Raw genomic sequence first — 57,671 nt, 5'->3', positions numbered from 1 at the left:
AAGCTTTGTAGGGTCAACCTGTATAGATGTTGCTTTGGCGCGGGCCTCGGTAACTTCTGTTAATGTACCTTTCTCAAAGTTAGCTTCGCCCTTTACGGTTGATACTAAGTTAGGGATAAGATCACTGCGGCGTTGGTACTGGGTTTGCACTTCGCCCCATTTGCCTTTAATGTTTTCATCGCCCTTAACCATGCTATTATAACTGCATGAGCTTAATGACATTGCTGCCACTACAACTAATATTGCTGAGAATAATTTTTTCATTGTTTTTTGTTCTTATTTATGGTGATGTTGATTTCTTAATTAGATACAAAACTCATACCGATGTTACAATCTGTAACAATTGCGCCATATTGGCAATAATTGGTGTATGTAAATGTAATTAAATACTGCTAACCATGTATATGATTTTATATTTGCTCCCGTTAAATTTGATTACTGATCTATTACTATTGCCCATATAATGAAAAAACTATTAGCTATAGCATTAACCTGTACCGGCTTATATGCCTCGGCCCAAAATACGCCTCATGAAAAATTAGTGCAATACGTAAAGCCTATTATAGGCACACAACGTATGGGCCATACTTACCCCGGCGCAACTGTTCCGTTTGGTATGGTGCAGTTAAGCCCCGAAACAGATACAGCCGGTTATGAACTAAACGGAAAATACAACCCCAAAGTTTATGAATACTGCGCCGGTTACCAATATGAAGATAAAACGATAGTAGGCTTTAGTCATACCCACTTTAGCGGTACGGGCCACTCAGACCTGGGCGATTTTTTGATTATGCCAACAGTGGGGCAATTGAAACTTAACCCCGGTACGGCAGATAAACCCGGCAGCGGCTATCGCTCGGGCTTTTCGCACGCTAATGAAGTAAGCGCGGCCAACTACTACAAGGTAAAACTTGACGAAAGCAATATTACTGCCGAAATGACCACAAGTACCCGTGTTGGTTTTCATCAGTATACTTTTCCAAAATCAGATCAGTCGCATATTATACTTGACCTGATGGCTGGGATTTATAATTATCCCGACAAAACAGTTTGGACCTATGTAAAGGTACTGAATGATAGTACACTGGTAGGTTACCGCCAAACTAATGGCTGGGCACGTACCCGTAACCTGTATTTTGCAATGGCATTTTCAAAGCCATTTATTCACCATGGATTTAAAAAGTATGATAAACGCCAAACGTATGGCGGTTTTTGGGGTAAGTTCAATCAAACAAAAGATTTTCCTGAAATAGCCGGCAAACAGATTCGTGCTTACTTTGATTTTAAAACCAACGAAGGAGAGAAGATCAAGATAAAATTTGCCCTATCCGGCGTAAGCATGGATGGTGCAATGGCTAACATGCAGGCCGAAGTACCGGGATGGGATTTTGATAAAGTGAAAAATGATGGCCAGCAGCAATGGGAAACCGAGCTGGAAAAGATAACCGTAACCGGCAGTACCGAAAGGAAACAGGATTTTTATACGGCAATGTATCATACCATGATCAACCCAACTGTTTATATGGATGTTGACGGGCAGTATAAAGGCCTTGACCAAAACATACACAAGGCAGAAGGCTTTACCAATTACACCACCTTCTCTTTGTGGGATACCTACCGTGGCCTGCACCCGCTGTTTAACATTATACAGCCGCAGCGCAATGCGGATATGATCAAATCAATGCTGGTACATTTTGACCAAAGCCCGGAGAAGATGTTGCCGGTATGGAGCAATTCGGCTAACGAGAACTGGTGCATGAGCGGTTATCACAGTGTATCTGTTTTGGCAGATGCTGTTGTAAAAGGAAATGCGCCGTTTGATGCCAACAAAGCGCTGGATGCTGCCGTAATCACAGCGCGCCACCGCAGTTATGAAGGTATTGGCGAATACATTGACAAAGGTTATGTGCCCGATGAAAAAACCGGGGTATCGGTATCAAATACTTTAGAGTATGCTTATGACGATTGGGCTATAGCGCAAATGGCTAAAAAACTGGGTAAAACAGATATTTACAATGAATTTATTAAACGCAGCGAAAATTATAAAAACGTTTACGACCCTAAGTCGGGCTTCATGAGGCCGAAAAAGGCAGACGGTACTTTCCGCGCTAAGTTTGACCCGCTAAGCACTATCAATGAGGGTTTTATTGAAGGAAACTCATGGAACTATACCTTGTTTGCCCCGCAAGATCCTGAAGGTTTAATTAAATTGATGGGTGGTGATAAACGCTTTGTAGGTTACCTTGATTCGTTATTTACAATGAACCTGCCGGATAAATACTTTGCAGAGACTGAAGATATTACCCGCGACGGTATTATTGGCAACTACGTGCATGGTAACGAGCCATCGCACCACGTGGCTTACCTATACAACTGGACTGACAAGCCCTGGAAAACACAGGAACGTATCCGGATGATATTGCCCCGTATGTATAAACCAACACCTGATGGGTTAGGCGGTAATGACGATACCGGCCAAATGAGTGCCTGGTATATTTTTAGCTCATTAGGTTTTTACCCAATGGCGCCCGGTTCACCGGAGTATGCAATTGGCAGCCCGGCTATTAACAGCGCAGTGGTGCAGGTTGGCAATGGCAAAACCTTTAACATCATCGTTAAAAACCAAAGCGAAAAGAATGTTTATGTGCAAAAAATAACCCTGAACGGCAAACTATTAGCAGGCCTGTCCATTAATCACGCTGATATTATGAACGGCGGTGAAATGGTGTTCTATATGAGCAATAAACACAAGTAATATAAAATAGTGAATAGAGAGTGGTTGATTGGTTTTAGGAAGCTGATCAACCATTTTTTGTTTAGTAGGATGGCGAAGAGAAAAGCAATAATGAATACCGAATTTTTGGATTTCGAATATTGAAGAGGTGTTATTCTGACAATCCCGGTTCAGACAATTTTTCCGGCTGACCTGGTGGATTGCGCAATTAAAATTGCAATCCACATTTCTTTTTATCTCCCTCTCCTTTGGAGAGGGCCGGGGTGAGGCTATTATCCTGCCAGGCAGTGGCGTTCTCTTACAGCTAAACTCATCAGCTTCTCTTTTAACATGGTACGTGCACGGTACAAGGTAGTGCGCGATAATAATTCAGATATGCCCAGGCTGTTTCCTATCTCGAAGTGTGAGTAACCTTCAATAGCGTACATATTAAAAACGGAGCGGTAAGTTGTAGGTAATTCCTGTACCATGCTCATTATATCCTGTGCTTCTAATCCATTGCCGTTGTAGCTGCTGCTTATGTGTATGTTGCTTTCGGCAAAATCATCAACCAAAACCATTGTTTTAGCTTTGCGGTAACGCGATATTGCACTGTGTACCATAATGCGGCGGATCCAGCCTTCCAGGTTGCCTTCGCCACGGTAGTTGTGCATGTTTTTAAACATTTTTATAAAACCTTCTTGTAGTATGTCTTGTGCTTCGTCTTTATCTTTAGCATAACGCATGCAAACAGCAAGCATTTTTGGTGCTAATAATTTGTACAACATTTCCTGTTGTTTCCTGTCGTTTTTTAAACATCCTTCCCAAAGGCTACTTAATCTGTTGTCGGTGTTCGGTGTCATGGTAATCTTTTGTATTATAAGCACCTATGCCAAACTGCTGCCATATTTTTAATGCATTGATAATCAGGTGGATAAAATTTAACTAATTTTTTAGGCGTCCGTTATCGTACAGTTACCGTACGGTAGAGAACGCTTCTTGTTTATAAAGGGTTGTTTTACCACAAAGTGCACTAAGACTTTCACAGCGGATATCCACAAATTTTAAATCTTAATTAACTCTTCACTCAGTGTTCTCTGTGCTTCTTTTCTTAGTGCCCTCTGTGGTTACATTCATAATCTTCAACTGCAAATTGAAAAAACTATCTTTGCACCATCCGGGATAAAAACCCGGCATTGCAACATGACAAAAGAAGTAGAAATTGTTTGCCCGCCAGGGCAGCAGGAAGATGAAGCCGTATTAACAAGCCTTGCTTCGGCAGCAGCAAATATTCCCGCCAATAAAATTAATGGCATAAAAATACTTAAACGCTCTATTGACGCGCGTGGCCGTAAGGTGCTTTACCGAATGCAAGTACGGGTTTATGTTGATGAACCATACCAGCCCGAAATATTTAATCACCAGTACCAAAGCGTAAAGGATGCCAAAAGAGTAATTATTGTAGGAGCCGGGCCTGCCGGAATTTTTGCCGCTTTACAATGTATAGAACAAGGCCTTAAACCCGTAATACTGGAGCGCGGTAAAGATGTTAAGCAGCGCCGCCGCGATCTGGCAAATATTAATAAACAAGGCCTTGTAAACCCTGAATCGAACTATTGCTTTGGTGAAGGCGGAGCGGGAACATATTCAGATGGTAAGCTTTACACGCGGTCAACCAAGCGCGGTGATGTGAACGGTGTGCTGAAAACCTTTGTTGCCCACGGCGCTACCGAAGATATTTTGGTAGATGCCCGCCCGCATATTGGCACTAATAAGCTGCCGCAGATAATTACCGCCATGCGCGAAAATATTTTAAATGCAGGCGGCGAAGTTTTATTTGATACCAAAGTGACAGCCCTGCTGGTTGAATTTGGAAAGATAAAAGGCGTACAACTGGCTAATGGCGAAAAGCTTTTGGCAGATGCCGTGATATTGGCAACCGGCCACTCGGCACATGATATTTTCAGGATGCTGCATAGTCAAAATATACTGATAGAAGCCAAACCTTTTGCCCTGGGCGTACGAATTGAGCATCCGCAGGAAATTATTGACCGTGCCCAGTACCATTGCGAATACCGTGGGCCCGATTTGCCGCCATCATACTACAATTTGGTTGAGCAGGTGGATGATAGAGGTGTGTTCTCGTTCTGCATGTGCCCGGGTGGTATAATAGCCCCCTGTGCCACCGCTGCTGATGAAATAGTAGTGAATGGCTGGAGCCCGTCGAAACGGAATAACCCGTTTGCCAACTCTGGCACGGTGGTACAAATAAATATGGAAGATGTGAAGGGTGATATGAACGACCCTTTCAGGATGCTGGAATTTCAGCAGCAGGCGGAGCACCTGGCTTTTAAAGCAGGCGGCGGTAACCTGGTTGCCCCGGCCCAGCGCATGGTTGATTTTGTTGAGGGCCGCGTGTCTGCCAATCTGCCTGTAAACTCATACCTGCCGGGCTGTAAAAGCGTAGATTTGAAGGAAGTATTACCAGATTGGATCCATGCCCGCCTGCGGAAGGCCCTGCCTGCTTTTGGGCGCAAAATGAAGGGATATTATACCAATGAAGCAATTTTGGTAGGGGTAGAGTCGCGCACATCATCACCCATTAAAGTACCACGTGACAGGGAAACTTTTCAGCACCCGCAGGTTGCCGGTTTGTTTCCATGTGGTGAAGGTGCCGGTTATGCCGGAGGGATTATTTCCGCTGCTATTGATGGGGTTAACTGTGCTGATGGGGTGGTTAGGTATTTGGGTGTTTAATAAAAACGCTCCCGCTTTTACATTACTCCCCGACTTATTCTTAGAATTCTGACGAAGTTCTCTAAACCCGATTGCAGCGGATACCGGCCTCCTGAGCCTAAAGCCTGTGGCGTATGAGCGGAAAGCGGGACTGTCGAACCTATGAAACATCCGGCGCTGTTTTTCACATAAAACTAACTCATCTGCTGGTTGTTATGCCTTTATGAAAACCATCCCCCAAAAACTCCAGGCCTCACTGCATAGCGTCCTGGCGCATGACCCATGGTACGGGCCTGCCACTTATGATATTATTGATAATATATCTTTTGAGGCGGCATATGAGAAACCGCCAGACTCTGTACATAACATCGCGGGGATTTTGCTGCACATGCTGGGCTGGACACAGGAGGTATCGGCCCGTATGGGAGGGCAAAAAGCCGGCGACCCTGCCGGTGGAGACTGGCCTAATCCAGGCGCTCCCGACGAACATAAATGGAAGCAATTGGTTGCCGATTTTAAATTGGCCAATGTTAACCTTGACCGGATTATTGCCGATTTTCCTAATGATAACTGGAACGCGCCAACTAATGACGAGCGCCAGCGGGAACTGGGTACCGGCGTGAGCTATGAAGCTATAATTGAAGGCCTGATACAGCACCACATATACCACAGCGGACAAATTGCCCTGCTAAACCGGATTGTGGGCGGCCTCACCTAAATCCTCTCCAAAGGAGAGGACTTTAAGAAGCTATACTGATCGTTAAACCCTCTCCCTTGGAGAGGGTAGGGGGAGGCTCCTAATACGCCAGTTCTTCGCAGGTAAAGCCAGCTATTGCCAGCATGTGGTTAATGGTTTGCGGCTCAATGCCGGTGCTTACTATACGCAGTACGTGATCGCAATCTTCCAGGTCAAAATTGTATTGTTTTATATCTGACAGGGACGAAAGCAGGTAGTTTACCCGGCTTGCCTCCTGCACATTGGCAACGCTTGTTTTAAATATCAGCACATCCATAGGGTTGTTGTTTATTGTGATGTTTTTTGGAAAGTCATGCTGAATTTATTTCAGCACCTCTCAAGCTAAGTGGTAAGCACGCTTGCGGACTACAAGTCCTTTGTGAGATGCCAAGATAAATTCTAACATAACAATATCCTTATCTATAATCCTTACTCTTTAGTGTCTTTCTGTGTTATAGGCTCGTCTTGCCAGGCTGTTTTCCAGTCGGGGTCGCGTTTGCCCCAACCGCAGCGGTTTTGCCACTGTTCTTTAAACCGGGCACGATCCTCAGGCGACATATTTTTAAACTTCTCCTCCATCATGCGTTTACGGCGCATCCATGGCGGGCCGCCACCGTTACCCTTGCCACCAAAGCCAAACAAAATTTTGCTTAGTATAAATATCCCCATGGCCTGCCAAAAAGTAATAGTGCCTACATGCAGGATATCTGGCAGTAAGTTGTTCCACAATTGCATCACCACAAAGCTTACCAGCGCCAGTATGGCCGCTATACCAAAGGGGATGAAGAAGAACCGATTTTCATAAAATATCTTTTTCATTGTCTTTATTTCTAATTTTTTCTAATATTCTGTAATTTCTTTATACAATTGTTTTAACCGTTTGCGCAGGTGCAGCACCGCATACCGTTTGCGCGATACCAGGGTGTTCACGTTTTCGCCGGTTAGCTTGGCTATTTCCTCAAAAGGCTTATCCTCCAGTTCCTGCCATATAAATACCTGGCGTTGTGTTTCGGGCAGCTCATCAAGCGCTATAAAAAGCTGTTCCCAAAATAGGTTGCGCAGGTATTCGGTCTCAGGCGTGGTAGTTTCGGTGAGCAGGATGGCCCTAAAGTCCGGTGCTTCATCGTCATCCTCATCAACAGGCAGCATATCATCCAGCAGGGTTTCGGTACGCTTTTTATGCTTATCAACAATCCTGTTTTTGGCTACCCGGTATAGCCATGCACTGGTTTGTTCAATTGGCCCTGCGTTAACCACGTTGCTAAACTGGTACCAAACATCCTGCAGAATGTCTTCGGCATCGGCATCGCTTTTAACCCGCTTGCGAATAAACCCCAACAGGCTTTTACCATACGACGCAATTGTTTGTATGATATGGCTGTCTTTATCCTGGGGCATTATTACGGTTGTCAACTTTATAAGTGTTTAAATATAAAGACGACTGAGGTTAAGAAACATTTTAAATTATTTTTTATTTGTGAGGACTCACCCGATCATTGCTTCGCACGACCACCCTCTCTTCGCCTTTGGCGGAAAGAGGGTAAGGGAATATGTACCCCCTCTTTGCATAGCAGAGAGTGGGCAGGGGTGAGTTAAATAGTGCCCTGTACGTCAGCTGTAAGTAAAAGTACCTCCCATTGGAGGGTAATTGGGGTGGGTCTACAAACCAAATTATTACCTTGCACGTTATATTACCATTATGGCCGATAAGAAAACACTCATACTGGGCGCCACACCCGATGCAAGCCGATACGCTTACCTTGCCGCTAACCGCCTTGCGGGTCGCGGACATACCATTGTTAACGTGGGCATTAAAACCGGTGAAGTTGCAGGTGTACCTATTGAAAAGCCCGAAACCATACATACCGATATTGATACGATTACCCTGTACGTTGGCCCGCTTAACCAGCCGCCTTTGTATGATTATATTATAAATACCAAGCCCAAACGTATTATTTTTAACCCCGGTACCGAAAACGAGGAACTGCGCCGCATGGCCCAAAAGAATGGTATTGAAACCGACTATGCCTGTACCCTGGTGCTGCTATCAATAGGTACGTATTAGGAACAAGAATAGGTAACCTGTTCCGGTAGTGTTCCGCTAAAAGCGGAACACTACCGGAACAAAAGCGGAACAGCCGTTGTAAATACCTGTTATTCAGTTTGGTATAAAACACTCAAGCGGTCTGGTTTTATTTGGCGTTTCTTTTGCTTACCTCTAAATATCACTAATTATCTCTGAATTCTTGCTTGTTTTTTCTGGTTTTGAGAAGCGATTACAAAGAAACGGGTTTTTACGTTTTTTGGTGACGTATGATTGAAACAAACCGGAATTGTATAAGTTAATTTAGCATGGCAGATGTACACTCCAAAGAAACCCGCAGCTACAATATGTCGCGGATTAAAAGTAAGGATACCAAGCCCGAACTTTTGGTGCGTAAGTTTCTGCACAAAAATGGTTTCCGCTACCGGTTGCATGTAAAAGATATGCCCGGCAAGCCCGACATTGTATTACCCAAATACAAAACAGTTATTTTTATACATGGATGTTTTTGGCATGGTCATGAGGGGTGTAAAAAGGCGACGTTGCCAGAAACGAGGAAGGAGTGGTGGACTGATAAGATAAGAAGGAATATCACCAATGATATAAACGCAGAAGCCGCTTTAAAAGCGGCTAACTGGAATATTATTACAATTTGGCAATGCCAATTAAAAACAAAGTGGCAAAATCAATTACTTTCTGATTTATTACCCAAGTAAGAATCTAAATGATTTTTAATATTTGACGATTGTATATAACTAAATTTGGGGGGCAGAGCATTACCAATGAGTAAAGCTAAAGCTTGTTTTGGAATGTTAAGCGGAAACTTATAGTCTTTTGGGAATGATTGTAAAAGAGCTGCCTCACGAGGTGAAATTACTCGGTTTTCTTCGGGATGTAAAAATCTGCCCTTTGATGGGTTTAAACAACCGCCTGTAATAGTTGTTGAATAGTCGTCCCATCTTAAACGGCCATATACGTCATTAAACCCAACGTTGTCTTTTTGATGACATTTTAGCTTAAAACTTGCAGGTAAATCTTTCGAACTCCCTCCATTTTTAGGTGTAAGTTTAATCCTTTCTAAAATGGCATCTGTATGTTTGGCTGTAATTGTGTGTATTAGGTCCTTAGTATCTTGAATTGATTCTAGGTTTCCTATCACTTCCCTTACGGTTACTTTTTCATTATTACCCCTTGCTATTTTGATCGGGCCTAATAAAGATCCCACCATAACTAAACGCCTTCTTCTTTGTGGTACACCATAATCCTTGACATTAACAACATCAAAATCTATATGATAACCAATTTCCCTTAGCTCAGAAACCAATTGTTCAAATAATGTATATTCTTTCAGAGCTGGAACATTTTCCATCATAATTGTATATGGTAAATGTTCTTTTACTAGCCTTAAATATTCGAGCACCAAATCGTTTCTATGATCTTCGACACTCCCTCTATTTAATCTTCTTATTGAGCTAAACCCCTGGCAAGGCGGACAGCCGGCCAAAAGGTGTAAACGTTCACCATTAAGAATAGTTGATATTTCTTCTTTTGATATTGCTCTAATGTCCTTTTGCAACACTGTTGCATTTGCATGGTTTAGTTTATATCCAATAACTGCTTCTTCAACTATCTCAATAGCAAGTTTTGTTTCAAAACCAGCTTGATGCATCCCTTCAGTTAGGCCGCCGACTCCGGAAAATAAATCTATCGAATTGTATTTAATCATTGGTGTATACCTTTCATTCTTGGGTCGTCCGGTGCTTTTAATTTTAGCATAGCAAAAAACTCCTCATAACGGCCTTTAACTCTTTGCAATAAAGTTTTCCATTGCACTGCTTCAATAATATTTTGGTTGTTTTGTATTATTCTTGATAAAGAACCATCTTTTGCAAAATCATCTGCTATTAGCAACCCGGAGACAGTTTTTTTTCTATATTTCTCAGTTGAGCCTGACTCTATCGCATCTTCAATTCTTGTTACATACCGCATTAATCTGTTTACATGATCATAATCAGCTGGTATGCCTGGTCTCATTAATTCTAATACTTTTATTTCATAGTCATTATTTAATAGAAGTAAATCAAAACGTCGACCATCTTTATTATCTTCTCTTTTAAATTCGATATTGGTTTCATTTAATATCTCTTCTATCCATTTATCTAAACCATGCTCATGTTCTATGTCAGCTTCTTTTAAATGCTCATATTGATGACCTAACAACCAAGGATATTGCTTGACAAATGATTGCATATCAAGTCTTCCTTTACCGGATTTCTCAGGTAATCGATCGTCAATATGTTTTTGAAACTGAATAATAATCTCAATTTTACCTAAAACAACTTCTGCTGTAGAAACGGCACTTATTATATCCCATTCTTTAATTGCTTCAGTTAACTCAGGCAAAGCATCTTCACTTGCTGAATTGATTTTTTGTATAACTTTTTTAACACTTTCTCTTTCAAAGCCCGACACCATTGAGTTAGCTATAACTTTAAAATCTTCTTCGGTTATACGCTCAATGCCAGCCACTTTTTCAAGCGCGGATGTAATGTCCTTTTTTTCTTGTAAGGAAGAAAGTCTATCTATTCGCAGATGTAACTCTCCTAACTTATGTTGAAACCTATCAATATTTTGCTGTGTATGTTTTCTTTTCCAATCTGCACAAAGCCCTTTAATTTTAACCTGCCCCCATTCTTCAAAGATAGGAGCTTTATCAAATTGCCAATTAACAGTTTGTCTATCTGTAGCTATGTAATCAGTTTGATCATCAAGTAAATCAGCCTTTATTTGGCCAGTTAAATATTCTAACGCAACTTGACCATTAATACCGCCAGAAAGATTAAAAAAGAACGGGGTGAATTGTGCAACTCTGTCTCTTGCAAATATTGAAATACCTCTTAATTCGGAATCAGTAATAGTGTTTTTTAAAAAACCGAACCAATATTTAATTTGGCCAAAGCCAGGGATTGTTTCCTCTTGCCAACCGTCGCCCTCTGGATATCGATACTCTAATAGTAATCCTTCTTTTGTTATAGGGACATTGTTCACAACAATTTCCATTTGCTCGGACCCTAATGCAAATCTTCTTGCCATACTTGTCCGGAAATTGTCTATATTAAAATTTCTTGAAAGTTTTAAGCCTTTAAATGTCACTATAACACCACTTGGTAGGTCTGAAGATTCATCTCTATCAACAGCAATTACACTTTCAGCGGCTGAATGAATCTTTCTGAGTTCATCGTGATTCAGGGTAAACTCAACAAGATGCCCATCTTTTATTGAGGTCAAAACAATATTATCAGCAATACCGAAACCAGCGAGTTTACCTATACCTTTCCGTCCCATAACGGGCCGGCCTCCATTTGTACGCTCACCTCTTACTCTTCTTTCATAGCCAATATGTAAATAGTACTTATTTAGCTCATCAAAGGTCATACCTATTCCGTAATCCCTAACAATTATCTCTGCACCAGCCTCACTTACATCAATAGGAATTGTAATATCTACTTTATTAGCATCAGCATCCCATGCATTTGCAACTAATTCAGCAACAGATGCAACCGCACCTCCATACATTTGTTGCCCAAGTAAATCAATTAATCTACCTGCAAATCTTATTTTAAGAAGTCTTTCTGATGACATATAAATGATAAAATCATTACAATTATAAGCAATTTTAAAGTACTTAAATACTTACCGAGTTGATGTTATATTATATAGGGTTATATTTTTTACGTTACATTTATATTTATGAAAGAAGGCCAGAGTTTATGGACTAAAGAAGAGCTTAATTTAGCCATTAACTTATACAGCAAAATAACTTTTGGTCAGATGCACCAGCGTAATTCGGCAATTATTGATTTAGCTAATTTAATAGGCCGGACACCCGGGTCAATTGCTTACAAGTTGGTAAACTTTGCCAGTCTTGACCCACGCTTAAACCAAAAAGGAATGGTGAATGCCAGTAAATTAGATAAAGACGTTTGGCAAGAATACATGCAAAATTGGGACGATGTATTTATTGAGGGTGAAAAACTGTTGGCAAAGAAGAAGGACACGACTATCGAAAAGTTATATGATATAGACTTAGATCAGTACAGACAAATAGAAGGCCGCGATGCAGAGAGAAAGGTTAAAGTAAGGTTAGATCAATCTATTTTTAGAGGCGTAGTACTTACCAATTTTAATAATCAATGCTGTATCACCGGCATTAATATAGTTGAATTAATTGTAGCCAGTCACATTGCCCCATGGAGCCAAGACGGTCATAATCGTTTAAATCCACAAAACGGTTTAGCCTTAAATGCGTTACATGATAGAGCTTTTGATAAGCATTTAATTACGGTAACAGAAGAGTTAAAAATAAAAATTTCATCTAAATTCTATCAGCATAAACATATTGAAAGCATCAAACATAATTTTATTGAGTATGACGGTAAAGAAATTATTACACCTAAAAAATTCTTCCCGAATGTTGAGTTTTTAAAGAGGCATAACGAAAAGTTTATACCTTAAACTTCACTTATATCCGATTGACATACTTTTCGCATTAAGCTAATTTAGCCTCATGCCGGACATCAAATTTTCCTACCTCTACCGAGATGGTGCCAACTATAAAAATCACAGTTTCGTTATTTTCGCCAACCCAACAAATGCTGATTTATTTGAATTAGAAACTCTCATCCACTCAAAGCTTATTAATGACACTTGGTTCTACGTTAATCAATGGGAATTACCCGACTTGCATTTCGGGACATGGGATAATGAAATAGATCATACATGGCATGAGTTCGAAAGTGTTGAACACTCAGAAGAGACTGCTAATTCGCAATTTTTATTATTGGAGTTTATAGAGGTTATTGCAGGAGTTAAATTTTGATATCTCAACTTTATTCCCGGTCATGACTATCCCCCTCCTCAAATAAACCAAACCCTTTCTTCCCTTTTACGTTACTAAGGTTAATTTCTTATTTTAGCCTTCTATGAATAGCCGTTACCTCTTCCTCCTTCTTTTATCTGCTGCAATTTTTACCTCCTGCTCTAAAAAATTAACGGGACCGTATGCTTTAACCAATAAGGTTTACACCCATCAAACCGATAGTTTGGTTGCTGTGCTTAAGCATGAAGGGCCTGCCATACTGCTTGATAGTTTAGGAAAGAATATTCCGGCCGACTGGGTGGGTACGGTAAACTTTAATTTACGGAAGCCCAATTATGTAATAATCCACTATACCGCGCAAGATTCGGTTGGGCAAACGCTACGCACTTTCACTACGGTAAAACCGCAGGTGAGCGCCCATTACGTTATTGGTAAGGATGGCAAGGTGACTCACATGCTGAACGATTACCTGCGCGCCTGGCATGCGGGCATCAGCAAATGGGGCAGCATCAGCGATATGAATAGCCTCTCCATTGGTATTGAGCTGGATAATAAGGGTAACGAACCTTTTGCAGCCGCACAGATAAAAAGCCTGCTGATATTACTGGCACAGCTTAAACGGTCTTATAACATCCCTGCTACAAACTTTATTGGTCACGGTGATATAGCGCCGCCCCGCAAGCCTGATCCGGGTACGTACTTCCCGTGGATGCTGCTGGCTCAAAAAGGTTTCGGCTATTGGCCGGATCCTATTTTAGTTCCTGCGCCGCCAGAGTTTGACAGTACCACCGCGTTACGATTAATCGGGTACGATACAAGCAACCTCCCGGCAGCCATAACCGCCTTTAAACGCCACTTTATACAAACAGACGATACCCCGGAATTAACCCCCTGCGATTTGGATGTGCTGTATAATGTTTACAGGAAATATTAAACCCCCTAACCCCCTGAAGGGGGAATTCTTGAAATTCATATTTTCAAGGTTATAGGGTTATCATGCTCCCCCTTTAGGGGGCTGGGGGGCTTTCCACCCATCCTTCAGCGTTACTGTTCTGTTAAACACTAACTTATCTGCGGTTGAGTTTTTATCAAGCGTGAAATAACCTTTACGCATAAACTGAACCGGGGTGCCAATTTTGGCATTAGCCAGGTCGGGTTCAATATAGGCGGCAGGCAGTATGTGCAGGCTGTTTGGGTTAATATAATCTTTAAAGTCGCCGTCCTCGTTGCTTGGGTCTTCCACCTGGAACAGGCGGTCGTACAAGTGCACTTCGGCAGTTTTTGCATGAGCCACGCTTACCCAGTGGATGGTCCCTTTTACATTAATACCGCTGGTATCGTTACCGCTTTGCGATTCGGGGATGTAAGTACAATGTATTTCGGTGATGTTGCCATCGGCATCTTTAACAACGCTTTCACCTTTTATAATGTAAGCGCTTTTCAGGCGGACCATCAGTCCTATACCCAGGCGGAAATATTTCTTGGTAGGCACTTCCATAAAATCGTCGCGCTCAATCCAAAGTTCCCTGCTGAACGGGAACTCCCTGCTACCGTCACCACCTTCAACCTCCGGATTGTTCTCTCCGTGGAAGATCTCTTCCTGCCCTTCGGGATAGTTGGTAATAACCAGTTTAACCGGGTCAAGCACGGCCATACGGCGCCATGCGGTTTTATTCAGATCTTCGCGGATGCAGAATTCAAGCAAGCCAACGTCAATCATGTTTTCGCGTTTGGCTACACCAATACGCTCGCAAAATTCACGGATACTGCCAGGGGTATAACCACGGCGGCGCAGGCCGCTAATGGTAGGCATGCGTGGGTCGTCCCATCCATCAACATGTTTTTCCTCAACCAGTTGCAGCAGCTTGCGCTTGCTCATAACCGTATAGTTAAGGTTTAAGCGGGCAAACTCATATTGTTTACTCGGGAAAAGAGATAGTTTCTCAATAAACCAATCATATAGCGGGCGGTGAGGGATAAACTCAACCGTACAAATAGAGTGGGTAATTTCTTCAATAGCATCGCTTTGTCCGTGGGCAAAATCATACATAGGGTATATGCACCAGGTATCGCCCGTACGGTGATGATGGGTATGCTTAATACGGTACATCAAAGGATCGCGCAGGTGCATATTCGTTGATGCCATATCCAATTTGGCCCTTAACACTTTCGCACCATCCGGGTATTTACCGGCTTTCATATCGGCAAACAGTTGCAGGTTCTCTTCAACAGAGCGGCTGCGGAACTCGTTAGGCACACCCGGTTCGGTAGGCGTACCCTTTTGGGCAGCTATCTCCTCGGCGCTGCTGTCATCAACATAAGCTAATCCTTGTTTTATCAGGACAACCGCAAGGTCATAAAGTTTGTCGAAGTAATCGGAAGCGTAAAGTTCATTAGCCCATTCAAAGCCCAGCCATTTTACATCTTCTTTAATACTGTCAACATACTCCACATCCTCTTTAACAGGGTTGGTATCGTCAAAACGGAGGTTGGTTTTACCATTATATTTTTGCGCTAAACCAAAGTTAAGGCAAATAGCTTTGGCATGGCCTATATGCAGGTAACCATTAGGCTCGGGCGGGAAACGGGTAAGTACCCTGCCGCCATTTTTGCCATTGGCAATATCTTCTTCAACAATTTCCTCTATAAAATTCAATGATCTTTCTTCGCTCATGATGTTTGTAACAGGGTGCAAAAGTACGGAATTTGGCAGAAAGTGTACAGTTTAAAAAGACACATAGCGGTACATTTTAATGAAATGGACACATTATAATACACTATTGGTCTTCTAAAACTCCTAACCGCCCACTGCTAACTTTAATATGGGCGTTCCCTGCGGGCGGGCTTTCCGCTCATACGCGCACATGGCCTTAGTCACATTGGCCGGTATCCGCTGCACTCCCTAACGCGGAAGTACCTGTTGGTATACTTCACAGTCACCTGGCCGTCCTTGGCTGGAGCCCACAAGTGTTCGGAGGGTTTGATTTACACCAAAACTCCTTCCTTGGGGAAGGGTGTGGCTGCCTGTGAAGTGGCGGGTAGGGGTTATTTACGCCAATACCTATCTCATAAACCCCTCCCTGCACCCTCCCGTTGGGAGGGAATCGCACATATCCACCGCTTTATTAGTCTTCCGAACACCGCCCACTGCTAACTTTAATATGGGCGTTCCCTGCGGGCGGGCTTTCCGCTCATACGCGCACATGGCCTTAGTCCAATGTCATTATTTAAGGGATCTCTACCCCAGAGGGGTTAAAGCTTTGTAGACTAAAATCGAAATTATCTAATCCGTGCCATAGGTACGGAACCTTTGCGTTGCGTACCTACGGCACGCTAAAAGCGCAATTTATATTTTCTACAAAGCTTTTACTCCTAACGGAGTATTTTGCCTTTCCTTAAACTTAATGGCATTGGGCCTTAGTCACAGGCCGGTATCCGCTTCACTCCCTACCGCGGAAGTATCTATATAAATAATTATGCCTTCATAGTCGCTTGGCTCCAGCCGAGTGACCACTATTATAAGGCCTCTGGCCGCTTTTAATCTGCGGCGGGGCGCGGCTTAATAACTGACGCCCGGCCGGGAGCCGATCACCGAAGGCTTTAAATTATGCCGTCTATCCAAACAATAATCCAAATACTTCCTCAATCCGGCCAACTGGTTTTACATCAATGGTATAGCGGGAAAGGTCAAGTCGTTTTTTATCCTTGGCGGCTGTTGGCATATTATATTTAGAGATAAAGATCTGCTCAAAACCCAGTTTTTGCGCTTCGGCAATACGTTGCTCCACACGGTTCACCGCGCGGATCTCTCCTGATAAACCTATTTCGCCCGCAAAACAGGTTTTGAACGGGATAGGGATATCTTCATGTGATGAGATGATGGCAGCGGCCAAACCCAGGTCAATAGCCGGGTCTTCCACACGGATGCCACCGGTAATATTCAGGAACACATCTTTAGCCCCCAGCCTGAAACCGCAGCGCTTTTCCAGCACAGCCAGCAGCATGCTCATTCGTTTAGTATCAAAGCCCGTTGCGGTGCGCTGTGGCGTGCCATAAGCAGATGTGCTCACCAGCGCCTGGGTTTCTATCAGCATTGGCCTCATGCCCTCTAAAGTGGCAGATATGGTAATGCCGCTCAAGGGTTCATCGCGTTGCGATAATAAGATCTCTGATGGGTTTGATACCTCGCGCAAGCCTTCGCCCAGCATTTCGTAAATACCCAGTTCTGATGACGAGCCAAAACGGTTTTTGATTGTCCGCAAAATGCGATATACATGGTGCCGGTCGCCTTCAAACTGTAACACGGTATCAACCATGTGCTCTAAAATTTTTGGTCCGGCTATCATGCCATCTTTTGTAATGTGGCCTATCAAAAATACCGGGGTTGAGCTTTCTTTGGCGAAGCGCAGCAGCTCTGCAGTACATTCCCGCACCTGCGAAACACTGCCGGGCGTTGATTCAATATGTGCCGAGTAAAGGGTCTGGATAGAATCTACCACAACCAAATCGGGCTGTAACTCTTCAATCTGCTTAAATATATTTTGGGTAGAAGTTTCGGTCAGGATAAAGCAACCTTTCCCAAATTCATTTTTACTGCTCACTGGTAACTGCTCACTGCTAACTGCGGAAAGTCGCTCCGCCCGCATCTTTATCTGCTTATCGCTTTCTTCGCCAGATACATAAAGTACTTTAATGTTAGGCATGCTCAACGCCAGCTGCAACATCAGGGTTGATTTTCCTATCCCCGGTTCGCCGCCTATCAGTACTAAGGAACCGGCAACAATTCCGCCGCCTAAAACACGGTTAAATTCTTTATCGGGTGTAAGCAGGCGGTGTTCCTCGCTAAAGGTGATATCCGTTACTTGTACAGGTTTATTGGCCCGCTGCGATGACGCCGGACTGGCCTTCCAGTTTGGGATAGAGGTATTAGGTTTCTCTAAAATTTCTTCAACAAAAGTATTCCATTGCTGGCAGCTTGGGCATTTACCCAGCCATTTAGCCGATTCAAAGCCACAGCTTTGACAGAAGTAAGCGATTTTAGTTTTAGCCATTGTTAGATGTGCAGATTTCAGATGTGCAAATATGCAGATTAAATTGCCAATAAAATTAGCAAATTATAAATGAAATCGTATAAACAAAAAGAGCCGATGCTATCCATAACATCGGCTCTTCCCTTCATCCGCATTTAAATGCGATACTATCTTAAAGCTTTATTTCCTCATCTTTTGATGAGAAGAAGTGGAACTCGGTGATCTGGTAAGCAGGATTGCTTTTCACTTTTATCCACTGGCTGTATTTTATAAACCACTTCATTTGGCGGTTAAATAGGCCTTTTTTAATGTATGCCTCAATGTACGGGTGTACAACAAGCGAAATTCCTTTTTCATTCTGCTCTTCTAAAATGTAGTTGAAATTGTTTTCAATATCATCTAAAAGCAAAATGGTTGGCCTTATAGTGCCGGTACCATTACAAGCAGGGCAAACCTCGCTGGTAATAATATTCATCTCGGGCCTTACACGCTGGCGTGTGATCTGGATCAGTCCAAACTTACTTGGGGGCAAAATGGTATGCTTTGCACGGTCATCTGCCATTTGGGCCTTTAGGTAATCAAAAAGCTCCTTACGGTTAGTTGGCTTGTGCATGTCAATAAAATCGACCACCACAATACCACCCATATCACGCAAACGCAGTTGGCGGGCAATTTCTTTGGCCGCTTCTTTGTTTACCTGGTACGCGTTCTCTTCCTGATTCTCTTTATTGGCTGTACGATTACCGCTGTTCACATCAATAACGTGCAAAGCTTCGGTATGTTCAATAACCAAATAAGCGCCGCCGGCAAGGTTCACTGTTTTGCCAAAAGTAGATTTGATTTGCTTATCAACGCCATGGTGCTCAAAAATGGGCTCCTTGTGTTTGTGCAGCCTAACAATTCCTTCCAGATCAGGCGAGATCTCATGGATGTACGATCTTACCTCTTCATACATACTCTGCTCGTTCACATAAATATGCTGAAAATCGGGGTTTAAAATATCCCTGAGGATGGTTGATGTACGGCCAATTTCGCCCAGTACCTTTTTAGATGGTTCTGTTCCGTGCAGCTTGGTCACAAAGGTTTCCCATTTGGATATAAGGTCCAGCAGGTCTTTCTGTAATTCGGGTACACCTTTGCCCTCAGATACGGTACGTATAATTACGCCGAAATGTTTGGGCTTAATGCTCTCAACCACCTTACGCAGGCGGTTACGCTCAGTATTGCTCTTGATTTTTTTTGAGATGGATATCACCTCAGAAAAGGGAACAAGTACAACATACCTCCCTGCTATTGACAGGTCAGAACTTAAACGCGGGCCTTTTGTAGAAATAGGCTCCTTGGCAATTTGTACAGGTATAAGCAGGCTTTTTGATAAAACATCAGAGATCTTTCCTCCTTTATTTATATCAGCATCCAGCTTAAAGTTATCTAAAAGCTTTGATTGGTATCCCCCGCTACGTACTTGTTTGGTAAGCTTAAGCAGGCTTTGTACCTGCGGCCCCAAATCAAGATAATGCAAAAAGGCATCCTTCTCGTAACCAACATCCACAAAAGCAGCATTTAAACTGGGCATAATTTTTTTTATACGGCCCAAATAAATATCACCAACAGTATAATTGTTGGTAATTTGCTCTTTATGGAGTTCTACAAGTTGTTTGTCCTGTAATAATGCAATGGTAGCCCCGTTGGGGGATGAATCGATAATTAATTCCTTTATCAATTGCTACTCCATTTCTTAAAGCGGCACACTATTGTGCCGCATGTTATAAGTGGATAAAAAACACACAAAAACCCCGATAAATCGGGGTAATAAGCTGCTACTGCAGCTTATTTTTTCTTATGTCTGTTTTTTCTTAAACGCTTTTTGCGTTTATGGGTAGCCATTTTATGTCTCTTACGTTTTTTACCGCTTGGCATGATAATAATTTTTTAAGTGTACTTTATTTTTTTAATTCCTTTATATACTCATCTATGCGCTGCCCGGCAACCGGATCGCCCATCAATTCTTTGCATTTTTCATAAGCTGCAATCGCTTCCTGTTTTTGTCCCAGCTGTTTATAGCTTTCGGCTAAATAGAAGTAAGGTTCAACCTCTTCTTTTTGAGCTATCAGCGTTTTAAATCGCTGCACTGCTTTTTCATACTGCCCGCTCTTCATCGAGAACATACCTAAATTAAGGTTAGCCTCTCTGTTATTAGGTTGTTGCTTAACTACATCAAGCAGTAAAGCTATCCCCTGCATTGGCATTGCACCGCCGTTTACATAAGCAACACCTAAACCTGTTTTAGCTTCAAGGCTGGCAGGCTGTAGTTTGGTTGCATGTTCAAAGGCTTCAACCGCGTTGGTAACAAACGCGCCCTGGGCTAATGTATCCTGCGTAACCCTGTAAGCCGCGTTAAAACGGTTACCTGCATTTAACCAATCGGCCATTGCGTTACTTTTGTGCGCAATTTCCTGGTAGTAAAATGCAGCGGGTGCCGGTTGGTTAGCGGTATCCCATTGCGCAGCTAATTGCCTTTGCAATGTTAGCTTTCCGGCATCATCAGAAGCTGCTTTTAGCTTGTTCTCTAAAGTTGTTATCTGCTGTGAAGCAGTTGTCTCTAAAGATGGCATAGCTAATGCGGATACTGATGCTACAGTAATGCTGGCAGTTTGCTTTGTTACAGATGCTACGCCCGCTGTGTTAGTGCGGGTTTCTTTAGGTTTAATTAAACCTTTAACCGGCAAAGAGTACAAATAGCCCATAATAGCAACTACTACTACACTTAAGGCTATTTGCTTTTTAGTCATGCTGATTATTTGGTAGCTTGTGCAGTTTTGTTACCTGTACGAACCTTTTCAACAAAGGTTTTAGCCGGTTTAAAACTCGGTACAAAATGCTCAGGGATAATAATGGCAGTGTTTTTTGAAATGTTACGGGCTGTTTTCTTAGCTCTCTTTTTAACTACAAAGCTGCCGAAACCTCTTACGTATACGTTTTCGCCGCCAACCATTGAACTCTTAACAACTTTAAAAAACGCTTCAACAGTTTCCTGCACGTCAACTTTTTCTATTCCTGTTTTAGACGAGATTTCAGCTATAATTTCTGCCTTGGTCATATCCTGTTTTCTTTTATTTAAATGTATAAATACTTAACTGTTTTGGGGTTGCAAAAGTATCGCTTTAAAATTAAAGTTTAAAATAAATAGCAGATTTTTTTTCGATGAAGCCCTAAAGAGCATTTTTTACCACAAATTATGATACAAAGATGATATGATGTTACTTTGTGTTGGATGAATTTATCAGGGGAATTAACAGGGTGGTATAATGAAAATAAACGCGATTTACCATGGCGGCATACCACCGATGCTTATATCATATGGTTATCAGAAATTATACTGCAGCAAACCCGTGTAGAACAGGGAATGCCTTATTTTAACCGCTTTGCAGAACGGTACCCCACTATTAACAGTTTTGCCGCCGCAAGCGAAGACGATATTTTAAAGCTATGGCAGGGGCTGGGATACTACTCGCGGGGGCGCAACATGCTCAAGACGGCCCGGCAGGTGCAGGAGGAGTTTAATGGCACATTCCCGGTTAGTTATTTACAGTTGCTTAAATTAAAAGGAATAGGCGAATATACGGCCTCGGCCATCTCTTCTTTTGCCGCAAATGAGGCCCGGGCCGTTGTTGACGGCAACGTATACCGTGTGCTGGCGCGTTTTTTTGGCATTGATGAGCCTATAAATTCGCCAAAAGGAAAGAAGCTTTTTCAGGGTATAGCAGATGATATATTGGATCATAACAGGCCCGCCCTGCATAACCAGGCCATGATGGAGTTTGGCGCTATGCTGTGCAAGCCTAAAAACCCGGCTTGTGGTATTTGCCCTGTACGTACCGGCTGTGAGGCGTTTAAAAATAACTTGGTTGCTTACTTGCCAATAAAACTAAACAAGGTTAAAATACGTAAACGATATTTAAACTACCTGTTCATAACAGACGGCGAAAAGATTTTGATGAACAAGCGTGGTGAAGGTGATATTTGGGCAAATATGTATGATTTTCCTTTAATTGAAACCACAGACTTGATTGCGCCTGATGCATTGATTAAATTGCCACAAACAAAAGTTTTTGGTGAAAGCATAACTATTTTAAACAAACCTGCTGTTATAAAGCACGTGTTAACACATCAGCATTTGTACATTCAGTTTTTGGTTTTAAAAGATTTTCCCGACAAATTAATGGATAACTGGCTTTATGTTAGCATGGCAGATTTGAAAAATTTAGCTATGCCGCAACGTATTTTTATATTTATACAAAATTTTTTTAATTTTTAAATAATTATCCGTTAATTTATAGTATGTCTGGAATTAATAAAGTAATACTGGTTGGCCATCTTGGCAAGGACCCCGAAGTAAGGCATTTAGAAGGCGGCGTAGCTGTAGCAAGTTTTCCGTTGGCAACATCTGAAACTTTTAATAAGGATGGCCGTAAGGTTGAACAAACCGAATGGCACAACATTGTTATGTGGCGCGGGCTGGCCGATGTGGCTGCCAAATTTTTGCAAAAAGGTAAATTGGTTTACATTGAAGGTAAACTGCGTACCCGTTCATTTGAAGATAAAGAAGGTATTAAAAAGTACACAACCGAAGTGGTTGCCGAGAATTTTACCATGCTGGGCCGAAAAACCGATTTTGAGAGTGATAATTCACAAAAACATTCCTTAAAAATGAGCGATACCGATAGCTACCGTAACAACGATGGTGATGATCATCCATTTTAAACAAAGTAAACTAAAAATAAGAAAGCCCTCTCGATTTGCATCGGAGGGCTTTTATTTTGTGCCTCACCCCGGCCCTCTCCAAAGGAGAGAGAGAAGGAAAAGGTCTTAAAGTCCTCTCCTTTGGAGAGGATTTAGGTGAGGCCTCTATCTTGCTCCCGGAGGGCAATGTTCTTTTAAATAGTTAGTATATAACGTGCTTAAGTGCGTACTTGTGCCCGGCCCTTCAGATATACTGTGCGTACGGTTAGGGTATGACATGAGCTGGAACTGCCTGTTATACTTAACCAGTTCGTTTATCAGCAATTCGGCATTTTGGTAATGCACGTTATCATCGCCGGTACCATGTATGTACAGTAAATTGCCTTTTAAATTTTTAGCATAAGTAATAGGCGACCCCTTAAGGAAAGCTGCCCTGCTTGCTTCATCAACCGGCACGCCGGTGTAACGTTCCTGGTAAATATTATCATACGATAACTGGTTGCCTACTGCGGCAATGGCTATACCTGTTTTAAATATTTCGGGGTATTGAAACATCAGGTTTAGGGTTGATGACCCGCCGCCGCTCCATCCCCATACGGCCACGCGGGAGGTATCCATATATGGCCTTTTTAGCATTTCTTTAGTGCCCATTGCCAAATCGCGGATGTTTAACGTACCAATACCTTTGTAAATTGATTTTCGCCACTCGCGGCCCTTAGGTACCGGGGTGCCACGGTTATCAATTGACATGTATATGTAGCCATCTTTAGCCATATCGCCTTTGTACAGGAAATTGTAGCTTGAGCCATTTTCATCTTTCACGTTCTGGCCCCAGGGTTCGCCGTATACGTATAGCACAACCGGGTATTTTTTAGTCTGGTCAAAGTTATCAGGCTTAACCATCCAGCCGTCCATTTCAACACCATCTTCGGTTTTTACCTTAAAAAATTCAACGTTTGATTCTGCTTTCGCCCCGGCAGCTTCAGTAAGCGCTTTAGCTGCTTTTTCATCGCCATTAAATGTTTTATGTCCCGGTAACGAAACCACTTCATTTACGCGGGCTGTGTAGTAGTTAGAGAAGGTATGTGTGGCCGCTTTTCCGTTTGGCGATACATCATATTCATGGGTGCCCGCCTGGTTAGCCGGAGTAAGGCGCTCGGCCTTGCCGCTGCCATCCAGCTTGGTGCGGTATAAATATTTCTGCGTAGCGTTATCCGGCGAAGCCGAAAAATAAACATAGCCAGATGTTTCATCAACCGCGTTTATCTGCATTACATCATAATTGCCTTTTGTGATCAGTTTTTCTGTCTTCCCATCGCGACTAACGCGATACAAATGGCGCCATCCGTCTTTTTCGCTTGCCCATAAAAAATCAGCTCCTTTTTTAAACCAGTCCCAGCCGCCGTAGTAGTAATGTTCTTCCCATTCCGGTAAAATATCTATCCACGCAGCATCTTTTTCCTGTAATATCGATTTTGATTTCCCGGTAGCCACCTCACACATCATCACATCTGTTTGGTTTTGCGCCCTATTCATATGCTGAACGATCAGTTCGGTACTATTAGCGGCCCACTCCATTCGCGGAACATATGATTGCAGCACCGGGTCTGTAGGGATATCCATCCATTTGGTAGCGCCGCCCGCTGCGCTGATAACCCCAATTTTATAGGGCGATGGTGCTTCACCCGCAACAGGGTACTCAACCGGTTTTACATATGGGTATATGGAATCGGTTGTGTTAAGCATTAAATAGTTTTTGGTTTTGCCGGCATCAATTTGCCAGTAGGCTATCTGCTTGCTATCCGGGCTCCAGCGGAAACCATCGCGGCAAAAGAATTCTTCTTCATACACCCAATCAAACGTGCCATTAATAAGCTTTGTGGTGCCATCGGTAGTTAATTGTTTAATACTGCCATCGGCCAAAGTTTCTACATAAATGTTATGTCCGCTTACATAACCCACTTTGCTGCCATCGGGCGAGAACTTGGCAAACATTAATGATGATGCCGGCAGATTGTTACCCAGTTTGGCTAATTTTTTAGTGGCAAGGTCATATACCCAGTAATCGCCGCGGGTTTTGTAACGCCATACTTTTTTAGAATTGGTATACAGCAAAACTTTCTGTCCGTTATCCGCCAGATAAAAACGATCAACGGGGATAGGCTTTTGTCCTTGTGGGGTTAGCTGTTCTTTGCCTAACAAAATGGTTTTTTTATTGGCATCGCGTGCATCAAGTACAACAATTTCGCCACTTTGTACTTTATAGTACTGAAAACCATCTTTTGCCCAATGGGTTGATGGTATTTGGGCCATAACCACGTTTTGCGCAAGCATAAACAAGATGGCAAATAACCCTGAACGGTAATGTTTAATAATCATGAATGTTGATTTAATTAGGGGAACCGAATTTAATAATAAATAATGCTGCTATAAAATTTGCGTTAAATTAGCGTTTTAATGCTTTCAAAAATATGTTATTACCTGTGAAAAAAGTATCCCTGTTTATCTTTAGTCTTTTTGCCCTGATAACCGTTAACGCGCAAAATATCGACAGGAGTAAATTTATAAAAGACAGCCTGGATTTGTACATAAACCGGGCGCTTACCAACTGGCGGGTACCCGGTGCCGCTGTTTGTATTATAAAAGATGGTAAAATAGTATTAATGAAGGGATACGGCATTAAAGAACTTGGCCTGCTCAACAAGGTTGATGATAACACCCTGTTTATGATAGGCAGCAACACCAAGGCATTTACCGCCACCGCCTTAGCCATGCTGCAGGCCGAAAAAAAGATCTCGCTTGATGAAAAGGTAACTAAATACATCCCTGAGTTCAAACTGGAAAATAAGCTGGCAGGCGAGCAGGCAATAGTAAAAGACTTGTTGAGCCACCGTTTAGGGTTTAAAACTTTCCAGGGCGATTTTACTTTTTACAACACCAATTTAGCCCGGCATGAGGTAATTGCCAAAATAGGGCAAATGAAACCCGCTTACCCGTTCCGTACCACATGGGGGTATACTAATTCGGCTTTTTTAACCGCGGGCGAGATCATTCCGCGGGTTACCGGCAAACCGTGGGAGGTTTATTTAAAGGAGAATATTTTTGCCCCGCTGGGGATGGGCAACACTTTGGCCTTAAGTGCCGATATGCCAAAATCACTAAACCGTACCGTACCCCATACCCTTGTTGATGGCCGCCTAACCGCCATACCGTATTGCAATATTGATGGCCTGGCACCTGCGGGGGCTATCAGTTCATCTGTAAATGATATGGGTAAATGGGTAATGGCTTTGCTAAATAATGGCAAAGTAGGCAATAGGCAGGTAATACCTGCAGCGGCAATAAACGCAACAAGGCAGGCGCAGGATATAGTTGGCAGCGTACAGCATTTAAACGGCGAAACCAATTATCAGCTTTATGGCTTAGGATGGTTTATACAGGATTATGCCGGTCACCGGTTAATAATGCACGATGGCGGCGTAAATGGCTATTTATCATCGGTAACGCTTGTGCCTAAAGAGAACCTGGGCATTGTAATACTTACCAATACTGACCAAAATAGCCTGTACGAAGCCCTACGCTGGGAAATAATGGATGCGTATTTTAAAATGAAATATTTTAATTACAGCGATGCTTACCTGAATATTAACAAAGCTAACGTGACTAACGAGCTGCAGGCCGATAAGAGAAAACGTGATACGCTTGCTTTATTACCAAAACCAGCGCTGTCACTCAACAAATACACCGGCAAATACGTGAACGACTTTTACGGCAGCATGACCATTACCGAAGGCGAACGCAACGAACTGGAGATGCGCTTTGAGCATCACCCTAAAATGTTTGCCCGTTTACAGGCACTGGGCGGCAACCGCTTTTACGTTACCTTTTCTGATCCAACCTACGGCAAGGCGGTGTTCCCCTTCTTTGTACAAAACGGCGCGGTTACCGGCGTAAGGGTTAAAGTAGCCAACTTTGTAGAGTTTGATCCTTACGATTTTAAGAAGGTGAATTGATTTCGGATGTACGATTTCGGATTTATAGTCCTCCGTGTTAAGCTGAAAGCTTAGTTATTTTAGGACGAAGCTACAAGCTTCGACCAGTTAGGGGATTTCGGATTTATAACCGTGATTAATGGTAGTTAGCTATAGATAGTTATTTAAGCTTTGCGTAAGTATTTCTAATAATTCAGGGTCGGCAAATTGGTAGTTATCTTCAATATTTAAAACAACAATTTTTTTATTACCGATGGTAAACTGCTGCTTAATAATATCACGGTGTTTATATTCCATTACAAAAATAACATCTGCCCAGTCTATAGTGCGCTGGTTTACTTTAATGCGTGCTTTATCACTTGTACCGGCAGACCGGGCATTATGTATGGCGTGATTTTTAAACAATAACTCGGCAGTTGGACTGCGCCATTGATTTTTGCTACAGATGAATAGGAGGTTGGACAAGGGGTAGTGTTTGGTTATAATTTGGGTTTGGTTAAGCTTTCAGCTTAACCATTTCGGAAGCTGAAAGCTTTAGCATTTTAGGTCTAAGTTACGCTATGCTAAACTTAGACCAGTGGGGGGGGCGAGACTTGAAAAAAACGATAGGTTGACATAGTTTGGATTTGAGGATTCGCAAAAATTATATTCAGCCTGTGGTCGGTGTTATCACCGCACCACTTTTCCTACTTCCCTTTACCATTCATATAATCCAGCGTTAAATTACACAAGGCTTTAACGCCCAGGGTAAACCCACTTTCATCCAAATAAAAATCGGGCGTGTGGTGCGATGGCGCGGTTAACGAGTTGCCGCCTTTTGGCATCCCCCCTAAAAAGAAGAAGATCCCGGGAACTTTCTGCTGGAAAAAGCTAAAATCTTCGGCGCCTGTAACCGGCGGGCGAAGCAGCACATTTTCTTTACCGGCTGTAGCTTCAAGGGTTGGCAGCATTTTGGCCGTAAGGGCAACATCATTAAATGTTACCGGGTAATGGTTGCTGAAAGGTACAATCACCTCAGCAGTAGCACCGTATGCTTCGGCGGTTTTGGTGGCTATGCGTTTAACATTGTCGGTAACCAGTTTTTCATCTGCCTCTGTAAAATAGCGGATAGTACCCTGCATTTTAACACTCTCAGGGATGATATTGAACCTGGAGCCGCCCTGTATAACGCCAATGGTTACAACTGCCGGGTTTTCGGTAACATTTACATTTCGGCTTACAATGCTTTGCAGGCTGCTTATTATTTGTGCCGATACTACAATCGGGTCAATACTGCTCCATGGATATGCACCGTGTGCCGAACGCCCTTTTACACTTATCTGCAGGTCGCTCACACCGGCCATTGTACCGCCCGGCCTGTATACTATTTTGCCAACTTCGGTTTGTGAGTTAATGTGCAAGCCAAAAATAACATCAACTTTAGGGTTTTCTAACACACCCTCTTTCACCATTTGCTCGGCGCCGCCTTTTTCACCAACCGGCGCGCCCTCTTCTGCAGGCTGGAATATAAATTTAACCGTGCCATGCACATCGGCTTTCATTGATGACAGGATCTCTGCAACGCCCATTAATATAGCCATGTGCGAATCGTGACCGCAGGCATGCATAGCGCCAACTTCCTGGCCGTTATAAGTGGTTTTTACTTTTGATGCAAAGGGCAGGTTTACACGTTCGGTAACCGGCAGCCCGTCCATATCGGCACGCAGCGCCACAACGGGGCCGGGTTTGCCGCCTTTTAACACGCCTATAACACCGGTTGTAGCAACCCCTGTTTTTACTTCAATCCCTAACGATTTTAAATAAGCTGCAATTATGCCGGATGTGCGCACTTCGCGGTTACCCAGTTCAGGGTGTTCGTGGAAATCGCGGCGCCAGGCTATAATTTGTTTTTCAAGCGCGTCGGCCTTTTTGCTTACAGTTGCTTTTAGCGCGGTTTGCGCAAAGGTCGATAGGGAAATGATTAAGCATACGAAAAGGAGAAGTTTTTTCATGATGTAAGGGTTAGTTGGCTAAATATAATCAATAATAGCTTGTTGTGCGATTAAGACCCACCGGGATATGTTACCTGGCAGGATGGCTTCGCGGCATTTAGTGTTAGTCCGGGTCACGTAAAAGGGTGTCAAGTTATATTTACAAGCAGCAAAAGCACCATCGGGATAACTCCCCGGGCGACGAATTAAAGGAAATTAAACAGCGTATAAGGCAAAATCTTAAAGGGATGATATTCGATAGGTGAACTATTGTTTACCCTGCCATGTTATCTTCATCCACCTCATCTTTTGGTTCCCAAAGCTCAATGATGTTTCCTTCCGGATCTAGCACATGGACGAATTTGCCATAATCATATTCTGCAATCTCATCAACAATGGTCACGTTGTCCTTTTTTAGCTCATCAACCAGTGCAACGAGGTTTTCTACCCGGTAATTGATCATAAAAGGCTTTTCCGACGGATTGAAATATTTGGTGTCCTGCGGAAATGCACACCATGTTGTCGACCCCTTTTTTAACGGATCATCGGCCTGCCGCCACTCAAAAGTTGTTCCGTATTCACTGGTAGCCAATCCAAGGTTTTTGGCATACCATTCGTTCATACCTTTCGGATTATCGCATTTAAAAAATACGCCGCCAAGGCCCGTTACTTTTTTCATGTTTAAATGTATTGTATTATTAATAAGTGATTTAAAAATGGAAGAAAAAGTGTACATATATTGATAATCAATATATTAAATAGTATTTAAAGCCAGTTAAATATTATTTATGCACAACCTTCCGAGCAATTTCCATCTATTTTTGGACATTACCAAATCTGTTTAAAAATCTTCTATTAATGCTGATGGGGATTTTTATTTTTTAACCACCAGAGTCAAAAACGTCTGATTGTCAAATAATTAATCGCGTAAGTTAATGCCGAAACCTAACGGTATTGATTGTAAAGATTATCTCTTTGGTAAGCTTAAAAAGGATTACAAGGGCGATTTTCCTGCAATTCATCAATATTAAAAAACAATAAACTGCTAATCATCTTAAATATACTTTAGCTTTTTAATCGCACAACACATTAATAATAGTTAAAAACGGCTTTCATCACATTTATAGGCATCTTCATCACATTTATTTTATAGGTGCCCCGGCTTAGCTTAAGCTTGTATCATAAATCTTATTACAATATGAAATACAGCAAAATTGAGTTTTGGGCAGCAACGGCATTTTTTATACTGATACTATTTTCCAAATTCTATTACGGATTAAGTGATTATGGCTATACAATTGAGCGCAGTCATTTTAAAACCGACGTTATTTTTGACCAACTGCTGCCAAGTTTATTTGTTATTGCGGTAACGTATGGTGCTTTTTTAGCGCTGAACTTTTATATGATCCCTAAGCTGTGGATGCAACAAAAATACCTGACTGCCACCATGGTTTTTGTAGTGGTATTGACAGTAACAGGGCTTTGCTTTATGGTTGCCCAAAGTTACCAAAGCAGCTGGATATACAATCAATACCCGGACAGATGGGCTGCAAACACTACATTCTTTAGTCGCGGCTTTAGCAGGGCAACTCTTTTTATGTTGGTATATGGTGCTTATGTTTTAATAAGGGAAGCTATTGCTTATCAATACAGAACGTACCAGGCTAAACAAAATCTTTCATCGCGTATAGTAAGGGAAATAATACTGGCTTTTTCGGCGTGGGTGGCATTACTTGTGCCGATAATGGCCGTAAACGCGTCCGCTTTTTTTAATGGTATCGGTCCGTTTTATTTAGTGGCTTTACCATTTTGTTTTGGTATTTATTTCATCAACCTGTACTGGCTTATACCGCTTTATAAAAAAGGTGTTTTCCCATCCGCGGGTACTTACCTGTTAGGTTTAATAACGGTGGGCGTAATGCTGGGAATGTTGGAAATAGCTATGTTAATGCAGTTTTCATACCATCAGTCGGCATTAAGCTACATTGTTTTTTATTGGTTGTCGCCATCGGTTTTAACTATTGGCCTGTCATGGTGGGTGTACCTGAGTAACGAAGAGAAATACAAACAACTTACCACCTTAAAAACAGCTTTGGGGGCATCAAACGCTAATCTGCAGTTTTTGCGCTCGCAAATTAATCCGCACTTTTTGTTTAATGCTTTAAACACGCTTTATGGCACCGCTTTAACCGAGCAGGCCGAAAAAACCGGAGAAGGCATCCAAAAGTTGGGCGATATGATGCGCTTTATGCTGCACGAGAACAACCAGGATATTATTCCCTTAACCCGCGAAATAGAGTACCTGCATAACTATATCGACCTGCAAAATCTGCGCATCGCCTTATCAGAAAATATGGAGATAAAAACAGATATAACCGACCACTACAATGCGCTGAGCATAGCACCTATGCTGCTCATACCTTTTATAGAGAATGCCTACAAACATGGCATCAGCTTTAAACAACCATCATGGATAAACATAAGCCTGCAGCTAACTGACCATGTTTTACAATTGGATGTGTACAATAGCTTACACCCCGAAAAGGAGAACGACCCGGAAAAACAAAAATCAGGCATTGGGCTGGAGAATGTTAAACAGCGCCTGAAATTGCTTTATCCTAACAGGCACGAACTGGTTATCCGCCAAAACCCGACAGATTTTTTTATCCACTTAACCCTGCAACTATCATGAAAAAACTTTTTACACTCTTACTTATCATCGGCACAACAACCAATATTTTTGCCCAATTTGAGTTTAGCGGCAAAATAAATAATACTACCAGGGCGGATACGCTGTACCTGAATATCCCATTTATCTATGGCTATTACCATGATAACGATGTAGCTATCCCGGTTGATGCACAGGGGAATTTTAATAAAACGATTAACATACCGCAGCAAAAATTTGCTACCATAAGCTTTAAGGGGAAAACATCAACCTTGTTGCTTACACCCGGCAAGGCCCTTCATATAACTTTGAACCCTGCGGATACCAGCATTACCAACTTCAAAGGCACGGCCGCCGAAGAGAACAGGTTGTTATATCAGGTGAACTTAAATGCAATTCCTTTTTTCTCAAAGGATAACAAAACCAACGTCTATGAAAAGCTTAGTCTGCCCAAATTACAGCAGCAGGTGGTAAAACCCTGGGCCGCTATGCGCGATAATAACGTAAGTTTAATACAGTCATCCGGCATATCAGTGAATGATAAGAAACTGATAATACAGGAGATAAAGGCAAATTATATTACACAGCTTAACTTTTTTGCACGTGCCTATATGAAGGGCGACAGAAGCCAGATCTTTAGTTTTATAGAGACCTTTTATAAAGATGTACCGCTTAACCCCGAGGTACTGCCTGCCGGACAGCAATACTATTTTTTTGCCGATAGCTATATAGGTTACTATGAAATTATGGCATTCAAAGACCTGCCTGCCGAGAAAGTTAAAGACCCATCAACTTTTTTGAAATATTACAACATCACCATTGATAGCGGCAACCGGGTAGCAAAGCTAAAGGGCAAATCATTCATAAACTGGATATTGGTTAAAAACAACTATCCCGCGAACATTGCGGAGGGTTGGCTGGCGCAAAATATTTTCACTAAATGCAGCACAAAGGACCTATCGCAGGCCTCGCCTTTGATGGATGAGTTGAAAACGCTTTATCCGCAAAGTAAATATATTCCTTATTTATCTGCCAAAATGAATGCGCTGGAGGGTGTGCTGGCTAAAAACCTTAATAATAAAGAGATTGAGATTGCAGAGGGTTACGAAAAAATGAGCTCGATTTACCAGGCCATCAGCAAATTGAAAGGCAAAGTTGTTTATTTAGATATTTGGGGAACCTGGTGCGGGCCGTGTAAAGAGGAGCTAAGGTACAACCCGGAATTAAAACAATATTTTAAAGGCAAAGATGTAGCTTTTGTTTACCTTGACATGGACGATGACGAAAAAGACGGGCAGTGGCGCGATTTTATTAAAGTAAACGGAATGACCGGCCTGCACATTCGCAAAAGTAACAAGGACATACAGCAATTTTGGGCGGAACTGTTGCCAAAAGGAGGGGAGACCAAGTATTACCCAACTTACTTTATATTTAATAAAGATGGTAAATTAGTGCAGGCTAATGCCAAACGCCCAAGCGATAAAAAAGATCTGTATAAACAAATAGAACAGCACTTGTAAATGATTAGAGCAATAGCCATTGATGATGAACCTTTAGCCCTGGAGGTGATCCGGTCACATGCCGGGAAGGTTCCGTTCCTGGAGCTTGCTGGCTATTTTACAGATGCTTTTAAGGCGATAGAATATTTGGCTAAAGAACCTGTTGACCTGCTGTTTCTGGATATAAAAATGCCCGATATATCTGGCCTGGAACTGATGGAAAGCCTGCAGCAAAAGCCTATGGTTATTTTTACTACCGCCTATGCCGAGCACGCCGTACAAAGCTACGAGCTTAACGCTGCCGACTACCTGCTTAAGCCTTTTGCCTTCACCCGGTTTTTAAAGGCCTGCCATAAAGCAAATGAATTGTTGCAGGCAAAGCAGAGCTATAAACCTATAGTGGCAGACAGTATTTTCATTAAATCGGGCTATGAGCAGGTAAAGATCAATTATGGTGATATTCTTTACCTGGAAAGCGGGGGTAATTATATGAGCTTTATTTTGGCCGATGGGCGTACAATACTGTCACGATTAACTATGACAGATACGCTGGCATTACTGCCACCCGCACAGTTTATTAGGGTACACCGCTCTTATATAGTAAACAAATTAAAAGTTGACAGGGCCGAGCGGCACCAGCTGCATATTGGCCAGCAAACAGTGCCGGTTGGCGGAGCGTTTAACGCCGCATTGCTCGCCCGGTAAATATGGGTATAAAAAAAGCGCCTTGTGAATCGAGGCGCTTTTTCATTATCTTGAAAATGTGAATTAGTTGTTAATGCTTAGCAGATCAATAGTGAAAACCAGTACTGAGTTTGGAGGAATTGAGCCCTGACCAGGATTACCATAAGCTAAAGCAGATGGAATGATTAACAGGATACGGCCACCAGCTTTAACATGCGGTACACCATACGTCCAGCCTTTTATAACGCTGGTTAAATAAGTTCTGAAACCTGTGCCGGCATCAAACTGAGGGCCGTTTAACAGTTTGCCAATGTAATTTACAGTTACAATACTGCTTGAGGTTGGGTTGGCACCCGTGCCTTCAGTTAGCACCTGGTAATAAACACCGTTCGCATCTTTAGTAGCAGAAATGCTTGGGTTAGCGGTTAAATAAGCTTGTATGGCAGTTTCATCTTTGGCGGCTTGTGCGACAGCATCAAACTTTTCTTCTTTTTTGCATGATGCAAACGCTATCAAAACTAAACTTAATATTATTAGTATGTTTCTTTTCATGTTAGTAGTAACGGATAAATTTAAGCAGGTGATACAGTTGTCTTGATTTTTAATTCGTTCAGCTGTGTATCGGCAATGGTAGATGGCGAATCTATCATCACATCGCGGCCCGAATTGTTTTTAGGGAAAGCGATAACATCACGGATAGAATCAAGCCCGGCAAAGATAGAGGTTAACCTGTCAAACCCGAAAGCGATACCACCATGCGGAGGTGCGCCATATTCAAAGGCATCCATTAAAAAGCCAAATTGTTTTTGTGCTTCTTCCGGCGAGAACCCTAAATGTTTGAACATTAAAGATTGCAAAGCGCGGTCATGGATCCGGATAGAGCCGCCGCCAATTTCAGTACCATTTATTACCAGATCGTATGCATTGGCGCGTACGTTTTTAGGATCGGTATCCAGCAGGGCAATATCTTCAGGTTTAGGCGAGGTGAACGGGTGGTGCATAGCATGGTAACGTTCAGTTTCTTCATCCCACTCCAGCAGCGGGAAATCCAATACCCAAAGCGGCGCGAAAGTATTTTTATCGCGCAGGCCTAAACGGCCGCCAATTTCTAAACGCAACTCGTTTAATTGCTTGCGTACTTTATCGGTTTGCCCGGCCAATATGAATATCAAATCGCCTTTTTCTGTTTCAAAAGCCGCAGACCATTTAGCCAGTTCTTCTTCGTTATAAAATTTATCTACTGATGATTTTAAAGTGCCGTCTTCATTATGGCGGCAGTAAATTAAACCTGTAGCGCCAATTTGCGGGCGTTTCATCCACTCGGTTAACTCATCAATTTGCTTACGGGTGTAATTGGCACAGCCTTTGGCGTTTATACCAACAACCAGTTCGGCGTTATCAAAAATGCTGAAGCCTTTACCTTTAACCACGTCATTCAATTCAACAAACTGCATCCCAAAACGGGTGTCCGGCTTGTCAGAACCATACAAACGCATGGCATCCGCATATTGCATGCGTGGGAAATCGCCCAGCTCTAAACCTTTTACAGTTTTAAACAAGTGGCGGGTTAAGCCTTCAAAAATATTCAGGATATCTTCCTGGGTAATGAAAGACATTTCGCAGTCTATCTGTGTAAATTCTGGTTGGCGGTCGGCACGCAGGTCCTCATCCCTAAAACATTTCACTATCTGAAAATAACGGTCGAAACCGCTTACCATAAGTAATTGTTTAAAGGTTTGCGGCGATTGCGGCAGGGCGTAAAACTCGCCCGGGTTCATGCGGCTTGGCACCACAAAATCGCGAGCACCCTCCGGGGTCGATTTGATCAGCACCGGGGTTTCTACTTCTATAAAATCCAGTCCATCTAAATACTTGCGTATTTCCTGAGCCATTTTATGGCGCAGAACCAGGTTGCTGCGTATTGGGTTACGGCGCAGGTCAAGGTAGCGGTATTTAGCGCGCAGTTCCTCGCCGCCGTCAGTTTCATCCTCAATCAGGAAAGGAGGGATCTTGCTGGAGTTTAAAATTTCCAGTTCGGTAATAATAATTTCAATTTCGCCGGTAGGTATTTTAGTGTTCTTGTTAGAACGCTCTACAACGGTACCGGTAACCTTAATAACAAACTCGCGGCCCAGCTGCCTGCCTGCTTCGCGCAGGTTAGCATCGGTATCGGTATTTAAAACCAATTGTGTTAAACCATAACGATCCCGTACATCAATAAAGGTAGTACCACCCAGATCGCGCGATTTTTGCACCCATCCGCAAAGTGTTACTGTTTCACCTAAATTGCTGATATTTAATTGTCCGCAAGTGTGAGTTCTAAGCATAGTTACTAATTATAAAAGTTTGCAAAAGTACATTTTTGAGGCGAAAGGCGAAAGTAAAAGGTAAAAGGGTGGCGGTGCGTTTACTGACCCCGACATTGCGAAGCAATGTCGACCCTCCCTTTGCTGCGCGAAAAGAGGATTCGGATAAACCTTCATTCTTTGTGCATTCAATTCACCAAATGTCTTTTCGGTTGATTTGAATACAAAGAAAGATTCCATTATTGGGAAAGCATTGAAGGAGAAAATCCTAGTTAGGGTTTTTAAAAAGTTTCCCTAATAAATACATCGATAAATGAGTGTTGTCTGGAATGTCTGCAGATAATATAGTATCTAATCCTAACTGTTGAAATTTATTTGTTATTTCTTTGTTCCTTACCTCATACTCATCTTGCGAACCTCCCATCGGATTGCAAATGAAAACTCCTAAGGATCTAACTGTAATCTCAATTGAGGTATTAGATTTCATCCAATTTCCAACAACCACAAACTTATCTGTAATATATTCCTTTGTGCAAACATCTCCTTTATTTGTCCTTGTGTTAAAAAAAGGCTTTTCGAATAAATAAAGTTCAAGACTTTCTACCGAAAAGATCTTAAAAGGAACGTTTTCCTGTTTATTGCATGTTGTTAAATGGCCAACTACTTTGCTTGTCATTTACAATAGTAAATAATTCAATGAACGCAAGCAAACTTTATAAATCCGAAATCGAAAATCCGAATTCTCAAATCAATTCCTATATTTGCCGTATAATTCTCAAGGGGTGCCTTGCTTTGGTCAAATAAAAAACAAACTACAGATTGTTTTTACCAAACTGAAAGACAGGCTGAGATCAAACCCATGATCCCCCGACCCCTAAAGGGGAGCAACAAAACCTTAAAGAAATCTTTAGGGCCTCTGCTCCCCCTTCAGGGGGCCGGGGGGTCTGCACCTGATCCGGGTAATGCCGGCGTAGGGAGAGGTAACAAGTTAAGTGTACTGCCGCTTTACCCTGGCGAACAGATGGTTTAACTAATTTATTGTTTAACACATTTTGAAAAATTTATTTTCGGCGCTCTTCGCCTTGTTGTTGCCGGTATTGGCATCGGCCCAATTTTCTATTAGCGGAAAAATCACTAATCAAGCCGGCGAAACACTGCCCGGTGCAACTATCAGCATTATAAATCCGGCTGTAAACGCCCAAACGGATGTTAACGGTAGTTACCGTATTACAAATGTTAAAGCCGGCAACTACACCTTAAAGGCAAGCTTTATCGGTTATCAAGCCATTACAAAAACTGTTTCTGTTACTGCAGATCAAACCGTTAATTTTTCACTCGGCAATGCCACATTCAGCGCCGAGGAAGTTACTATAACAGCTACCCGTGCGGGTAAAAAAGCGCCAACAGCATTTACCGACCTGAGCAAGAAAGACCTGGAAAAGAACAACTTTGGGCAGGATATGCCCTATTTGTTAAACCAAACCCCATCGGTAGTGATAAACTCTGATGCCGGTGCCGGTGTTGGCTATACAGGTATCCGTATCCGCGGCAGCGATGGCACACGTGTGAATGTAACTGTTAACGGTATCCCTTTAAATGATGCCGAAAGCCAGGGCTCGTTCTTCATCAACCTGCCCGATTTTGCTTCATCTGTTAATAACATACAAGTGCAGCGCGGCGTAGGTACATCAACCAATGGCGCGGGTGCATTTGGTGGCAGTATCAATATCCAAACCGCTACCCGCCGCGATACCGGATATGCAGATATCAATAATACCATAGGCTCATACGGAACTGTAAAGAACACTGTAAGCCTGGGTACAGGTTTGTTAGGCGGTAAATTCAGTGTTGATGGCCGTTTGTCAAGGATCAAATCTGACGGGTATATTGACCGTGCATCGTCTGATCTGAAATCGTTTTTTGTAAGCGGTGCTTACTATGGCAAAAACAGCACGTTAAGGGCCAATATATTTTCGGGTACAGAACGTACCTACCAGGCGTGGAACGGTGTGCCTGATTATGTTATTAGCGACAATTCTATCCCCAATCGCCGTACATACAACGAGTTAGGATTAATGCCCGATGGTACTTATTATAAAGACCAGGTTGATAATTATCAGCAAAACCACTATCAGTTATTGTATGATCAGAAACTATCTGATAAAGTATCCTTTAGCGGTGCCCTGCACTATACCAAAGGCTTTGGCTATTATGAAGAATACAAGACCGGTGCCGATGTAACGGATTATGGTTTAACCCCTGTAGTTATAGGCGGAACAGCCATTACCAATACCGACCTGGTACGCCGCCTTTGGCTGGATAACGATTTTTATGGCGTAACTTATGCCTTAAAATATCAGCCCGAAAGCAATTTGAACTTTACTTTGGGCGGCGCTTATAACCGCTACACGGGCGCGCATTTTAGCAACATCCTTTACACAAAAGAAAGCGCGGGCATTACGCCAAACTATGAGTATTCCCGCGACGATGCCAAAAAGAACGACTTTAACATATTTGGCCGTGGTGAATATAAGGTGGGCGATGTAACCCTGTTTGCCGATCTGCAATATCGCCGCATTTATTATTCTTTTTTAGGGTTCGACAGGAATTTGAACAACGTTCAGCAAAACGCTACGCTAAACTTTTTTAACCCAAAAGCAGGTGTAACTTATGAACTGGATGAAAACAATAATATTTACGCGTCATTCGCGGTAGGTAACCATGAGCCCAACCGTAATGATTATACCAACTCTACCCCGCAAAGCAGGCCTAAGCCCGAGAACCTAAAAGATTTTGAGGCAGGTTACCGCACCAACGGGCATGTGTTTAAAGGAGGTATTAACGCGTTTTATATGCTTTACAAAAACCAGCTGATATTAACCGGAGCCTTGAACGATGTAGGAGCGGCAACGCGCAGAAATGTTGACGACAGCTATAGGGCCGGTATTGAGTTTGACGGGCGTGTGAAAATATTGCCGCAATTATCATGGGGTGCTACGGCTACTATAAGCACCAATAAGATAAAAAATTACAACCAGTTTTTAACAAACTATGATGATGGAAGCCTGGTAGAACAGCATTTTGATAAAACAACCATTGCTTATTCCCCGTCATTTATTGGCTCGAGCGAAATTAGCTTTACGCCGTTTAAAGGTGGCGAAATAGCCTTTGTGAGCAAATATGTAAGCAGTCAGTTTTTAGATAATACTTCAAACATAAACCCGGCTGGTTATACCATAGCGCCCGAAAACATGAACAAGTATGCAGCTAACCGTAAACTGGATAGTTACTTTGTTAATGATATAAGGCTGCGGTACAACTTTAGCATCCGCTCGGTTAAAAATATTGGTGTAGGCTTGCTTATCAACAATATTTTTAGTGAAGAATATGAGGCAAACGGGGCAACTTATCCCGGCGTAAGTGGTGGTAATATTTACAATTACAACTACTTTTTCCCGCAGGCGCCCCGTAATTTCCTGGCATCGCTTAGTTTAAGCTTTTAATACTTATGCAAAGCTGGATAGACCTGTTCATAGAACAGGTAAAAGCTACTACATGGCTGGAGTGGTTGGCTGTACTGTTAGGCATAGCCGAAGTATTGCTGGCCAAGGCTAATAAAGTATGGCTATATCCAACTGGTATAGCCGCTACTTTAATTTCTATTTACCTGCTGCTTAATGTAGCCTTATATGCCGAATGCATGCTGAGCTGCTATTACGTGGTAATGAGCTTTTACGGCTGGTACCATTGGATAAAGAAACGCAATGAGCCGCCTGTAAAAGTATCCTACGCCAACCGGCAGGAGTGGATAGTTACCCTGCTAATCGTTTTTGTTGGCTGGGGTGTACTTTACCTGCTGCTTATCAATTTTACAAAATCAACCGTGCCTGTTTGGGATGCCTGGGTATCATCAACCGCGTGGGCCGGTATGTGGTTACTGGCAAGGCGTAAAATAGAAAACTGGATATTGCTTAATGTAAGCAACCTGTTTGCCATACCCTTGCTTTATCATAAAAACCTGGCCTTATTTGCCTTACTCACGCTGTTCTTATTCGTGGTGGCCATATTTGGCTACCTGGAGTGGCGAAAGATCATTAGGGCAGAACAGCTGGCTATTAACCTTAATTTAAATGGAACAGATAGAACACCCATCTGCACTGATGCAAGCCCATTGGGTTGAAGTTATACGCAATTACGCGGCCGAAGCGGAGCAATTGGGTAGGCTGCACCCGGCACAACTGCAGTTAATATATGACCGGCAATGGTTTAATTTGCTGGCACCCGCTGTTTATGGCGGGTTACAATCCTCGTTGCCACAACTGGTAAAAACAGAAGAGGCCCTAAGCTGGGCAGATGGCAGCCTGGGCTGGGTGGTTACCTTGTGTTGCGGCGCAGGCTGGTTTGGCGGTTTCCTGGATCCCGGGATTGCCAAACAAATTTACAGCGACCCCAAAGCTTGTTTTGCAGGCAGCGGCGCGGTTACCGGTACAGCTACAATTACAAATGGCGGGTACATTATAAATGGTAGTTGGAAATATGCCAGCGGTGTGCATCATGCTACACATATTACAGTTAACTGCAATATTATGAACGACGATGAAGCTGTGCTAAACGCAGACGGCACCCAGCTGATCCTCCCGTTTGTGTTGGATAGAGGAGATGTAAAGCTCCTGGCCGGCTGGAAATATATTGGCATGATAGCAACAGGCAGCGATGCGTATGAAGTTAACGGATTATATGTTGATAAAAGCCGCTGCTTTAAAATTGACGCGACAGCCGCCGTTATTGATGCGCCATTATACCGTTATCCTTTTTTACAACTGGCCGAGGCTACACTGGCTGCAAACCTATCGGGTATGGCGGTGCATTTTACAGATCTATGTGTGCCTGCGTTTAAAAATAAAGCGGCAAATATTCGCCGGGTAAATGCAGCGAATGTTGAAGTAATGAATGAAGCATTATCACAGGCCACAGAGTTGCTTAACCAGGCACGCGCAATATTTTTTGAAGCTGTTGAAGCATCCTGGAACGATCCGGAAAATACAGCGTTGTTAAAATCGGTGAGTTATACCAGCAGGATATTGGCAAAAATAGCACGTGAATGTGTTGATGAGCTATACCCTTATTGTGGCTTAACGGCAGCATCGCCGGATACGGAGATAAACCGGGTTTGGAGAGACTTGCATACTGCCGGCCAGCATGCTTTGCTTACCTTTATAGATAATTGAGCTTTTAGTAGCACATTTATAACATAAATATCACATTGTAATTTAATTGCAATTGTGATATTTGCCGTATTAAAATCTATCCGAATGAAGATCAGACTCCTGTTTACGTTAACTTTTGCAACCGCTGTATTTAACTTATCAGCCCAAACTAAAAAAACAACTACTACTGCAGCTACTGCGTTACCAAGGCCAAAATTAATGGTAGGTATAGTGGTTGACCAAATGCGCTGGGATTACCTGTACCGCTATTATGACCGCTACCAAACCGGTGGCTTTAAACGCATGCTGAACGAGGGCTTTACCTGCGAAAATACACTGATCCCTTACATTCCAACTGTTACAGCAGCCGGGCACACTTGTGTGTATACAGGGTCGGTACCCGCTATACATGGTATTGCCGGTAATGATTTTACGATACAGGCAACAGGTAAATCAATGTACTGTACTGATGATAGCACTGTTGTAGCTGTAGGGAGCACATCTGCCGCAGGCAAAATGTCGCCACGTAATTTATTAGCCAGTACGGTTACTGATGAGTTAAGGCTGGCAACTAATTTCCGCTCAAAGGTTATTGGTATAGCATTAAAAGACAGGGGTGGTATTTTACCCGCGGGCCATACTGCTAACGCGGCTTATTGGTTTGATGATGCCAACGGCGCCTGGATAACCAGTACTTATTATATGACAGACCTGCCTGCCTGGGTAAAAACCTTTAATGCCGGTAAACCTGCAGAAAAATATCTGAAACAGGATTGGAACACGCTGTATCCTATAAATACCTATGTACAAAGCTCACCGGATAACAGCCCTAAATATGAAGGCAAGTTTGCCGGTACAGAAGCGCCAACCTTTCCGATAAAAACATCTGAACTATATAAAGGGAAGATGGGCATGATCCGCAGCACACCATTCGGGAACAGTATGACGCTTGATTTGGCAAGGGCCGCGGTTGAAAGCGAAGCATTAGGCAAAGGCCCGGTTACCGACTTTTTAGCGGTGAGCCTTTCATCTACAGATTATGTTGGCCACCAGTTTGGTCCAAATTCTGTTGAGGCAGAAGATACTTACCTGCGCCTGGATAAAGACCTTGCAGCTTTTTTTACTTATTTAGATGCTAAAGTAGGCAAAGGTAATTACACCGTATTTTTAACCGCCGACCATGGTGCAGCACATAATCCTAATTTCCTGCTTGATCATAACATCCCTGCAGGTATGTGGAATGAAACGCCTACCCGTGCCGGTTTAAATAAATTACTGGAAGATAAATACAAGGTGAAGAATCTGGTGCTTAACTTTAATAATTACCAGGTTAGCTTTAACAATGCAGCTATCGCTAAAGAAAATATCAGCAATGAAGCATTAAAACAAGATTGTATCAACTACCTGAAAAAACAACCGGAAATTGCATTTGCCGTTGATATGCAAAACATACAATCGGCTACTATTCCTGATGACCTGCGCGCACGGATCCAAAATGGCTACAACGCTGAGCGCAGCGGAGCCATCCAGATCATACTAAAACCAGGCTTTTATTCAGGTCATGGTGCTACAGGTACAACACATGGTACCTGGAACCCTTATGATGCGCATATCCCATTGGTATTTATGGGATGGGGCATTAAGCATGGCAGCCTTGTCCGCGAAACCTACATGACAGATATTGCAGCAACCGTAGCAGCACTATTACACATACAAGCGCCAAACGGCAATGTAGGCCATCCAATTGGCGAAGTATTGAAATAGCGTTTAATTAAATTACCATAAAGGGCACAAAGATTGAGTGACGATCTTTGTGCCCTTTGTTTTTTCCTTTTGTACCCTCTGTGGTTAAACAAGTATCACTATGAAAAAATACATCTCCAAGTTCCATTACCTTACACAGGATTTGCCCAATCGCAGCCATGTTGAACAAGTGCAGATAGCTTGTGAGGCTGGCGCTAACTGGATCCAGTACCGCTGCATGAGTAAAGGTGATGATGAGCTGATACCGGAAATTCATCAGATAGCTTCCATTTGTGATGATTGGGGAGCAACGCTTATTCTTACCAACCATTACCATTTACTGGACAAGGTAGATGCACAAGGTGTACATATAGAAGATTTTGATGCGGATTTTGCCGCCATCCGTGAAATAATTACCGACGAAAAAACTTTAGGCGCATCTGCCACAAACATCGAAGCGCTGTTAAAAATACAGCACTCGGGGGTGGTTGATTATTGCGGTTATGGGCCTTTTGCCCATACTGATACCAAACCTAATGACAAACCACTGCTGGGTTATGAAGGTTACCGGGTTTTAGAAAGGCAACCGATAGAGATCCCTGTAATTGCCGTTGGCGGCATCCAGTTAAAAGATGTTGAACCTTTAATGAAAACAGGCATTTATGGCATAGCCGTATCTTCAGCTGTTAACCTGTCGCTTGACCCAAAAGGGATGGTAAAAGAAATTTACAGAAGGGTTTATTAATTATAAAATTTGTCATCCTGAACGATAGAAGGAACTATTTCGCCGATCAGTAAGCGGGTCTGTGTCATGGTGAGCTTGTCGAACCATTAGCGTACCATGCCTTTACGCACGTCCTTCGAAAATCAGGATTACCCCGGCATAGGTCATTTATCCTTCAGATTCCTTTCGGAGTTATTCCACAGAATGGTAATTGAACCTTAAAACATAGGGTGCTTATTGGCTGATTTCTCCGGTACTTCCTGTGCTACATCCCAGTGTTCAGCTATTTTGCCGTTCTCTATCCGGAAGATATCTATCACGGAATTTGTTTTACCACCCATTTTGCTTTTAGTATGGATATAAACCAGGTCGCCATCGGCGCTTAGGTGTTGTATATCGATCTTTGTTTTTGGCGCACCTTTAAACCATACGGTTGCACCCTGCCTTAAAGCTTCCCTGCCATCGGGCAAACCAGGGTTGTGTTGAATGTAATCTGGGGCCAGGTATTCATCAAGCGCGGCAATATTTTTATCGCCAAAAAATTCCTGGTAAAATTCAGCTACCATTTTTTTATTCAGGGAAAGCACGGTGGCTTGTTTGCTTAATGAATCGGCAATTGCCAGTTTGGCTTTTGTATCGCTGCTAACGCATGATGCCATTGCAAATAACATTACGCCCAATATGAATAAGGCACATCTGATGTTTTTCATGTTTGAATATAGATTTACCAAGTTACCAATATAAAATTACGATTTATACGTTGCATAAACGTGCTCGTCTAATATCTCGTTGTTTTTAATTATCGAGCCCTTTAATACCCCCTGTTTAATATAGCCGGCTTTTTCAAGTACCCGCATTGATTTTGGGTTCTTACTCAGTATAGCCGCCTGTATGCAAATAATATCCAGGTTGTTAAAGCCATAAGCTGTTATCAGTTTAACAGCTTCGGGAATAATGCCACGGCCCCAGTACTGCTCACTCAGCCAATACCCTATCAGCGGCGTTTTACGATAAACATCAGCCCTGAAATCCAACCCGATAACACCCGCAACCTCGCCATTAACTTCTATCGCGAAGTTGGTAACCGGTTCTTCATTTATTTTCATGGCTATAAAAGTTTCCGCATCCTGTAAAGTATATGGCGATGGGAACCTGTCCAGCAGGCAGGCAGATACATTTACATTGTCCGCGTGTTTCTGCAGCGATGGCGCATCTTCTGTCCGCCATTTGCGTAATGTAAATCCGGTGCCTTTTATTTCCATTTGTAACAATCCAATCGTTAAAAATAGTAATATTACTTAAACTGTTAAATTGCACCAGCTATTAGCCTTTTTCTTTGATCAATTTTATATGAAAAAACTTTTTACCCTATTATTACTGTTTGTATTTGCAGGTGCATCGGCTCAAAAACTGGGGGTGCTAACCGTTGAAAAAATAATGCGCGACCCTAAATGGATGGGTGTTTCGCCGTCAAACATCCGTTGGAGCAACGACAGCAAGAAGATCTATTTTAACTGGAACCCTGATAAAGCCGAACGTGATGAACTGTACAGCATCACAACCGCGGATACCAGGCCACAAAAGGTAAGCCTTGCCGACAGGAAAGCATTAACGCCCGAAAGCGGCAAGCTGAATAAGAAAGGTACACTAAAAACCTTTGAAAAAAACGGCGATATATATCTGTTAGAAATAAAAACAAACAAGGTAACCCAGCTTACCAACACCAGCGGCCAGGAAATCAACCCCACCTTTAGCGGCGACGAAAGCAGCATTATCTTCACAAATGACAATAACCTGTTCGCTTTTAAATTAGGCAAAGGCGAGCTGGTACAGCTCACCAGCTTTATAAGATCTGGCGCAGCTTCGGGGGCTCCTGTGGCAGGGGGCGGTTCTGGCGGTGGGCGCAGAGGCGCCGCTGCCGGCAGTGCGCAGGCAGGCAACGAGCAGGAACGCTGGCTAAAGAAACAGCAAATGGAACTGTTTGATATTATTAAGGTTAACGATAAAGACAGAAAGCTGGATTCGGCAGAGCGCAAAATGATGCAGGCCGACAAGCTGAAAGAAATAAACATTGGCGACAAAAGGTTAGGCAGTACACAGCTTAGTCCGGATGGCAGGTACGTTACTTACCGTTTAACCCAGGCTGCCGAGGGTGCAAAAAACACCATTGTGCCAAATTATGTAACCTCATCGGGCTATACCGAAGATATCCAGAACCGTACTAAGGTGGGCAGCCCGCAATCTACTTCTGTTAGTTATATTTTTGATAAGCAGCGCGATACCGTTTATAGCATAATTACAAAAGACATCCCCGGCATAAAAGACCTGCCCGATTATGTAAAGGATTATCCAAAGCAACTGGAAGACCGCAAAAAAGCAAATGCCGACCGTAAGGTTGATATCAGCACTACCTTTTGGAGCGAGGATGGCAAGAACGCGGTAGTAGTTGTGGAATCACAAGATAATAAGGACCGCTGGATAATGAAGCTTGACCCGGCAACCGGTAAGCTATCATTGCTTGACCGCCAGCGCGATGAGGCCTGGATAGGAGGCCCCGGCACAAGCAGTTTTGCAAGCGGGAGTTTAGGCTATACGGATAACGCCCACTTTTATTACCAAAGCGAAGCCAGCGGCTATTCGCATCTATATTTGGTTGATGTAGTAAGCGGCGCAAAAAAGCAGCTCACCTCGGGTAAATGGGAGGTGCAAACGCTGCGCCTGTCAAACGATAAAAAAACGTTTTACTTTACCGCTAATATAGAGCATCCGGGAGTTACCCATTTTTACCGTATCCCGGTGAGTGGTGGTACGCCGGTTAAATTAACCACTATGAAAGGGGGTAACGAAATAGATCTTTCGCCGGATGAAAAATGGCTGGCCATCCGTTATTCCTACTCCAACAAGCCATGGGAACTGTACCTGCAACCCAATACACCGGGCGCTAAAGCGGTACAGGTAACCAATTCGGTAAGCGAAGAATTTAAATCATACCCATGGAGGGCACCAGAGGTTATCAGCTTTAAAAATCGTAACGGCAAAGATATTTATGCACGTTTATACCTGCCTAAAAACCCCGATCCGGCAAAACCAGCCGTGGTATTTGTACATGGCGCGGGCTACCTGCAAAACGTACACTTTTGGTGGAGCAGCTATTTCCGCGAGTATATGTTTAATAATATGCTGGTTGATAATGGCTACACCGTGCTGGATATTGATTACACGGGCAGCGCAGGCTATGGCCGCGATATCCGTACCGGCATTTACCGCCACATGGGCGGTGCCGACCTAACCGACCAGGTAGACGGCGTGAAGCTACTGGTTGAAAAATATGGTGTAAACCCTAAGCATGTAGGTTTATATGGCGGCTCGTACGGTGGGTTCATTACCCTGATGGCGCTGTTTACCCAGCCGGATGTTTTTGCTGCCGGTGCCGGACTGCGTTCGGTAACAGATTGGGCGCATTATAACCACGGATATACAGCTAACATATTAAATGAGCCCTTTAATGACGAAAAAGCGTACCGCCAAAGCTCACCTATTTATTTTGCCGACGGCTTAAAAGGTCACTTACTAATGGCACATGGCATGGTAGATCAGAATGTGAATTTCCAGGATATAGTGAGGCTAACGCAACGGTTGATAGAATTACATAAAGATAACTGGGAACTGGCGCCTTACCCGGTAGAAGATCATGGCTTTGTACAACCCAGCAGTTGGACGGATGAGTATAGCCGTATATATAAACTGTTCGAAGACACGTTAAAATAGCCTCACCCCAGCCCTCTCCAAAGGAGAGGGGGCAATAAAAAGTGCAGTCGCTCGGCTCCAGCCGAGTGGCCATTATTATAAGGCCTCCGGCCGCAGCAATAGAGGGGTCAACTAATGAATAACAAAATGAAAAAAGTATTCTACTTCGTTTTTCTCCTTTCTTTTGCCTGCACACCGGCAAAGCACCCTGCAGCGGTAAAGATCCGTTTAATCAATAACAAGCAATCTGTTGAATTTAGAGGATTGGATTACGCGGTAATGCGGGAGATAGGTCGCGACTCATCGGTACAGGAATGGCAAAGCCTTATCCCGGTTTACCGGATGCCACAGGATACAGATATGAAGAACTACCAGCCCGAGCAACCGGGCAGATATGAGCTTAAAGACAGCGCGGTGGTTTTTACGCCGGATACGCCTTTTATAGCCGGGCAGGTTTACTTTGTACGCAATTACCGCCTGGGCGAGGGCTCAACCCTGGCAGATTATATAAAAGGGCGTACGCAACCCGGCAGAACCCGTTTTACTGATTTGATTTTTAAGCAATAAGCATTTGGAATAAAAAAAATTCGTATATTTGCATTTGAATTTAAAAGAGGGGGCGATTTGTCCCCTCTTTTATTTTATCAATCAAATTATCATCCGTCCTGTTAGCTATCAGGATAAAAGGAAAAACACACGATAATGAATATTGAAAAAAGAGTAACAGAACTGGTAGAAGAGAAAATTGCCGATATGCCTCATCTGTTTTTGGTGGACGTTAAAATGCACCCGAACGGTAAGCTTATAGTATTGGTTGATGGGGATAACGGGATAGGTATTGCAGATTGCGCGGCCATAAGCAGGCACGTAGGTTTTCATCTCGAAGAAGAGAACGTAATTGAAGAGGCCTACAACCTGGAAGTTTCATCGCCGGGCATTGATACACCGCTGGTGTTGAAAAGACAATATGCTAAAAACATAGGCAGAACGTTAGCTATTAAAATGGATGACGGCACAAAAAAAGAAGGCGAACTATTAACAGCAGGTGATGATTTTATAATCATTGCAGAAACAATAAAAGAAAAAGGGAAAAAGGCTGAAACTGTTGAAAGCACTATCCCTACAGATAAAATAACAGAAACAAAAGTTTTAATATCATTCAAGTAGAAGATGAGCAATATTAATTTAATTGATTCTTTTCAGGAATTTAAAGATTTCAAGAACATTGACCGCCCAACCATGATGAGCGTTCTGGAAGACGTTTTCAGAAGCATGATCAGGAAAAAGTATGGTACCGATGAAAACTGCGACGTAATTGTTAACACAGACAATGGTGACTTAGAAATTTGGCGCACACGTGTTGTAGTTGAAGATGGCTTTAGTGAAGATGACGACCTGGAGGTTGAACTGGCCGAGGCAAAAACGATTGACCCTGATCTGGAAATTGGTGATGAGCAAATTGAGCAGATCACGTTAGAGAGCTTTGGCCGCCGCGCTATTTTAGCAGCCCGCCAAACCCTGGTATCTAAAATTTTAGAACTGGAGAAAGACGAGATCTTCAAAAAATATAAAGACCGCGTTGGTGAAATTGTTACCGGTGAAGTTTACCAGGTTTGGAAAAAAGAAACCTTAATATTAGATGATGAAGGCAACGAGCTTTTATTACCTAAAACGGAGCAGATCCCGGCAGATTACTTTAAGAAAGGTGACAGTGTAAGAGCTATCATCAGTAAGGTAGATATGCTGAACAGCAACCCTAAGATCATTATTTCGCGTACCGCGCCTGAGTTTTTACAGCGTTTATTTGAAATGGAAGTCCCTGAAATTTTTGACGGGCTGATAACCATTAAGAAAATTGTTCGTGAGCCGGGCGAAAGGGCAAAAGTAGCGGTTGAATCTTATGATGACCGTATTGACCCGGTTGGTGCCTGCGTAGGTATGAAAGGTTCACGTATCCACGGTATTGTTCGCGAATTGAAGAATGAGAACATTGATGTAATTAACTTTACCAATAATATACAGCTGTACATTCAGCGTGCATTATCTCCGGCTAAAATAACATCTATTAAGCTGGATGATGAGAAAAAGACCGCTGCAGTGTATTTAAAGCCCGATCAGGTGTCATTAGCTATTGGCCGTGGCGGTCATAATATTAAACTGGCGGGTAAACTAACAGGGTATGAAATTGATGTTTACCGTGAGGCTGATGAGCATGATGAGGATGTGGATATCGAAGAATTCTCAGATGAGATTGATAGCTGGATCTTAGACGAATTTAAACGTATTGGGTTAGATACTGCAAAGTCAGTATTGGCACTTTCCGTTGGTGAATTAGTTAAACGTACCGATTTAGAAGAGGAAACGGTAAAAGATGTTCTATCAATTCTGCAGGCAGAGTTTGAATAAACAGAATAACAAGAATAAAAATCGTATTTTTGCGATAATTAGCAGAGAAAATTTAATAAATGTCAGAAGACAAATCCATAAAATTAATAAAAGCAGTAAAAGAACTGAACATTGGTATGGGTACCATTGTCGATTTTTTAGCTACCAAAGGTTACAAGGTTGATAAACAGCCTATGGCCAAGCTGGATAACGATATGTACACAACCCTGTTAAAGGAATTTGCTGTAGATAAAATTATTAAGGAGGAGGCCAAGCAGATCAGTATTGGTAAGATCAGGAAAGAGGAACCCGGACAGGCTCCTGAAAAACCGATCGAGAACAGGCGTTCAAGAGATTTCGAGAACGAAGAGATATTGATCAAAAATACCGGCCATTTTACTTCAGCCCCGGCTGATAAGCCTAAACCGGCCGAGCCGGTACAACCTAAAACTGACGACCGCAGTGATGCGTTACCAGGTGTAAAGGTAATTGGTAAAATAGACCTTAATAATTTAAACGCAAAACCTCCGGTTGCCGAGAAACCTGTTGAAGCACCAAAAGCACCGGAACCTGTTGCAGAAAAACCTGCACCGGTACCAGCGCCTGAGCCGGTTGTTGAAGCACCAAAAGCACCGGAACCTGTTGCAGAAAAACCTGCACCGGTACCAGCGCCTGAGCCGGTTGTTGAAGCACCAAAAGCACCGGAGCCGGTAGCAGAAAAACCTGCACCAGTTGTAACCGAAACACCGGCAGCACCTGTAGCTGAAACTCCTGCTGCTCCGGCAGAGGGAGAACCTGACGATGTTATCCGTGCAAGCGCAGAGCGTTTGAGCGGCCCTAAGATCATTGGTAAAATACAGTTGCCGGTTAACGCGCCTAAGCGTAACCCTATAGCTTCGTCATCAAACGCGGCAAGTAACGCGGCCGATCACAAGCGCAAGCGTAAACGTAAAGACCAGCAAGGTGGTGGCGGACAAGGTCAGGGCCAGGGTGGCGGTAGTAATACCGGCCAGCAGCAGGCCCCTCCAAGCGGCATTATTAACCCTAACCGTCCCGATTTCAGGAACAGACCGGCGGCAGGCCCTCCGGGAGGTGGTGGTAACAGACCAGACTTCAGAGGAGGCAGAAATGCACCGGCAGGCGGCCCTAAGGAAGAACCTTCAGAAAAAGATATACAAGACCAGATCAAGGCTACACTTGCACGCTTAAGCGGCGCGGGTAAATCGGGCAAGTTTGCACAGCGTGCTAAATTCCGTCGTCAAAAACGTGATGATGTAGCTGCAACTGCCGAAGAACTGGCAATGGAGCAGGACGCGCAATCCAAAGTATTAAAGGTTACCGAGTTTGTTACGGCAAACGAGCTGGCATTAATGATGGATGTGTCAGTTACCCAAATTATCTCAACTTGTATGAGCCTGGGTATGTTCGTGTCTATTAACCAGCGTTTGGATGCCGAAACCCTAAGCATTGTTGCTGATGAGTTTGGCTACCAGGTTGAGTTTGTAAAACCACAGGACGAAGAGGCTAACCTTGACCAGGAAGATACCCCGGAAGATCTGGTACCGCGCGCCCCAATTGTGACCATAATGGGCCACGTTGACCACGGTAAAACATCATTACTGGATTTTATTCGCAAAACAAACGTAATTGGCGGTGAAGCGGGTGGTATAACCCAGCACATTGGCGCTTACGAGGTTACTTTACCAGATGATAAAGGAAAAATAACATTCCTGGATACACCGGGCCACGAGGCGTTTACCGCCATGCGTGCAAGGGGTGCACAGGTAACAGATATAGTAATTATAGTAATTGCCGCTGATGATAGCGTGATGCCACAAACCCGCGAGGCCATAAACCACGCGCAGGCTGCAGGTGCACCAATCATCTTCGCTTTCAATAAAATTGACAGGCCGGGTGCAAACGCCGATAAGGTACGTGAGCAACTATCTGCCATGAATATTTTAGTTGAAGAGTGGGGTGGTAAATACCAAACGCAAGAAATATCTGCAAAAACAGGTTTAAATATCGATCTGTTATTGGAAAAAGTATTGCTTGAAGCTGAATTACTTGAACTGAAAGCTAACCCTAACAAACGTGCCGTAGGTACGGTAATTGAAGCTGCACTGGATAAAGGCCGTGGTATTGTTACCACCATTTTAGTACAGGCAGGCCGCTTAAAAGTGGGTGATCCAATTTTAGCGGGTTGCTACAGCGGTCGTGTTAAGGCATTGACCAATGAGCGTGGCCAAAGGGTTGAATCTGCGGGACCATCAACACCGGTACAGGTGTTAGGTATGCAGGGCGCACCTACAGCGGGCGATAAGTTCAATGCTTTAGATAGTGAAGTTGAAGCACGTGAAATTGCAAACAAACGTTTACAATTACAACGCGAACAAGGCTTACGTACACAGAAACACATTACACTTGATGAAATTGGCCGCCGTTTGGCAGTTGGTAACTTTAAGGAACTTAACATTATTGTTAAGGGTGACGTGGATGGTTCTATCGAGGCATTGTCAGATTCATTACTGAAATTATCTACCGAGCAGATACAGGTTAACATCATATCAAAAGCAGTTGGTCAGATCTCTGAATCTGATGTATTGCTGGCTTCTGCATCTGATGCCATCATCATCGGTTTCCAGGTACGTCCTTCGGGAGGTGCGCGTAAACTGGCTGAGGCTGAGCAGATAGATATCAGGCTTTACTCTATCATTTATGACGCCATAAATGAAATTAAAGCGGCTATGGAAGGCATGCTTGCACCAACCTTTGAAGAGAAGATTGTGGCTAACGTAGAAATACGCGAAACTTTCAAAATTAGCAAAGTTGGTACCATTGCAGGTTGTATGGTGTTAGACGGTAAAATAACCCGTAACAGTAAGATCCGTATCATACGTGATGGTGTGGTAGTTCACACAGGTGAACTGGCTTCATTGAAACGCTTTAAAGATGACGTGAAAGAAGTTGCAACCGGTTACGAGTGCGGTCTGAACATCCAAAACTACAATAACATTGAAGTTGGCGACATTGTTGAAGCCTACGAAAATGTAGAAGTAAAACGTAAACTGACTTAAGGTTTAGTTTATTAAATAATTTGAAAGGACGGTTTTATAACCGTCCTTTTTTGTTTATGTCCTAACCTCATTTTGTCATCCTGAAGAACGCAGGACATGCGTAAAACCCAGCCCGCTATGGTTCGACAAGCTCACCATGACCCCGCTTTATAAAAACCACCATGTCATTGCGAGGAGCGTAGCGACGTGGCAATCTCGTAGGACGTGCGGCGAACATTCACTGGCGACGGGATTGCCACGGCACGCTAACACGCATTCCCATCCGGTGCCTCGCAAAGACATATCTCTATAGGTTGTCCTAAAAAAAGAAAGATCTATTGGTAAGGATATATACCAGCGAACAGATGCTTGTCCCGTTCATGACATAATAAACTTTACAACATTAACCTAAAGCCCCTTTTTTCTAACGATTCCTGTTTTGCGGGGGCGTGGTGTAATCGTTTCTTCCGAGGCATCGGGGCTGTAGCGGCGGGCCATTTTGGCGATGCGTTCTTCCATCGTTTCGGTGGTTAAGCGTTCGCGGCCCAGGCTGTCAACCATAATAGGGAAAGCGAAAGGAGTTGGCTGCTCTATGGTTTTAAGAATGATGCTTTGACCGGCAATGCGTTGTAAAGCTGCACGTAAGCGAAACTCTTCTAACTGAAAAGCTAACGCCTCATTATATGCCTGCCGTACCAGTAAATTATCCGGCTCATATTCATTAAATACTTCAAATAGTAATGATGTTGATGCCTGTAAGTGCTTGTTCTTTATCTGTTGCCCGGGATAACCGGTAAACACCAGTCCGCCTATGTGGGCAATGTCCCTGAACCTGCGACGGGCCATTTCATTAGCGTTAAGGCTATGCTGAATATCATCTATCAGGTTATCAATAGAGAAAAAAGCGGCATCCTCCAAAGCTTGCTCAATAGGAATATCCTCATCGGTCAATAACTCAAAACCGTAATCATTCATGGCGATAGAGAAGCTGACTGGCTTTATTTTAGAGATGCGATATGCCAATAGCGATGCCATCCCCTCATGCACCAGCCTCCCTTCAAATGGATAGAATAACAAGTGATGCCCCTCACGCGATTTAAAAGATTCTATCAAAAACTCATGGCTCTGAGGCAGGTGCGAAAGTTCGGCCTGCAAATCAAATAAAGGTTTTAAAGCTATAACTTCTTCATCCGTTTCAATGCCATGAGCTACTTCATCAAGTTTATCTCTAAAAACTGCCGATAGTTGTGATGAAAGCGGCATCCGTCCGCCGTTCCAGCTTGGTATTAATCCCTTGGTGCTTTTGGATTTCTTGACATATGCTGTCATTTCTTTTACCTTGATAAACTCCAAACTACGGCCGGCAAACCAAAAGGTATTACCAGGTTTTAGCTTGGCTATAAAGCTTTCTTCCAGTGTGCCTAAGCTACCGCCGCTAAGCCATTTTACCCTTATGCTGAGCTCGCTGGTTATAGTGCCAATACTTAAGCGATGGCGCATGGCTACACGCCTGTTGTTTACCTTAAACAGGCCGTTCTCTACTTCTACTTTTAAAAATTCATCATACTGGGCCAGCGTTTTGCCGCCGTTGGTAATAAAATCAAGCAGCTGGTTAAATTCATCGCGCCGCAAGTCAGCAAAGGCAAAGGTTGATTTTACTTCTTTAAACAATTCATCAGCTCTAAAGCCGTCTGATACCGCCAGCGTAACCATAAACTGTATCAGCACATCCATAGTAAGCAGCATAGGGTCGCGACTTTCAAATACACCTTGTTTAATGGCTTGCTTTAATGCCGCGCCCTCCAATAATTCAAGCGAGTGGGTGGGCACATAATACGCTTTTGATATAGCCCCCGGATGGTGACCGCTTCTGCCTGCGCGCTGCATAAAACGGGCCACGCCCTTGGGGCTGCCCACTTGTACAACGGTATCCACGGGTCTAAAATCAACCCCCAAATCTAAACTGGATGTGCATACTACCACCTTTAATGCTTCAGCATGCAGGGCCTGTTCTACCCAGTTGCGCAATTCGTTATCTAATGATCCGTGGTGCATAGCCATTATACCAGCATACTCAGGATAGTTATCTATAATAGCATGGTACCAGATCTCTGCCTGTGAGCGGGTATTGGTAAATATGAGTGTAGTTTTGCTCTTGCTAACAATCTGCATTACCTGTGGCAACAGCTTTACACCTATATGCCCGGCCCATGAATAATTCTCAATATTTTCAGGAATTATAGATTGGATCACCAGTTTCTTATCAACATTAGCTCTCACCATTTTTATCTGTTCGGGTGGAAAGTTATTCCCTAACAAAACTTCAGCGGCTTGTTCCAAATTGCCAATAGTTGCAGATATACCCCAGATTTTTAGTTGAAGGTTAAAAGTTAAGGGTTGAAAGACTCCTGCATTCGCATCATCTTCGGCTTTAAGCTTTGAACCTAAAACTTTTAACTTACTCAATCCCAACTCCACCTGTACACCTCTTTTTGTACCGAGCAATTCATGCCACTCATCACACACAACAACTTGCAGCCCCTGAAAAACTTTAGGATATTCTTTTTGGGCCAGCATCAAGTGCAGGCTTTCGGGAGTAGTGAGGAGTACTTCGGGCAGTTTCTTTTTCAGCGCGGCCTTTTCTGCTGCAGATGTATCGCCTGTGCGGGTCATAATGCGCCAGGGGATACCCAACTCGTCGCAAACTTCCTGCATGGCTTTACGGATATCGTTAGTTAATGCACGCAGGGGTGTAATCCATAACATCAATAAGCCGTTATTCTTTTGGGTGGTATAGGTGTCTGGATATTTATTAATGTAATCTGCCAAAAAAGGAAGAAAGAGGGCAAAAGTTTTACCGCTCCCGGTAGGCGCATTCAGTAAACCCGAATAGCCAGACAGGTAAACACTCTCCATTTCTTTTTGAAACGGAAACTGTTTCCACCGCTTTTGCTTGTACCATTGCTGTATTACCTGTTGCCCTTTGGTGCTCATTAAATTTGCTAACAATATACCCTGTTTTGGGTTATATGTATCAACTGTAAATAAGATAAATTGTTACAAACATGGATATTTCAAAATATTTAATAATACCCGTAATAGCAGTTTCTTCCCTGCAGTGCAGGCAAAAGCCCAACCCGACGAAAAATATGAGAGCATTGAAATCAACAGATACCGCGCTCATTTTAAAAACCGAAGAGGCTAATCCGTTAAAAGGGAAACCTATTACGGCTAAGCAGCTTATTATCCCCGGTAAAAGTATTGGGCAAACAAATGTGGATGAAAGTATGGAAACTGTTTTTGAACGCTTTGGCCGCCCGGATAGTTCTGCCGCGGCTATGGGCAGTTCGCTGGCCGTTTGGTACGATAACCACAACAAAGCCGGAGATAAAACCAGTGTTTTTGCCCGCCATAATTACAATGGCAATAATGAGGTGTTTCAGCATGTGCGTAAAATACTGGTCACCTCTCCTTATTTCAGAACCGCCGAAGGTATTGGCTGCGGCAGTACGCTTAGCCAAATCCATAAGTACTATACGCTAACAAAAAGCAACAGCTATAAAGAAAAAGGCAAACCTATTGATGTTTATAGCGATGTTGCTAAAGGTATTTCTTTTGAGATTGACCCGGCCTTAGATAAATGTGTGGCCGTATTGGTGCATAAACCCAATGATGAGGGCAGCACCAATATCAATATGCATTAAAACAAGAAAACCCCGGTTTAACCGGGGCTTTCAAATATCTAAACAGTTAAATTATTTGGTAACGTACATTACTTCTTTAACCGCTTTAATAACCCGCTCAGGGTTTGGCAGGTATTCCTGTATTAATGTTGGGGCGTAAGGTAACGGAACATCACCACCCATTATGCGTAGTATAGGAGCATCTAAATAATCAAATGCATCTTTTTGTACTTTAAACGCTATCTCGGTAGCAATTGAACCTAAAGGCCAGCTTTCTTCAATAATTACCAAACGGTTAGTTTTTTTAACAGAGTTGATAACGGTATCATAATCAATAGGGCGTACTGTACGTAAGTCAATTACTTCAGCGTGGATGCCTTCTTTCTCTAACTCGGCTGCAGCAGCGTTAACCACTTTCATGATCTTACCAAAACCTACTAAGGTAACGTCTGATCCTTGTTTTGTTACGTTTGCTTTACCTATTTCAATGTAATAAGTTTCTTCAGGCACTTCACCTTTATCACCATACATTAATTCCGACTCCATAAAAATAACCGGGTCCGGATCAATAATAGCCGATTTTAATAAACCTTTTGCATCATAAGGGTTTGATGGTACTACTACCTTTAAGCCCGGGCAGTTTGCATACCAGTTCTCAAAACATTGGCTGTGCTGCGAGCTTAGCATACCCGCGTTGCCTGTTGGGCCGCGGAATACGATAGGCACAGAAAACTGACCACCGCTCATTGACATTATTTTAGCCGCGCCGTTAATAATTTGGTCAATAGCTACTAACGAGAAGTTAAAGGTCATGAACTCAATAATAGGACGCAGTCCGTTCATTGCCGAACCTATGCCTATGCCGGCAAATCCTAATTCAGAGATCGGCGTATCTATAATACGTTTAGCGCCAAATTCATCAAGCATACCCTGGCTAACTTTGTAAGCACCGTTATATTCGGCAACTTCTTCGCCCATTAAGTATATTTTATCATCCTTGCGCATTTCTTCCTGCATGGCTTCCCTTAGCGCTTCCCTGAATTGTATTTCTCTCATTATATTATTAAAATGAAGTTTTTTTGCGATGGCAAATATAAGCACTAATGTGTAAAATGCAATTGGCTAT

48 protein-coding genes (1 of these 48 running past the window's edge) are annotated in these 57,671 nt (G+C 43.0%); 25 read left to right on the top strand and 23 right to left on the bottom strand.

Annotation, left to right across the window (positions count from 1 at the left end; genetic code table 11):
* On the bottom strand, positions 1-264 hold the 5' end (the start) of the coding sequence (locus WC743_RS18695; RefSeq protein WP_373014399.1) for a LemA family protein. 315 nt of this gene lie to the left of the window's left edge; the window shows 264 of its 579 coding nt (coding positions 1-264); it begins with the start codon at positions 262-264; its stop codon lies beyond the left edge, outside the window.
* Positions 265-463: 199 nt separating this feature from the next.
* On the opposite strand from WC743_RS18695, the gene WC743_RS18690 reads away from it, so the two are divergent.
* On the top strand, positions 464-2,755 hold the full coding sequence (locus WC743_RS18690; RefSeq protein ID WP_373014397.1) for a GH92 family glycosyl hydrolase: 2,292 nt from the start codon (positions 464-466) through the stop codon (positions 2,753-2,755).
* Positions 2,756-3,006: 251 nt separating this feature from the next.
* On the opposite strand, the gene WC743_RS18685 is transcribed toward WC743_RS18690, so the two are convergent.
* Positions 3,007-3,576, bottom strand: a complete 570-nt coding sequence (locus WC743_RS18685) for an RNA polymerase sigma factor (RefSeq protein ID WP_373014395.1) — start codon at positions 3,574-3,576, stop codon at positions 3,007-3,009.
* 340 nt (positions 3,577-3,916) lie between these two features.
* Here WC743_RS18685 and WC743_RS18680 point away from each other — a divergent pair, with 340 nt between their 5' ends.
* Together WC743_RS18680 and WC743_RS18675 are read left to right on the top strand one after the other, a co-directional pair.
* Complete coding sequence (locus tag WC743_RS18680; RefSeq protein ID WP_373014393.1) at positions 3,917-5,470, top strand: NAD(P)/FAD-dependent oxidoreductase; 1,554 nt, start codon at positions 3,917-3,919, stop codon at positions 5,468-5,470.
* A 202-nt stretch (positions 5,471-5,672) separates the two neighbouring features.
* Positions 5,673-6,167 (top strand): DinB family protein, encoded by a 495-nt coding sequence (locus WC743_RS18675; protein WP_373014391.1) that lies wholly within the window; start codon positions 5,673-5,675, stop codon positions 6,165-6,167.
* Between the two features lie 79 nt (positions 6,168-6,246).
* Here the strand turns inward: WC743_RS18675 and WC743_RS18670 are convergent, their stop codons facing one another.
* The 3 genes from WC743_RS18670 to WC743_RS18660 all read right to left on the bottom strand — a co-directional run bounded on the left by WC743_RS18670 (position 6,247) and on the right by WC743_RS18660 (position 7,598).
* Positions 6,247-6,462 (bottom strand): hypothetical protein, encoded by a 216-nt coding sequence (locus tag WC743_RS18670; RefSeq protein WP_373014390.1) that lies wholly within the window; start codon positions 6,460-6,462, stop codon positions 6,247-6,249.
* Between the two features lie 152 nt (positions 6,463-6,614).
* A complete protein-coding gene (locus tag WC743_RS18665; RefSeq protein WP_373014388.1) occupies positions 6,615-7,004 on the bottom strand; it encodes a hypothetical protein in 390 nt (129 codons plus the stop codon).
* Positions 7,005-7,025: 21 nt separating this feature from the next.
* Entirely contained in the window at positions 7,026-7,598 is a 573-nt protein-coding gene (locus WC743_RS18660) for an RNA polymerase sigma factor (protein WP_373014386.1), read from the bottom strand.
* Positions 7,599-7,884: 286 nt separating this feature from the next.
* On the opposite strand from WC743_RS18660, the gene WC743_RS18655 reads away from it, so the two are divergent.
* Together WC743_RS18655 and WC743_RS18650 are read left to right on the top strand one after the other, a co-directional pair.
* On the top strand, positions 7,885-8,250 hold the full coding sequence (locus WC743_RS18655; RefSeq protein ID WP_373014384.1) for a CoA-binding protein: 366 nt from the start codon (positions 7,885-7,887) through the stop codon (positions 8,248-8,250).
* Between the two features lie 287 nt (positions 8,251-8,537).
* The gene (locus WC743_RS18650; protein ID WP_373014382.1) at positions 8,538-8,945 is read left to right on the top strand and encodes a very short patch repair endonuclease; all 408 of its coding nucleotides are present in this window, start codon (positions 8,538-8,540) and stop codon (positions 8,943-8,945) included.
* Here WC743_RS18650 and WC743_RS18645 read toward each other — a convergent pair.
* Together WC743_RS18645 and WC743_RS18640 are read right to left on the bottom strand one after the other, a co-directional pair.
* Entirely contained in the window at positions 8,915-9,955 is a 1,041-nt protein-coding gene (locus WC743_RS18645) for a DNA cytosine methyltransferase (protein WP_373014380.1), read from the bottom strand. The two genes, WC743_RS18650 and WC743_RS18645, sit on opposite strands and share 31 nt — an antisense overlap.
* A complete protein-coding gene (locus WC743_RS18640) occupies positions 9,952-11,871 on the bottom strand; it encodes an ATP-binding protein (protein WP_373014378.1) in 1,920 nt (639 codons plus the stop codon). The genes WC743_RS18645 and WC743_RS18640 overlap by 4 nt, the downstream gene beginning before the upstream one ends.
* A gap of 108 nt (positions 11,872-11,979) precedes the next feature.
* On the opposite strand from WC743_RS18640, the gene WC743_RS18635 reads away from it, so the two are divergent.
* The 3 genes from WC743_RS18635 (at position 11,980) to WC743_RS18625 (ending at position 14,042) form a co-directional block, all read left to right on the top strand.
* Complete coding sequence (locus tag WC743_RS18635; RefSeq protein ID WP_373014376.1) at positions 11,980-12,744, top strand: HNH endonuclease; 765 nt, start codon at positions 11,980-11,982, stop codon at positions 12,742-12,744.
* Between the two features lie 52 nt (positions 12,745-12,796).
* Positions 12,797-13,108, top strand: a complete 312-nt coding sequence (locus tag WC743_RS18630; protein ID WP_373014374.1) for a hypothetical protein — start codon at positions 12,797-12,799, stop codon at positions 13,106-13,108.
* A 103-nt stretch (positions 13,109-13,211) separates the two neighbouring features.
* Entirely contained in the window at positions 13,212-14,042 is an 831-nt protein-coding gene (locus tag WC743_RS18625) for an N-acetylmuramoyl-L-alanine amidase (RefSeq protein WP_373014372.1), read from the top strand.
* A 60-nt stretch (positions 14,043-14,102) separates the two neighbouring features.
* On the opposite strand, the gene WC743_RS18620 is transcribed toward WC743_RS18625, so the two are convergent.
* From WC743_RS18620 to WC743_RS18600, 5 genes are all read right to left on the bottom strand, one after another.
* A complete protein-coding gene (locus WC743_RS18620; RefSeq protein WP_373014371.1) occupies positions 14,103-15,782 on the bottom strand; it encodes a glutamine--tRNA ligase/YqeY domain fusion protein in 1,680 nt (559 codons plus the stop codon).
* Between the two features lie 940 nt (positions 15,783-16,722).
* A complete protein-coding gene (radA, locus tag WC743_RS18615; protein ID WP_373014369.1) occupies positions 16,723-18,159 on the bottom strand; it encodes a DNA repair protein RadA in 1,437 nt (478 codons plus the stop codon).
* A gap of 151 nt (positions 18,160-18,310) precedes the next feature.
* Positions 18,311-19,861: a ribonuclease E/G gene (locus WC743_RS18610; RefSeq protein ID WP_373014367.1), complete on the bottom strand. Its 1,551-nt coding sequence runs from the start codon at positions 19,859-19,861 to the stop codon at positions 18,311-18,313.
* A gap of 220 nt (positions 19,862-20,081) precedes the next feature.
* On the bottom strand, positions 20,082-20,930 hold the full coding sequence (locus WC743_RS18605; protein ID WP_373014365.1) for a tetratricopeptide repeat protein: 849 nt from the start codon (positions 20,928-20,930) through the stop codon (positions 20,082-20,084).
* A 5-nt stretch (positions 20,931-20,935) separates the two neighbouring features.
* The gene (locus WC743_RS18600) at positions 20,936-21,238 is read right to left on the bottom strand and encodes an HU family DNA-binding protein (RefSeq protein WP_373014363.1); all 303 of its coding nucleotides are present in this window, start codon (positions 21,236-21,238) and stop codon (positions 20,936-20,938) included.
* Positions 21,239-21,412: 174 nt separating this feature from the next.
* Here WC743_RS18600 and mutY point away from each other — a divergent pair, with 174 nt between their 5' ends.
* Positions 21,413-22,456: an A/G-specific adenine glycosylase gene (gene mutY, locus WC743_RS18595; RefSeq protein ID WP_373014361.1), complete on the top strand. Its 1,044-nt coding sequence runs from the start codon at positions 21,413-21,415 to the stop codon at positions 22,454-22,456.
* Between the two features lie 23 nt (positions 22,457-22,479).
* Positions 22,480-22,902, top strand: a complete 423-nt coding sequence (locus tag WC743_RS18590; protein WP_373014359.1) for a single-stranded DNA-binding protein — start codon at positions 22,480-22,482, stop codon at positions 22,900-22,902.
* 144 nt (positions 22,903-23,046) lie between these two features.
* Here the strand turns inward: WC743_RS18590 and WC743_RS18585 are convergent, their stop codons facing one another.
* Positions 23,047-25,260, bottom strand: coding sequence for a S9 family peptidase (locus WC743_RS18585; protein WP_373014357.1), 2,214 nt, complete (start codon positions 25,258-25,260; stop codon positions 23,047-23,049).
* A 104-nt stretch (positions 25,261-25,364) separates the two neighbouring features.
* On the opposite strand from WC743_RS18585, the gene WC743_RS18580 reads away from it, so the two are divergent.
* Entirely contained in the window at positions 25,365-26,894 is a 1,530-nt protein-coding gene (locus WC743_RS18580) for a serine hydrolase (protein ID WP_373014356.1), read from the top strand.
* A 129-nt stretch (positions 26,895-27,023) separates the two neighbouring features.
* On the opposite strand, the gene WC743_RS18575 is transcribed toward WC743_RS18580, so the two are convergent.
* From WC743_RS18575 to WC743_RS18565, 3 genes are all read right to left on the bottom strand, one after another.
* Entirely contained in the window at positions 27,024-27,338 is a 315-nt protein-coding gene (locus WC743_RS18575) for a low molecular weight protein tyrosine phosphatase family protein (protein ID WP_373014354.1), read from the bottom strand.
* Between the two features lie 221 nt (positions 27,339-27,559).
* On the bottom strand, positions 27,560-28,864 hold the full coding sequence (locus WC743_RS18570; RefSeq protein ID WP_373014352.1) for an amidohydrolase: 1,305 nt from the start codon (positions 28,862-28,864) through the stop codon (positions 27,560-27,562).
* A 253-nt stretch (positions 28,865-29,117) separates the two neighbouring features.
* A complete protein-coding gene (locus tag WC743_RS18565) occupies positions 29,118-29,522 on the bottom strand; it encodes a VOC family protein (RefSeq protein ID WP_373014350.1) in 405 nt (134 codons plus the stop codon).
* A 519-nt stretch (positions 29,523-30,041) separates the two neighbouring features.
* On the opposite strand from WC743_RS18565, the gene WC743_RS18560 reads away from it, so the two are divergent.
* From WC743_RS18560 to WC743_RS18550, 3 genes are read left to right on the top strand one after another with little or no spacing between them, the layout of a single operon-like run.
* Positions 30,042-31,535 (top strand): sensor histidine kinase, encoded by a 1,494-nt coding sequence (locus WC743_RS18560; protein WP_373014348.1) that lies wholly within the window; start codon positions 30,042-30,044, stop codon positions 31,533-31,535.
* Positions 31,532-33,031, top strand: coding sequence for a TlpA family protein disulfide reductase (locus WC743_RS18555; RefSeq protein WP_373014347.1), 1,500 nt, complete (start codon positions 31,532-31,534; stop codon positions 33,029-33,031). Before WC743_RS18560 ends, WC743_RS18555 begins: the two co-directional genes overlap by 4 nt.
* The gene (locus tag WC743_RS18550; protein ID WP_373014345.1) at positions 33,032-33,715 is read left to right on the top strand and encodes a LytR/AlgR family response regulator transcription factor; all 684 of its coding nucleotides are present in this window, start codon (positions 33,032-33,034) and stop codon (positions 33,713-33,715) included.
* 63 nt (positions 33,716-33,778) lie between these two features.
* On the opposite strand, the gene WC743_RS18545 is transcribed toward WC743_RS18550, so the two are convergent.
* From WC743_RS18545 to WC743_RS18535, 3 genes are all read right to left on the bottom strand, one after another.
* Positions 33,779-34,246: an FKBP-type peptidyl-prolyl cis-trans isomerase gene (locus tag WC743_RS18545; protein WP_373014343.1), complete on the bottom strand. Its 468-nt coding sequence runs from the start codon at positions 34,244-34,246 to the stop codon at positions 33,779-33,781.
* Between the two features lie 20 nt (positions 34,247-34,266).
* Positions 34,267-36,021 carry an aspartate--tRNA ligase gene (gene aspS / locus WC743_RS18540; RefSeq protein WP_373014342.1) on the bottom strand — a complete coding sequence of 585 codons (1,755 nt, stop codon included), beginning with the start codon at positions 36,019-36,021 and terminating at the stop codon, positions 34,267-34,269.
* A gap of 247 nt (positions 36,022-36,268) precedes the next feature.
* Positions 36,269-36,676, bottom strand: coding sequence for a hypothetical protein (locus WC743_RS18535; RefSeq protein ID WP_373014340.1), 408 nt, complete (start codon positions 36,674-36,676; stop codon positions 36,269-36,271).
* Between the two features lie 376 nt (positions 36,677-37,052).
* On the opposite strand from WC743_RS18535, the gene WC743_RS18530 reads away from it, so the two are divergent.
* The 5 genes from WC743_RS18530 (at position 37,053) to WC743_RS18510 (ending at position 43,695) form a co-directional block, all read left to right on the top strand.
* A complete protein-coding gene (locus WC743_RS18530) occupies positions 37,053-39,503 on the top strand; it encodes a TonB-dependent receptor (protein ID WP_373014338.1) in 2,451 nt (816 codons plus the stop codon).
* Between the two features lie 5 nt (positions 39,504-39,508).
* Positions 39,509-40,180 carry a nicotinamide riboside transporter PnuC gene (pnuC, locus tag WC743_RS18525; RefSeq protein ID WP_373014336.1) on the top strand — a complete coding sequence of 224 codons (672 nt, stop codon included), beginning with the start codon at positions 39,509-39,511 and terminating at the stop codon, positions 40,178-40,180.
* Positions 40,131-41,228 (top strand): acyl-CoA dehydrogenase, encoded by a 1,098-nt coding sequence (locus WC743_RS18520; protein WP_373014334.1) that lies wholly within the window; start codon positions 40,131-40,133, stop codon positions 41,226-41,228. The genes pnuC and WC743_RS18520 overlap by 50 nt, the downstream gene beginning before the upstream one ends.
* 84 nt (positions 41,229-41,312) lie before the next feature.
* Entirely contained in the window at positions 41,313-42,971 is a 1,659-nt protein-coding gene (gene pafA, locus WC743_RS18515) for an alkaline phosphatase PafA (RefSeq protein ID WP_373014333.1), read from the top strand.
* A gap of 100 nt (positions 42,972-43,071) precedes the next feature.
* Entirely contained in the window at positions 43,072-43,695 is a 624-nt protein-coding gene (locus WC743_RS18510; protein ID WP_373014331.1) for a thiamine phosphate synthase, read from the top strand.
* A gap of 197 nt (positions 43,696-43,892) precedes the next feature.
* Here the strand turns inward: WC743_RS18510 and WC743_RS18505 are convergent, their stop codons facing one another.
* Together WC743_RS18505 and WC743_RS18500 are read right to left on the bottom strand one after the other, a co-directional pair.
* Positions 43,893-44,384 (bottom strand): ester cyclase, encoded by a 492-nt coding sequence (locus WC743_RS18505; RefSeq protein WP_373014329.1) that lies wholly within the window; start codon positions 44,382-44,384, stop codon positions 43,893-43,895.
* A 36-nt stretch (positions 44,385-44,420) separates the two neighbouring features.
* A complete protein-coding gene (locus WC743_RS18500) occupies positions 44,421-44,936 on the bottom strand; it encodes a GNAT family N-acetyltransferase (RefSeq protein WP_373014327.1) in 516 nt (171 codons plus the stop codon).
* 88 nt (positions 44,937-45,024) lie between these two features.
* Here WC743_RS18500 and WC743_RS18495 point away from each other — a divergent pair, with 88 nt between their 5' ends.
* The 5 genes from WC743_RS18495 (at position 45,025) to infB (ending at position 52,883) form a co-directional block, all read left to right on the top strand.
* Positions 45,025-47,442 (top strand): prolyl oligopeptidase family serine peptidase, encoded by a 2,418-nt coding sequence (locus WC743_RS18495; RefSeq protein ID WP_373014326.1) that lies wholly within the window; start codon positions 45,025-45,027, stop codon positions 47,440-47,442.
* 126 nt (positions 47,443-47,568) lie between these two features.
* Positions 47,569-47,988 (top strand): hypothetical protein, encoded by a 420-nt coding sequence (locus tag WC743_RS18490; RefSeq protein WP_373014324.1) that lies wholly within the window; start codon positions 47,569-47,571, stop codon positions 47,986-47,988.
* A gap of 135 nt (positions 47,989-48,123) precedes the next feature.
* Positions 48,124-48,588, top strand: a complete 465-nt coding sequence (rimP, locus tag WC743_RS18485; RefSeq protein WP_373014322.1) for a ribosome assembly cofactor RimP — start codon at positions 48,124-48,126, stop codon at positions 48,586-48,588.
* Positions 48,589-48,591: 3 nt separating this feature from the next.
* Complete coding sequence (gene nusA / locus WC743_RS18480; protein WP_373014320.1) at positions 48,592-49,827, top strand: transcription termination factor NusA; 1,236 nt, start codon at positions 48,592-48,594, stop codon at positions 49,825-49,827.
* A gap of 59 nt (positions 49,828-49,886) precedes the next feature.
* Complete coding sequence (gene infB, locus WC743_RS18475; RefSeq protein ID WP_373014319.1) at positions 49,887-52,883, top strand: translation initiation factor IF-2; 2,997 nt, start codon at positions 49,887-49,889, stop codon at positions 52,881-52,883.
* A gap of 387 nt (positions 52,884-53,270) precedes the next feature.
* On the opposite strand, the gene WC743_RS18470 is transcribed toward infB, so the two are convergent.
* The gene (locus WC743_RS18470; RefSeq protein ID WP_373014500.1) at positions 53,271-55,856 is read right to left on the bottom strand and encodes a ligase-associated DNA damage response DEXH box helicase; all 2,586 of its coding nucleotides are present in this window, start codon (positions 55,854-55,856) and stop codon (positions 53,271-53,273) included.
* Between the two features lie 155 nt (positions 55,857-56,011).
* On the opposite strand from WC743_RS18470, the gene WC743_RS18465 reads away from it, so the two are divergent.
* Positions 56,012-56,566, top strand: a complete 555-nt coding sequence (locus WC743_RS18465) for a hypothetical protein (RefSeq protein ID WP_373014317.1) — start codon at positions 56,012-56,014, stop codon at positions 56,564-56,566.
* Positions 56,567-56,617: 51 nt separating this feature from the next.
* On the opposite strand, the gene WC743_RS18460 is transcribed toward WC743_RS18465, so the two are convergent.
* Positions 56,618-57,601, bottom strand: a complete 984-nt coding sequence (locus WC743_RS18460) for a pyruvate dehydrogenase complex E1 component subunit beta (protein WP_373014316.1) — start codon at positions 57,599-57,601, stop codon at positions 56,618-56,620.
* Positions 57,602-57,671: the final 70 nt, after the last annotated feature.

It is taken from the genome of Mucilaginibacter sp., assembly GCF_041660805.1.
In the GTDB taxonomy this organism is placed as follows: Bacteria; Bacteroidota; Bacteroidia; order Sphingobacteriales; family Sphingobacteriaceae; genus Mucilaginibacter.
This window is presented reverse-complemented; position numbering and strand designations above follow the sequence as displayed.

Bases quoted from the DNA above. Each gene is read 5' to 3' on its own strand.
- WC743_RS18690 (WP_373014397.1), top strand. From the start codon at position 464: ATGAAAAAACTATTAGCTATAGCATTAACCTGTACCGGCTTATATGCC.
- WC743_RS18685 (WP_373014395.1), bottom strand. From the start codon at position 3,576: ATGACACCGAACACCGACAACAGATTAAGTAGCCTTTGGGAAGGATGT.
- WC743_RS18680 (WP_373014393.1), top strand. From the start codon at position 3,917: ATGACAAAAGAAGTAGAAATTGTTTGCCCGCCAGGGCAGCAGGAAGAT.
- WC743_RS18675 (WP_373014391.1), top strand. From the start codon at position 5,673: ATGAAAACCATCCCCCAAAAACTCCAGGCCTCACTGCATAGCGTCCTG.
- WC743_RS18670 (WP_373014390.1), bottom strand. From the start codon at position 6,462: ATGGATGTGCTGATATTTAAAACAAGCGTTGCCAATGTGCAGGAGGCA.
- WC743_RS18665 (WP_373014388.1), bottom strand. From the start codon at position 7,004: ATGAAAAAGATATTTTATGAAAATCGGTTCTTCTTCATCCCCTTTGGT.
- WC743_RS18655 (WP_373014384.1), top strand. From the start codon at position 7,885: ATGGCCGATAAGAAAACACTCATACTGGGCGCCACACCCGATGCAAGC.
- WC743_RS18650 (WP_373014382.1), top strand. From the start codon at position 8,538: ATGGCAGATGTACACTCCAAAGAAACCCGCAGCTACAATATGTCGCGG.
- WC743_RS18645 (WP_373014380.1), bottom strand. From the start codon at position 9,955: ATGATTAAATACAATTCGATAGATTTATTTTCCGGAGTCGGCGGCCTA.
- WC743_RS18640 (WP_373014378.1), bottom strand. From the start codon at position 11,871: ATGTCATCAGAAAGACTTCTTAAAATAAGATTTGCAGGTAGATTAATT.
- WC743_RS18635 (WP_373014376.1), top strand. From the start codon at position 11,980: ATGAAAGAAGGCCAGAGTTTATGGACTAAAGAAGAGCTTAATTTAGCC.
- WC743_RS18630 (WP_373014374.1), top strand. From the start codon at position 12,797: ATGCCGGACATCAAATTTTCCTACCTCTACCGAGATGGTGCCAACTAT.
- WC743_RS18625 (WP_373014372.1), top strand. From the start codon at position 13,212: ATGAATAGCCGTTACCTCTTCCTCCTTCTTTTATCTGCTGCAATTTTT.
- WC743_RS18620 (WP_373014371.1), bottom strand. From the start codon at position 15,782: ATGAGCGAAGAAAGATCATTGAATTTTATAGAGGAAATTGTTGAAGAA.
- radA (WP_373014369.1), bottom strand. From the start codon at position 18,159: ATGGCTAAAACTAAAATCGCTTACTTCTGTCAAAGCTGTGGCTTTGAA.
- WC743_RS18605 (WP_373014365.1), bottom strand. From the start codon at position 20,930: ATGACTAAAAAGCAAATAGCCTTAAGTGTAGTAGTAGTTGCTATTATG.
- WC743_RS18600 (WP_373014363.1), bottom strand. From the start codon at position 21,238: ATGACCAAGGCAGAAATTATAGCTGAAATCTCGTCTAAAACAGGAATA.
- mutY (WP_373014361.1), top strand. From the start codon at position 21,413: ATGAATTTATCAGGGGAATTAACAGGGTGGTATAATGAAAATAAACGC.
- WC743_RS18590 (WP_373014359.1), top strand. From the start codon at position 22,480: ATGTCTGGAATTAATAAAGTAATACTGGTTGGCCATCTTGGCAAGGAC.
- WC743_RS18585 (WP_373014357.1), bottom strand. From the start codon at position 25,260: ATGATTATTAAACATTACCGTTCAGGGTTATTTGCCATCTTGTTTATG.
- WC743_RS18570 (WP_373014352.1), bottom strand. From the start codon at position 28,864: ATGAAAAAACTTCTCCTTTTCGTATGCTTAATCATTTCCCTATCGACC.
- WC743_RS18565 (WP_373014350.1), bottom strand. From the start codon at position 29,522: ATGAAAAAAGTAACGGGCCTTGGCGGCGTATTTTTTAAATGCGATAAT.
- WC743_RS18560 (WP_373014348.1), top strand. From the start codon at position 30,042: ATGAAATACAGCAAAATTGAGTTTTGGGCAGCAACGGCATTTTTTATA.
- WC743_RS18555 (WP_373014347.1), top strand. From the start codon at position 31,532: ATGAAAAAACTTTTTACACTCTTACTTATCATCGGCACAACAACCAAT.
- WC743_RS18550 (WP_373014345.1), top strand. From the start codon at position 33,032: ATGATTAGAGCAATAGCCATTGATGATGAACCTTTAGCCCTGGAGGTG.
- WC743_RS18545 (WP_373014343.1), bottom strand. From the start codon at position 34,246: ATGAAAAGAAACATACTAATAATATTAAGTTTAGTTTTGATAGCGTTT.
- aspS (WP_373014342.1), bottom strand. From the start codon at position 36,021: ATGCTTAGAACTCACACTTGCGGACAATTAAATATCAGCAATTTAGGT.
- WC743_RS18535 (WP_373014340.1), bottom strand. From the start codon at position 36,676: ATGACAAGCAAAGTAGTTGGCCATTTAACAACATGCAATAAACAGGAA.
- pnuC (WP_373014336.1), top strand. From the start codon at position 39,509: ATGCAAAGCTGGATAGACCTGTTCATAGAACAGGTAAAAGCTACTACA.
- WC743_RS18520 (WP_373014334.1), top strand. From the start codon at position 40,131: ATGGAACAGATAGAACACCCATCTGCACTGATGCAAGCCCATTGGGTT.
- pafA (WP_373014333.1), top strand. From the start codon at position 41,313: ATGAAGATCAGACTCCTGTTTACGTTAACTTTTGCAACCGCTGTATTT.
- WC743_RS18510 (WP_373014331.1), top strand. From the start codon at position 43,072: ATGAAAAAATACATCTCCAAGTTCCATTACCTTACACAGGATTTGCCC.
- WC743_RS18505 (WP_373014329.1), bottom strand. From the start codon at position 44,384: ATGAAAAACATCAGATGTGCCTTATTCATATTGGGCGTAATGTTATTT.
- WC743_RS18500 (WP_373014327.1), bottom strand. From the start codon at position 44,936: ATGGAAATAAAAGGCACCGGATTTACATTACGCAAATGGCGGACAGAA.
- WC743_RS18495 (WP_373014326.1), top strand. From the start codon at position 45,025: ATGAAAAAACTTTTTACCCTATTATTACTGTTTGTATTTGCAGGTGCA.
- WC743_RS18490 (WP_373014324.1), top strand. From the start codon at position 47,569: ATGAAAAAAGTATTCTACTTCGTTTTTCTCCTTTCTTTTGCCTGCACA.
- rimP (WP_373014322.1), top strand. From the start codon at position 48,124: ATGAATATTGAAAAAAGAGTAACAGAACTGGTAGAAGAGAAAATTGCC.
- nusA (WP_373014320.1), top strand. From the start codon at position 48,592: ATGAGCAATATTAATTTAATTGATTCTTTTCAGGAATTTAAAGATTTC.
- infB (WP_373014319.1), top strand. From the start codon at position 49,887: ATGTCAGAAGACAAATCCATAAAATTAATAAAAGCAGTAAAAGAACTG.
- WC743_RS18470 (WP_373014500.1), bottom strand. From the start codon at position 55,856: ATGAGCACCAAAGGGCAACAGGTAATACAGCAATGGTACAAGCAAAAG.
- WC743_RS18465 (WP_373014317.1), top strand. From the start codon at position 56,012: ATGAGAGCATTGAAATCAACAGATACCGCGCTCATTTTAAAAACCGAA.
- WC743_RS18460 (WP_373014316.1), bottom strand. From the start codon at position 57,601: ATGAGAGAAATACAATTCAGGGAAGCGCTAAGGGAAGCCATGCAGGAA.